The following is a 57,671-nucleotide window of genomic DNA, read 5'->3' on the forward strand; positions in this document are numbered from 1 at the left end:
GTATGGCTCCTAATTTCAAGATTAATCTGCGGGTGGTCAACCCCAACCAACAAGCCCTAAGCCTCGCTGGCGCCGTCTATTCCTTATCCTTGAATGGCCATGAAGTGGTCAACGGTGCCACCAGCGATTTACCCAGTGTTCCCGGCTATGGAGAAGCAAATTTTAGCCTGCCCGCCCAAGCCAACCTGATTGCCAGTTTTCGCTTGCTTAGCTCCTTAATGCAACAGTCGCGTCCGGAGTTAGCATATCAGGTCAAAGTGAAACTAGATCTCGGCAGCTTTTGGCCCGACATTACACTCAATGAGGAGGGCAAACTGAAGTTGGAAGATCTCGGCGATACTCTCAACTCAAGCCTATAGCTCGATGTCTCGCAACCGCTAAAAATGATACTAGCGCTGCGACGCAACACCAAACCGCTTGAGTTAAACTTGCCAATTAATCGGCTTTTGTCCCTGCTCACTCAGTAAACGATTGGTTTGGGAAAAATGTTGACAACCAAAAAATCCTCGGTGCGCCGACAAAGGTGATGGGTGCACCGCCGTTAAGCAATGATGCCGCGAGTTATCGATGGCTCGCCCCTTTTGTTGGGCATGTGCGCCCCACAATAAAAAGACCACACCAGAGCAGTGCTGATTAATTTGAGCGATCACCGTATCGGTAAATTGCTCCCAACCATATTTGGCATGAGAATGAGCCTTGCCCTGTTCTACACTCAATACGGTATTTAGCAGCAATACCCCTTGTTCAGCCCAAGCCAGCAGGTCGCCATGCTCGGGGATCTCAAAGCCACTGATATCGGTCGCCAATTCTTTATAGATATTACGCAAAGAAGGCGGGATCTTAATGCCCGGCGGCACACTAAAACTTAAACCGTGGGCTTGGTCTGGCCCGTGATAAGGATCTTGACCCAAAATCACCACCTTTAGTTTAGCCAAGGGCGTCGCTTCAAAGGCGGCAAATAACTGCGTATCGGCAGGATAAATCAGCTTCCCAGCCTGACGCTCATCTTTAATTCGTTTCATCAGAGTCTGAAAGTAAGCTTGTTGCTTCTCAGCCTCCAGTAATCTGTCCCATGTCAACGCTTTGGTCACGGTTTGCTCTCTATTAGTCACACGCCAACATCATAACTGATCGCCCAACAGATCGATATGCTGTGGGCTTCAGCTAATAAGACTCCGGCACAAAACTTTGCTCATGCAACGGCACTCTGACATAACCTTGGCGATCAATCGTCGGTAATTCGATCGCTGGATGCGGTAACTCTTGATAATCAATTTGCGATAACAGATGACGAATACAGTTGAGTCGCGCACGTTTCTTGTCATCCGAATTCACCACCCACCACGGAGAATGTTTGGTATCGGTATGCGCGAACATTTCATCTTTGGCTTGAGAATAGGCCACCCAACGAGAGCGAGACTCAAGATCCATCGGACTAAATTTCCAGCGTTTTAAGGGATTGTTAATTCGCTCGAGAAAACGCTTTTCTTGCTCTTCATCGGAAACCGAAAACCAATACTTCAATACAATAATACCGGAGCGGATCAACATCCGTTCAAATTCAGGACAGGCGCGAAGAAAATCTTGATGTTGCAGCTCATCACAAAAGCCCATCACCTTTTCCACGCCAGCACGGTTATACCAAGAACGATCAAACAGCACCATTTCTCCGGCCGCAGGCAAATGCGCCACATAACGCTGAAAATACCATTGGGTTTTCTCACGCTCACTCGGCGCAGGCAAGGCGGCAATCCGACAAACGCGAGGATTAAGCTTTTCCGCAATACGTTTAATCACTCCCCCTTTACCAGCCGCATCCCTACCTTCAAAAATCACCACCACTTTCAAGCCAGTTTCCACTATCCAGCGCTGTAGTTTCACCAACTCAACCTGCAATTCGGTTAAACACTGCTCATACTCTCGTTTACTCAATTTATCAGCCATAGACTCGCTCACCTTGTTTGTTCAACTGCATTGAAAATAAAATCAATAAATACAAAGAGTTAAATTAATAGATCGTAAAACTAATAATGCTTCACGCTAAGCATAACGATTTAAGCTTAGTAAATCCGTTCAGCAGAGTGAGCACTTGGTATGAATTTTCACTGACAATACTTTAAAAAAAAACTTAAAATGGTAACCTTAGGCGCCTTTATACACTCGCTAAGAACTCAGCATGGCAATCACAGGCACTCTTTATATCGTATCGGCCCCCAGCGGCGCAGGTAAATCAAGCATGATTAATGCTTATCTTTCGCGCCATCGCGCTTATCCCGCTCAAGTGTCTGTCTCGCATACCACCCGATCGGTCCGTCCCGGTGAGATCGATGGTAATCACTACCATTTTGTAGACCATCATCAGTTTAAACAGCTCATCGATGAACAAGCCTTCTTCGAATACGCCGAAGTATTTGGCAACTTTTATGGAACCTCTCGGCATAGCATTGAGCAAACCCTCGCCGAAGGGATCGATGTATTTTTAGATATCGATTGGCAGGGCGCTCGCCAAGTGAAAATGATGATGCCAGAAGCGGTATCGGTATTTATTCTGCCTCCCAGTCGTGAGGAGCTGGAAAACCGCTTGCACATGCGTGGCCAAGACAGCCCTGAAGTAATTAAAAAACGAATGAATGAAGCCGAAAGCGAAATGTCCCACTACGATGAATACGATTATCTAATCATCAATGGCAATTTTGATGAGGCGCTTAGTGAATTAACCGCCATCATTACGAGCCAAAGGTTACAAACTCGACAGCAAGCAGCAAAACACCAAGCCTTGCTAAATGAACTTTTATCGAAATAAATACCGTAAGTTCTAGCAAATCTTGCTAAGATCGGCTAGGATCTTGCGTCATTTTTAGTCAACATACATCAACGGAGCTGTGCATGGCACGAGTAACAGTAGAAGATGCAGTAGAACAAGTCGGCAACCGCTTTGACCTTGTCCTTATCGCCGCACGTCGCGCGCGTCAGATCGCAGTAGAAGGTAAAGAGCCTCTAGTTGACGCAGATAACGACAAACCCACAGTTATCGCTTTACGTGAAATTGAAGAAGGTTTGATCACCACCGAAACCATGGATGCTCAAGACCGTCAAGAACGTCAAGAACGTGAAGCAGCCGAATTGGCAGCTGTTGCAGCTATCGCCGATAAACGCATCTAGATCTTCCCGCTATAAAATTACCGTGCTGGGTTTACTCCGCACGGTAAAACTCCCATAATTCATTCAATCATATCTATCACTGCGATCCTCTGCTACTGAGGTACTGTTTGTATTTATTCGAAAGCTTGCGCGAAGTCGCTTCTAGTTATTTAAGTGAAGAACACGTGATCCTGTTACGTGATGCTTATTTATTAGGTCGAGATGCCCATGAAGGCCAGTTCCGTTCTAGCGGAGAGCCTTATATTACCCACCCACTAGCGGTGGCGCGGATTTTAGCCGAGGTGAGGATGGACCATCAAACCCTCGCGGCCGCGATATTGCACGACACCATCGAAGATACACCGGTAACTTATGAACAACTCAGTGAACAGTTTGGCAGTGAAATTGCCGACTTGGTGGAGGGCGTAAGTAAGCTCGATAAAATTAAGTTTCGCGACAAAAAAGAAGCCCAAGTCGAAAACTTTCGCAAAATGATGATGGCGATGGTTCAAGATATTCGGGTGATTTTAATCAAGCTCGCCGACCGCACCCATAATATGCGAACCTTGGGTTCGCTGCGCCCAGACAAACGGCGCAGAATTGCCCGGGAAACCCTCGAAATTTACGCGCCCATCGCCAATCGGTTGGGGATCCACAGCATCAAAACTGAACTAGAAGAACTCGGTTTTGAAGCGCTCTATCCAATGCGTTATCGCGTCTTAAAAGAGTGTGTAAAAAATGCCCGTGGCAATCGTAAAGAATTAATCAACGGGATCCATCAAGAGCTACAAGGGCGGATCGAAGATGCAGGGATCGAAGCATCGGTGACTGGCCGCGAAAAAAACCTCTATAGCATCTATAAGAAGATGGTCAGCAAAGAGCTTCAATTCCATGAAGTGATGGACATTTATGCCTTTCGAATCATCGTTGACCAACTTGATACCTGTTATCGCGCCTTAGGTATTAGCCATAGCCTCTACAAACCTCGCCCTGGCCGATTTAAAGACTATGTCGCGATTCCTAAGGCTAATGGCTATCAAAGCCTGCATACCTCGTTGGTTGGCCCTCACGGCGTCCCTGTCGAAGTGCAAATTCGTACCGAGCACATGGACCAAATGGCCGATAAAGGTGTGGCCGCACACTGGACATACAAACAAGCAGGCGAAAGCCCTGGCACCACCGCACAAATTAGAGCCCAGCGTTGGATGCAGAGCTTGTTAGAACTACAGCAAAGTGCTGGCAGCTCCTTCGAATTTATCGAAAATGTGAAAACCGATCTGTTCCCCGATGAAATTTATGTATTTACCCCAGAAGGGAAAATTATCGAACTACCAGCCGGCGCCACCCCGGTAGACTTCGCCTATGCGGTCCATACCGATGTCGGCCACGCCTGTGTAGGCGCACGGGTAAACCGTCACCCTTTCCCTCTTAGCAAAGCCTTAAGTAATGGTCAAACCATCGAAGTCATCACCGCTCCGGGCGCTCGACCCAATGCCGCTTGGTTAAACTTTGTGGTGACCGGTAAGGCACGCGGTAAAATTCGACAATTGTTAAAAAATCAACGCCGCGAAGAATCGGTTAGTTTAGGCCGCCGCCTGTTAAATCATGCGCTAGGCAGTACCAAACTCGCCAACATCGATCCGGCACACCTGGAGCAGGTATTACAAGATCTAAAAGCGGAGTCTATCGACGATCTGTTAGCCGAAATCGGCTTAGGCAATGCCATGAGCATTGTGGTCGGTAGACGATTATTGGGCAATACCGAAGAACTTGGCCAACACAAGGGCAAAGGGATTATCGCGATTCAAGGCGCCGAGGGGTTGTTACTCACTTATGCCAACTGCTGTCGACCTATTCCCGGCGATCCGGTCGTGGCACATATAAGCCAAGGCAAAGGCTTAGTGGTGCATCTCGAATCCTGTAAAAATATCAGCGGCTATCAAAAAGAGCCCGATCGCTACATCAATGTCGATTGGTCAAAAGATGCCGAGAATACCAGCGAATACAAAACCGAAATGCGTATCGACATGGTTAATCACCAAGGGATCCTAGCCAGTTTAACCAATGTCGTAGCCTCGACTGGTGCCAATATCGTAAACATTGTCACCGAAGAAAAAGAAGGACGGGTTTATACCGTCGACTTGCTCATTACCACCCATAGCCGTATCCACCTAGCCAACATCATGCGAAAAATCCGAGTCATGCCAGAGGTATTACGGGTGGTTCGCTTAAGAAATTAAATAAACGAGAAACTAATGACACCTGAACGCCATCAGCGCATTCGCGCTATGTTAGACGCCCGCCAAACAGACTTAACCGTTTGTATGGAGAACGTACACAAGCCACATAACTTATCGGCGATTGTGCGTACCTGTGATGCCGTGGGTGTCGACCATGTACATGCCATTTGGGAAAACTATAAAGACGAACTTCGTCGTGGCACCGCCACCGGCAGTCAAAACTGGGTGAAAGTGCATAACCACGACAAGATCGAAGATGCAGTGGCTCAGTTACGCAACAGCGGCATGCAGATTTTAGCCACTAATTTGTCAGATAGTGCGGTAGACTTTCGTGAGATTGACTATACCAAACCTACCGCAATCTTAATGGGCCAGGAAAAATACGGGATCTCTGATACTGCGCTTGCCTTAGCCGATCAAGACATTATTATCCCCATGGTTGGGATGGTGCAGTCACTGAATGTTTCGGTGGCTAGTGCACTGATTCTTTATGAAGCGCAGCGACAACGCCAACTGGCGGGGATGTATCAGGGTCCTTGCTTGGTCAGCCCAGAAGAGCAAAACAGGATTATGTTTGAAGGCGGCCACCCGATTTTTGCCGACGTCTGCAAACGCAAGGGTTTACCCATCCCACAGATAGATGAACATGGCCAAATTGCCGCCGATGATACTTGGTGGGCCAAGGTACAAATGAACAAAGAAGCCTGGGATCATCTGGACGACGAGTCATAAGCGTCGCCAATCAACAGCCATTGACCTTATTGGTCAGTGGCTATGAGTCCATCGGCCGCTATTAACATCGCAACACCAGGCTACACTTATTCAAGTGAGGACTACTCGCTGTCACTCGAATATAGCTTAAATTGATAATCATCATCCCAAGGCAAATGATAACCCCATACCATCGGCTGGCCCACTTGCTTATCCACCCAAACAAACGGGGTAGCTAAGAATCGAGGGATCTCTAATCGGATGCCATTACTTTCTGCCTGATATAAAGACGCATGAGTTTCACAACGCACCAATAACATCACCACAATGATAATCAATAACCAACGCCAAAAACCTTCCATTGTTTATCCTATTTAGCTTAAGTCCAATTGTTACATCATGATTCGGCGACCACCTGCCAATGCGCTTGCAGAGCCTGTTGGATCTGGCTCACCTGCTTCGCACGCTGCTCAGGGCTGTAGGCTTTGAGCGGCAATTGTCCCCAAATGGCTTGCGGCCACAACGGATCATCATGAAACCTCACCACATGATGCACATGTAGCTGCGGCACCACATTTCCCAAAGCAGCAAGATTTAATTTATCCCCTTGATAGAGGTCCATTAAGGCTTCACTGACCCGTTTAGATTCTCGCCAAAACTGCGCTTGTTGACAATTATCCAACTGGTAAATATCAGCAATATTATCTTCCATTGGTACTAATACTAACCATGGAAATTGACTATCATTGATTAATAATACTCGGCATAGTTCAAAATCGCCGAGCCAAATGCCGTCTTTTGCCAATTGCGGATGTAACACAAAATCAGTCATCGTATTTCCTAAGATGTGGGTTTTTAGGCTCACCAATACAAACCTTCAGTGCTTAAACCTTTGCCGATTCCTTAGCTCGCCCTCACAACATCAGAAACCAAGAAATAAACACCAATCAAAAGATGATTATACGGCGAGCTTCAGCACAATGTTACGCTTTTATACTAGAACATAAATCATTCGATACTAGCACCAAAAAACAAAGACTAAGGGGATGTCACAACGCTTTTCAAACGACTTGAGCATGCGCACAACAAGCCCCATGATTTAAGTAGAGTTCTTATGTTATTTAATATAAAAATCAATCACTAATATCCAGGATTCAAGTTCAAAACCCAGCTCATCCCAGAAAGTCTTAGGCTTCAATTTTTAAACATCTGCTATTTTTAGTAGGAGGATATAACAATCGGTGGATAACATGCGAACAATACTATTGTGCTGCGCTCTCAGTAGCGTGAGTCTCGCCGAAGAATGGGATCCATGGTTAGATGAATTTAGCCCGTCAACCCTCAGTCGCCAGCAACAAATCGAAGAATTAATCTGGTTTAAACAAGCCGCCAAACCCTATCAGGGAATGACCATTCGTGTTGCAACCGAGCGTATAAGCACACATTGGTATGAAGCAACCGTTATCGCACCATTATTTCAAGATCTCACCGGTATTAGGGTGATCCATGAAGTCATTAATGAAAATGACGTGGTCAAAAAATTACATAATCAAATCGATTTAGGCATCAACCATTACGACATTTATGTGAGTGACAGCGATCTCATTGGTGGCCATTACCGCTCCAATAAAATACTCAATTTGAGTCATTTTATGCAGGAAGAAGGCAAAGCCGTTACCCTGCCAAATTTAGACTTAAGCGACTTTATGGGACTTGCCTTCACCACCGATCCATATGGCAACTTATTACAGTTGCCGGATCAACAATTTGCAAACCTCTATTGGTATCGACAAGACTGGTTTGAGCGCCCAGAACTGCAACAACGATTTGCTCAACTATATGGCTATCCACTGGCAGTACCTCAGAACTGGTCAGCTTATGAAGACATCGCTGAGTTTTTCACCATTCACGTCAAAGAGCTTGATGGACAAAAAGTATATGGTCATATGGACTTTGGTAAAAACGACCCTTCATTGGGTTGGCGGATCTCCGATAGTTGGTTATCGATGGCAGGGGTGGGGGATGTTGGTCTACCAAACGGTCTACCAGTCGATGAATGGGGGATCCGTAACCAAGATTGCCACCCTGTAGGCGCAACTGTAAAACGAGGCGGGGCTCTCGACTCACCCGCAGCCATATACGCGATAGAAAAATATGCCGATTGGCTGAAACGTTTCGCCCCCCCCGAGGCTATCAATTTAGATTTATATCAAGCCCAAGCCGAACTAAAAAAGGGACACATTGCCCAACAGATATTTTGGTATACCGCCTTTATCCCCGATTTAAGCCATCCCAACCTACCATTGACTGACTCCCAAGGATTACCGCTTTGGCGGGTTGCACCTGCACCACGCGGCGCTTACTGGCAACAAGGAATGAAATCGGGTTATCAAGACGTGGGCGGTTGGACCTTATTAAAATCAACAAGCTTAAAAAAACAGCAAGCGGCTTGGCTGTATGCTCAATTTAATGTTGCTAAAACCGTGTCTCTGAAAAAAACCATGGTCGGCCTCACGCCGATCCGACTCAGTGATGTCAACTCAGACAATTTCAGCGCACGCTCTGCAGAATTGGGAGGCTTAGTCGAGTTTTACCAAAGTGAGGCTCGTAACGAATGGACTCCCACGGGCTTTAATGTCCCCCACTACCCAAGCTTATCGGAGCTTTGGTGGCAATACATTGGTCGAGTGAATCAACCGGGAGCCAACATTCCACTCATCATGAATGAACTCGCCGAACACATGGATAGGGGTTTAGCAAAACTCAATCAACACAGCCAAACTCAATGCAACCCTCAACTCAATCCCATCGAAGATAAACAGTATTGGTTAAATCAACCCGGTTCACCTAAACCGCCCCTGAGCAATGAAAAACCGCAAGGTAAAACAATCAACTACTCAGACTTGTTACAATCATGGAAAAAGTAATCATCGCACTTTATTTGGGGCTGATGGCACTGGCCGCAAATGCCAGCTCCTTGATTTTTTATACTCATGTCAACCCACCCTATGTAATTCAAGAGCAACAACAACTCTCGGGGCTTAATATTGATATATTTCAATTACTCAAACAAAAAAGTGGACTCGATCTCCAACTCAGGGTTTTGTCTCCTAAACGAGCCTACAAGCTCACTCTCTACTCCCCCAATAGCTGCGTATTTACGATTGAACGAACTGAATCAAGAGAAAGCTTATTTACTTGGATAAGTCCACTATTCGCCAATCGTTTCGCCCTGTATCAACGACATAAGAATGCCAAAAACTTACGTAGTTTGGCTGATTTTAATGGTATAAAAATAGGCAGCTACCTCGGTAGTAGCGTGAGCGAGTACTTAAGTAGTTTTAATTTGAAACTAGACTTAACAACAACCAACCTAAACAGCGCCGAAAAACTCCACCGAGAACGAATCGATGCCTGGGCCAGTGATACATTATTAACCGCCTATATACTGGAAAATAATAATTTAGATATTAACCCGCAAGGATTTGAGTTTTATAGCTCATTAGAAGCCATCGCCTGTAATAAACAAAGTAATCCAGCTATATTGCAGCGCCTACAAGAGCACTTAAACCAACTACAACGCTCCGGAGAGATAAACAAACTGATACAGCACTATCAACGACTATATGGGATAAACACAGATTGATAGAGCCATTGAGCGCAGTTAGCGATGATTTAGGCCCGCCAACATGAATAAATAATGAGTTAGATTAGTACTAAAAGCGCGAAATTATCACCGATAATACATATCAATATCTAGCCAATGAAGACAAACAAAAAAACAGCCTAAAGAGACTGTTTTCTTATAAGGAATTGTGAAGGATTAGACTTTTAAGTTAACCAAGTAAGTCACTAATTGATTGAGCTCTTCAAGAGATTTAACCGATCCAGTGTTCACTTGATATTTACCATTAATCACTAAAGCGGGTACCCCACGAATTTTATAGTTAATGGTATTTTTATCCATCTGCGACACCATGCCATTGACCACAAAACTGTTGGCAGCACTGTCAAATTTCTTGGCATCCACACCATTGGCAACAAAAATATCGCGAATATCATCACGACTAGAAAAACGCTGGCGCTTAACATGGATTGCATCAAAAATAGCGCTGCTTACTTGCGAATCCACATTTAGCATTTCTGCCACAGCATAGGCACGAACCATTTCTTCGCCCATGACTTTACCACCGAGAAAACTCACATGGTTCTTCTTAAATGCAACTCCAGCAGGCAAAGAGGATTGAATGCTTTTCGCTACCGGTTCAAACTTATAACAATGGGGACAGTAGTAAGAGAAAAACTCCATAACTTCGGGCTTTGCGGTGGCGGTTTGCTTAATCACTTCATAATGTGTGCCTTGCTTAAAGTCTGTCGCCAATGCCATCGGTATAACCAACAGCGCCATGAGAGCAATCAGTATTTTTTTCATCAATCTAAAATTCCTTCAATGTACCCATAAAAAACCGAGCATAAAGATAAGCAAGTACTCGGTCAATCGCTTTACCATGACTTTATCACCCCCTCCGCGAGAGCGAAGGGATGATAATAAGAGTCATTAGCTTCCATTTATATATAAAATAAAAATAAAAACAAATACTTAAGTTTATCTAGGTAAGCATTAACGCCTACAACCTACAACAAGATGAATAGCAGCGTTCAACAATCCCGCGCGACTTAAGTGTACCAGTGTCCGTTTTCAAACATCACTTCGGCCTCTGCAGGCTGATGAATTAAGCTTGCATAACAGTGCTCAATTTCACTGCGCCTAATTTTTAATGTGGGCGTGAGCAAGGCATTATCAACATTCCAATCCTGCTCTACCACTATCAAATGAGACAGTTTGGCATGGCTTTCCAGATGCTGATTTACCTGAGTTAGTGTACGGCCTAAGCTGGTTTCGATTTGCTGCTGCGAATGCTGCTTCAGCTCAGCAGCTAACACAACTAAGGCGCAGGGCTGAGTCAATGCACTACCAACCACACACACCTGTTCTATCATCGAATTTTCCGCAAGGCGCTGTTCAATAGGAACTGGCGCAACATACTTTCCTTTCGCCGTTTTAAAACTTTCTTTAAGCCGGCCTATAATTTTTAGATAACCGTCGCTATCGATGGTTCCCTTATCACCAGTGTGCAGCCAACCATCGACCAACGCCTCGGCGCTCAACTCTGGGTGTTTATAATAGCCTCGCATCATCGCTTTGCCTTTCACCAGAATTTCACCTTGATTGGACAGCTTCAATTCTACCCCAGGGCCAACTTTACCGATGGTTCCTATCTTATCGGCTCTAAAAGGCACATTTAAACTGCCATAGGCTAAGTTTTCGGTCATCCCCCACGCTTCTGAGATGTTAAGACCGAGCGTTTGATACCAGTGTAATAAGGCGGGGGCAATCGGTGCGCTGCCACAACCTAAAATACGCGCCTTATTCAACCCCAAAGCCTTTCTTATTTTTAATTTGATCAAACTCGACAACAGCGGAACCGTCAGTAACAACTTAAGCTTCTTAGGGGGGATTTTTTCAAATACGCCTTGCTGAAAACGTGCCCATAGCCGCGGTACCGAAATAAATAAGGTTGGTTGAACACTGCGTAAATTGTCGGCAAAAGCGGCTAACGATTCAACAAAAGATACCGTAGGTTGACCGCTAAAAATACTCGTGCCTTGTATATAAACACGCTCAGTAATGTGGGCTAAAGGGAGGTAGGAAATCATCCGGTCATCACGATTGGCCTCTAATACCACAATCAGACGCTCGCAGGCATAGCGATAAGCAGCAAAACTAATTTCAGCACCTTTCGGCTCACCAGTACTACCAGAGGTATAAATAATGGTCATAATGTCTTGCGCCGACCAAAGATGATGTTTGTCGATGGCCGACAAACGGTCTAACCAGTCTTGCCATTGAATATCGCAAGCCATAGTGTGGTAAGGCATTGCCACCGTAGTTAAACCATCAGGAATTGCGGCCGCTTGCTTATCCCAATCATCTAACTTACCAACAAACAATAACTTTGCTTCACTATGCTGCAGCACAAAGCGGATGGTATCGACACTGGCGGTGGCATAAATAGGCACACTAATACAACCGGCCATGATAATAGCCAAATCAGCGATAAACCATTCTGCGCTATTTTTGGCCAAAATCGCCACTTTGTCACCCGGCGCTAAATTTTGTTGTCGCAGCCCTTGAGCAATTTGCCCAGCTTCACGAGCCACCATTGCCCAAGTTTTTTCATGAAATACACCATCAATCGGCTGGCGTAAATAGACCTGTTGTGGTTGTATGCGTTGCCAATGCATCAAAGCGTCCACTGGTGTCACAAACTTTTTCATAACAAACCCCTTACAAAAAACCAACCTTTACAGTTAATCCTATATCGATAACTACAGGATGCCAGCTAAATCAAAATATTAGCCTAGGGAATGTGACAAACACTCGGTTTAAAGCCAAGTTTTAAAGGGCGTTTTCGCTAACATACTATTGTAATATTGCCGCTGTCCGGTGACTTCTTCTGCTAACCAATCGGGCTTTTCAAAATGCTCTTGTTCGCTGTTTAATTCAACTTCTGCTACGATCAGCCCCTGATTATTTCCAGTAAAAACATCTACTTCATAGGTATGTTGACCCACTGGTACCAAATAACGCAACTTATCGATAGCCCCCGGCTCACACAAATTTAATAATTGCTCGGCTTCGGCCAAAGCCAAAGGCTGTTCCCATTCGAAACGACTCAAACCAGCGGCATTACTCACGCCTTTAATCGTTAAGTAGCCCTGCTCTCCCTGGATCCGCACCCGAACCGTACGCTGCTTATCGCTGTTGAGATAGGCCTGCACTATCCGCAAGGAGGCTGTCGCTTGGGCAACAAAATCCATATTTTTCACTAAAAACTTACGCTCAATTTCGAGGCTCATATTAATATCCTGGCGTTAATGACAATGGCGGCTGCTGCAAGGCAGATAATTGCTCTTTAAGCGCCAGAATCTGATCTTCCCAATAACGCTGTGAATTAAACCAAGGAAAGGCACGTTGAAAAGCAGGATCTTCCCAGCGACGTGCCAACCACCCCATATAATGGATCATCCGCATCGCCCGCAGTGGCTCAATCAGCGCCAACTCTCGCTTATCAAATTCACAAAATGATTCATAACCTTCAAGAAAAACCTCTAATTGCAAACGACGCTCGTTATCATCGCCCGCCAACATCATCCAAATATCTTGCACAGCTGGACCATTACGCGCGTCATCCAAATCCACCAGCATCGGCCCATCACGCCACAAAATATTACTGGGGTGACAATCGCCATGTAAGCGAATAATTTTATTGGGCTTGTAGGCCACTTTCGCCGCATCCGCAACTTGTTCGGCAATAGTAAAAAAGGGTAAGGCGAGGCCTTTAGGTAACCAATCCTTAAGCAAGGCAATAGGTTGCTCTAACATCTCTTCGGTATTGATCGATAAACGATGTTCAAATAACTGACGCCCCACACGTTGGTGCATCCGTCCCAAATATTGACCAACCCGTTCCAGTTGATCAAGATTATCCACTTCAAAGCCTCGCCCACCCACACTAAGAAAAAGGGCAAACCACCAACCTTGATACGCAAACAAGCTTTGACCATCGCGAACAATCGGAGCAACAACAGGAATCTCAGACGCAGCCATCGCTAAACTAAATAGATGTTCTTCGATAATCTGTGCTTCGCTCCAACGCTCAGGACGATAAAATTTAACCACATAACGCAAGTCATCTTCAGCCATAAACTGATAGACCCGGTTTTCATAGGAATTTAAGGCAAGTAAACCACTACTGGGGTAGATCCCCTGTGATTCAATGGCATCTAAAATTAGATCGGGATGCAATTCGGCAAATAGGAAGGCGCTCATAGAATGACTTCAGCACTATGGGTAAGTTATCCGCGCAGTGTAACAGTAAAACGATCAGCCTAGCCAGCCGACAAGGAGGCTTAGCTTTGCTGAAAAGCCAAAACGACAATGTAAATACAGCTTAACCAGCCCACCGCGGCTAAGGCTGAACGCAAATAAGCTTGACCCAAAAGATAAACCAAGGGATGTAAGATCCTGACCAACAAATATACAACGGCAGGCAAATCGAGCAATTGCGGATCTAAACCAGAAAAGTAAGCAATCACGATAACAGCGATGAATAAAACTAAGGCTTCCCAGGAATTTTGTTGGGCAGCGTAGATCCGCTGCCCGCGTTTATCCAATTGTAGCGCTTGCTGGCGAGGGTCCTGATTATCCACTCGTCCCAGCTGCCGCTTACGCATCCAAGAGCCAAATGCTGCCAATAAATAGGGCAGCATTAACAATAAAGCCAAGCAGCTTAACGCCACGCTCATGCGACGTTAACCACCACTAATGAAGCGACTATGTTGCGTGACCTGCTGGCCATTACTTTGAATGACAAACTCAATATCGGTGATCGGTCGCGGTAGTAAATAAGGGTCACTCACCAGAGTTACCGGTAAATTAAGCACTTCGCCACCCTTAACCTCTACTTGCTGAGCACCCAGCCATTCAACCTCTTCTAGACCGAGCACACTCAACTGAAACGCTTGCGCTTCAGAGGACTTATTAATCACCTTGAGGGTGTAAGTATTTTCGATTAAGCCCTCGGCATTTTCATTGTATAAAGATGAGCGATCACGCAATACATCCAGTTGCATCGGTTTAATATTAATCAAAGTCATCACAAAGGCGACTAACATCACCGTTAAAACCACGCCATAACCAATCAGTTTGGGTCGCAGGATTGCGGTTTTCTGACCCGCTAAATTATGTTCGGTTGTATAACGGATCAAACCTTTCGGATAGTGCATACGCTCCATGGTTTGGTCACAAGCATCGATACAAGCACCACAGTTAATACACTCATACTGCAAACCTTCACGAATATCGATCCCCGCGGGACAGACTTGTACGCAGAGATCGCAATCCACACAATCACCTAAACCAAGCGCTTTGGGATCGGCATTACGTTTACGCGGTCCTCGCGTTTCGCCGCGTTGAGTATCGTAACCCACGATGAAGGTATCTTTATCAAACATCGCTGATTGAAAACGCGCATAGGGGCACATATGAGTACATACAATGGTGCGCATCCAACCTGCATTGGCGTAAGTGGCAACCGCGAAGAAAATAATAGAGAAGGTCACGCCGCTGGTTGCGTTGAACGTAAAAAAATCCCACCACAACTGTTTAACGGGTACAAAATAGGCGGCAAAAGATAGTGCCGTAAACACCGATACAGCGCCCCAAGCGGCATGCTTAGCGGTTTTACGCCAAATTTTATTCACATTCCAGGCAGATTGATCTAACTTACGCCGCTTATTAGCACTGCCTTCAATTCTTTCTTCAAACCAGATAAAAATAAAAGTCCACACCGTTTGCGGACAAAGATAGCCACACCAAACCCGCCCTAAGAAGGTGGTTATAAAAAATAGAGCGAAGGCGGCAATAATGAAAAAGCCAGCCAGTAGCAATAAATCTTGCGGCCACAGAGTAAGACTAAAAAAGTGATATTGCCGAGCTGCGATATCAAACAAAATCGCTTGGCGATCGCCGTAGGGGATAAATGGCACAAGCACAAAAGCGGCAATAAATAACCACCCCATATATTTGCGTACACGTTGGAACAAGCCTTTTTGTTCACGTACATAAATCTGTTCTTGAGGGTTGTATCGATCGACCGGCGCACGTTTCTTGGCATTTGTTTTTCTAGCGGGTGGACTCACGTCTTTAACGGGAATTCGTTCACTCATCACTCAATCCTTTTGAGGGGCATCAATCGTTTACAGGCTTACCTATAAAACAAGTAAGCCCTAACAAACTGGCGGGCAATACTAAGCTTTAATACCTCGAGCTTTTAGTAACGCAGTTTTAAAATCATCTTCGCAATCTTTAGCTAGACCAGGGATCATCTCATCCTTGGCTAGATTCAACATTTTCAATTGATAAATTAAAACATCGTCAGTTAACTCACTCAAAGGTTGTTTAAACCCTGCTTGGTCGGCGATTTGGGTGAGCATTTCGACTAAATTTAACTCCGGCTGTTGACGCCAAACCGGCTTGAGTAAATCGATTAGCTCTTCAATACGATGTAACTGCATACTCATTCTATTTCTCCACGAGCGGCCACTACAGCTTGGTTTCTACCTAACTGCTTGGCTCTATATAGGGCTATATCAGCCTTGTTTACGAAGTCTTTAGCATTCTGTTGCGCCACAGGAATAAGACAGGCTATTCCAATGCTCACGGTCACATAGCTAGCCACCGTGGAGTACTCGTGCCGCAACTTTGCCTCTGCAAGTAGTGTTCTGATTCGTTCCGCAACTTGCAATGCGCCTTTAGTATCGGTATTAGGCAAGATCATTACAAACTCTTCGCCGCCATAGCGAGCAACGATATCATCTTCACGCTGTAAGGCTTGTGTAAACAGACTCGCAACCAAGCTTAAACACTGATCTCCAGCGACGTGCCCGTAATGATCGTTATATGGCTTAAAGAAATCAACGTCGATCAATAATAAACTTAAGGAAGTTTTAGCTCGGCCACTTAAACGCCAATGCTGAGCCAAGGATTGCTCAAATATCGCCCGATTATATAAACCGGTCAGCGCATCTCGCTCGCTTTGTTCACGCATCAAGGCATGACTATCGGCCAACTCTAAAACTTTAAGCCGATTTCGCGCACCCTCGGTAAAATTTGCCTGAACCAAGGCTTCAGCACGCTTCAAAACTAAATTTAGCTGCACCCAGCTCAACCACAGCACTAAACAGGCCACCAATTCGACTTGACTACGATCCACCGAAACTACCGTTAGCGCCAATAAAATGGGCAAACAAAAACCATTGAAGCTACTAATGCTTAATAAATTGGGAACCACCACCAAGGATAACAGTGAGCCGAGTAAAATCATTAACAACAGGCGCTCTGCGCCACCTAAGTCTGGGGCAAATAGCAAGATACCAACCCCCCATAAGATCCCACTACTAGTCGACAAACTAAAGTAACGAACGAGCTGTGAAGCAGGCGCTGAATGCGCCGAAAAGTCACGATTTAGGCGCAAGAAAAAATAAAATGCCGCCGCTAAAAGCAACATGCACAGTAACCAAATGAAACCCGGTACAAAACGATAATCAGGAGAAAATAGCCACCACCATAACAAACTATACAGCGCGGTCATTAATGCCACCAAACGACCACTATTCAGTAAATAATGGGCATTATCAGACTTTATTTGAAGCTGTACATTGCGCAAACATCGATCCTTGTTAGCAACATTAGTGAACAATTTGTGGTCATTGTAACAACAACTCGAACAGCCCGCACACCAAAACAAGAGTTAAAAACTAGACAAAAAACTTAAAAAATAATGAATTTTCGATAAATGTGCCACATTTGGCAAATACAAAACACAGGCTTTCATAGTATTTTGATCTGATTGCTTGCGTCTTTTTTCCCAGAAAGGGTAAAGTGCTAGCCGCAAGTTACGGTCAATAAACTTGCAACTCGGTCAATTAGGTTAAGTATCTAAGGAACAAGGTCAATGCTGGACAATATCAATCCAACTCATACACAAGCGTGGAAAGCGCTACAAGCGCATTTCGAGGCACAGAAAGATGTTCAACTCAGCGAATTATTCGCCGCTGACGCTGAGCGCTTCAAGCGTTTTTCAGTTTCGTTTAACGAGCAAATTTTACTCGATTACTCGAAAAACCTGATCACTAACGACACAATGCAACAGCTGTTTGCACTCGCCAAAGAAACCAAGCTCGATGGCGCGATTAAGGCAATGTTCTCTGGTGAGAAAATCAACCAAACAGAAGGGCGTTCTGTATTACATACCGCCTTACGAAATCGTAGCAATACCCCGGTCATCGTAGACGGCGAAGACGTCATGCCTGCGGTTAATGCGGTATTGGAAAAAATGCAAGGCTTCTGTCAAAAAATCCACTCCGGTGAATGGAAAGGTTATACAGGCAAAGCCATTCGCAGCATTGTAAATATTGGGATTGGTGGTTCAGACTTGGGTCCAGTGATGCTTACTGAAGCGTTGGGTGCTTACAAAATTGAACATATCAAAACCTACTTTGTTTCGAATGTAGATGGCACTCATATTGCCGAAATTCTAAAACAAGTCGACCCCGAAACCACCTTATTCCTAGTGGCATCAAAAACCTTTACCACCCAAGAAACCATGACTAATGCGCATAGCGCACGCGATTGGTTCCTAGCTGCGGCGAACGATCAAGCCCACGTGGCTAAACATTTTGCAGCCCTGTCAACCAACGGCCCTGCAGTTGCCGAATTTGGTATCGACACCGACAACATGTTTGAATTTTGGGATTGGGTTGGCGGTCGTTACTCTTCTTGGTCGGCGATTGGTTTATCAGTCGCGTTAACGGTAGGTTACGATAACTTCATCGAATTGCTCGAAGGCGCGCATGCCATGGACAAGCACTTTGCTGAAACCGATTTTGAACAAAACTTACCGGTAATCCTTGCCTTGCTTGGCATTTGGTACAATAACTTCTTCGGTGCGGAAAGCGTTTCGATTCTGCCTTACGACCAATACATGCACCGCTTTGCAGCTTACTTCCAACAAGGTGACATGGAGTCCAACGGTAAAAATGTCGACCGTAATGGCAACCCGGTTGATTACCAAACCGGCCCAATTATTTGGGGTGAGCCGGGAACTAACGGTCAGCACGCCTTCTACCAATTAATTCACCAAGGCAGCAAGTTAATCCCATGTGATTTTATCGCACCAGCAGTGAGCCACAATCCTTTGTCTGATCATCATCAGAAATTAATGTCTAACTTCTTTGCCCAAACCGAAGCCTTAGCCTTTGGTAAGTCTCGCGATACCGTTGAAGCAGAGTTAGTGGCCGCAGGTAAATCAGCTGAAGAAATTGCTGAACTGGCACCGTTTAAAGTATTCACTGGTAACAAACCAACCAACTCTATTTTGCTTAAGAAAATCACCCCTTACTCTTTAGGTGCACTGGTTGCGATGTACGAGCACAAAATCTTCGTACAAGGCGTTATCTGGAACATCTTTAGCTTCGACCAGTGGGGCGTAGAGCTTGGCAAACAGTTGGCCAACCAAATTTTGCCCGAACTAAAAAGCCAGCAAGCCGTCACCGCTCACGACAGTTCAACCAACGGTTTAATTAATACCTTTAAAGCCTGGAGCTAAACTTTAGCTTTTAAACGTAAAACTAAATGCAAAGAGCTGGCCCAGGCCAGCTTTTTTTTATGCCCACCATTCCAACAACGAGCAATAAATAATCAACTAATATAAACAAGCCTATACTCAAAATATAAATATTGGCCAATCAATGCAGCTACAAGAATTACTGAAAACCAAAGATAATAACTTCAAGCTAATAAGGATGTTAGCGGCATGTTTAGTGGTATACAGCCACAGCTTTTGCTTGGCGACAGGTAATGAACACAGTGAGCCCATCGCCCAATATCTAGGCTTATCCTTAGGCTATATTGCGGTGGATATTTTCTTCATTACCAGTGGTTTGCTAGTTTGTAAAAGTTTACTTACCGCAAGATCTTTAACTATTTTTGTATTATCCCGATGCCTCAGGATCTACCCTGCACTGATCACCTCTGTTATTTTTTGTTGCTTACTCGGTTTACAACTTTCTAAATTAAGCCTAGGCCAATATTTGAGCCATAACGAGACCCAAAATTTTCTGATCTACAATAGCTCTATTATTGTTGGCGACTACCAAATGCTACCCGATGTATTTACCAGTGCTCCCTACAACCGCAGTGTGAATGGTTCGCTATGGACCCTGCCATGGGAACTAAAGATGTATTTAATATTAACTGGGTTTGGAGTGACTTATCAGTTTGCTAGAAAACTAAAAGTTGCCGTAAACTGGCTACCGACAGTGATCGTCCTCACCGCCCTTATCTGCCTAATGTTATTTATTCATGACCAGCTCAGTGGTCGCGAGCCGCATTGGTTTTATAGTAAATTCTATCGTTTCGCGAGCGCCTTCTTTATCGGCGGTAATCTCTACGTTTTTAGGGCTTGGATTGGCATCAACTACAAAGGCATGTTAGCCGCCATACTGATACTGCTGTTGGCATTCTTCAGCCTCAACCAGAGTTTGTTTTTTATTAGCTACCTAATCATCACTCCCTACTTAATCATGTGTTTTGCTTATCTACCTAAAGGAAAAATTCTGCATTACAATCACTTGGGCGACTATTCTTACGGCATGTACATTTATGCATGGCCAATACAGCAACTGATAGCCACCACAATCCCGAAAGTGACAGCGATTCATATGTTTGTGATGGCTTTCTGTTTAACCCTGCTACTCGCTTATTGCTCTTGGAATTACATAGAAAAACCCGCTTTGGCACTCAAGAGACATTTATACCAGCCGTCGTCCTAAAGCAGATTAATTTTATTCATTCCATTATTGTTCAAGCGAATCCAACGAAGCACGAAACACTCTAGAAATAGCCATTGGCTAAAGCAATTAGTTGTATGCTAAGTTCCTTTAGTACATTCGCCGCTAAACCTATAATATAGACCGAGCCAATCGTGACCAGCCAAGCAATTCAAGGATTTCTACTCACAGCCAATAGCTATGACCGTCAAGGTCAGGCTCATATTCAGCTGTGGTTGGCCAGCGAACAAGGTGCTATTTGCCTCGAGATAGATGATCAACAGCCAGTTTTTTTTGTTCTCAACCATCAGTTAAATGCGGTGCTCGCCCTGCTGGGATCACAGCTAAACCGTCATGCTTCGGTGTCCCTAAAAACCTTCCAACACCAGCCGGTAAGCGCACTCTATTTTTCTAGTATCAAAAACCACAGCCAAGCTGCGCAACAGTTAAAACAGGCAGGATTAAGCTGTTTTGAGAGCGATATAAAACTGCATGAGCGTTTTCTCACGGAACGCTTTTGTTATGGCAGCATGCTGTTTACTGGCCTGCAGAGTCATGACTCTCGTTACCCCGCCTTGCAGCAGGCAAAAATTAAAGCGGCGCAATATACGCCCCAACTGTCGGTATTATCGCTAGATATTGAGTGCAGTGAAAAAGGTCAGCTATATTCAATTGGTTTATATAGTGACAACTACCAACGGGTACTGATGATCGGCCCAGAGCAAGCCGCCGACACGCCAATCACTTGGCTAGCCAATGAGTACGCACTATTAAAACAATTAGAAGTAGAGTTTCAAAACCTCGACCCAGACATCATCATTGGTTGGAATGTCATCAATTTTGATTTTCGACTGCTGGTTAAACGCGCTGCCGTGCATGGGATTAAATTGGCCATTGGTCGCCATCATGGCATTGCCAGATGGCGTGAACGTCACGATATGCCTCACATCGGTTTTATTAGTATCCCCGGGCGAGTGGTGATCGATGGCATCGACTCGCTAAAATCAGCGACCTACCACTTTGATAGCTTTAGCCTAGAAAATGTGGCTCGGCAGCTATTAAACCGAGGCAAATTGGTAGCCGAAGTTGAAGATAGAATGGCCGAAATAAACCACAATTTTGCCCATGATAAGCCACAGCTAGCCGCTTACAATTTAGAAGACTGTAAGTTAGTACTCGATATTTTCAAGCATACCCAACTCCTTGAATTTCTTTGCTTACGCGCACAACTCACCGGTTTAATGCTGGATAGAAGTGGCGGTAGTGTTGCAGCTTTCACCAATGTTTACTTACCCAAGCTGCATCGCGCGGGTTATATCGCGCCTAACTTAAGCCATGACTTTGTCGCCGACAGCCCTGGCGGCTTTGTGATGAACTCTAAGCCTGGGCTATATAAAAATGTACTGGTACTCGATTTTAAGAGCCTCTACCCCTCTATTATTCGCACTTTTAAAATTGATCCCTTAGGCTTAATTGAAGGCCTAGCAAGCCCAGACAATGCCATTGAGGGCTTTAGAGGCGGCGTATTTAGCTGCGACAAACATTTCTTACCCGATATTATTAATCAGCTGTGGTTACAGCGCGATCAAGCCAAAGCGAATCAAGACAAAGCCCGTTCGCAGGCGATCAAAATTTTGATGAATAGCTTCTATGGAGTGCTTGGCTCTACCGGTTGTCGCTTTCACGATCCCCGCTTGGCAAGCTCAATTACCATGCGCGGCCACCAGCTGATGCAACAAACCGCAGACTGGATCACCGAACACGGCTACCAAGTGATTTATGGTGATACCGACTCTACCTTTGTCTGGCTCAATCAAGAACTAAGTCCAGAACAAGCGAGTGCCATTGGTCAACAACTAGCCAAAGAAATCAACCTTTTTTGGCGCAATAAGCTCAGCCAAGAAATGCAGCTAGAGAGCTACCTAGAAATTGAATTTGAAACTCACTTTTCACGCTTCTTAATGCCGACTATACGCGGCTCAGAAACTGGCAGTAAAAAACGCTATGCGGGTTTAACTGCGCACAACCAAATGGTGATTAAAGGACTAGAAACGGTACGTTCTGACTGGAGCGAACTGGCGAAGATTTTTCAAACGGGATTGTTAGAGCGGCTATTCTCCGACCAAGACCCACGCCAATTTGTTCTAGATACCGTCGCTAAGCTGTTAGCGGGTGAATACGACCCACAACTGATCTACCACAAGCGCTTACGCCGCAAGCTCGATGAGTACGTAAAAAACGTGCCACCACAGGTTCGGGCTGCACGCCTCGCCGACCAACATAATCAGGCTTTAGGTAAACCACAGCAATATCAAAATAAAGGGACTATTAATTATTGGATGACCGTAAATGGGCCTGAACCTGTTGCTTATTGCCGCAGTCAAATCGATTATCAACATTACTTAGATAAGCAATTGCAACCCATTGCTGATGCAATATTACCTTTCATTAACTTAGATTTTGAGCAAATAATTAGTGCTCAACTGGGCTTGTTTTAAGCTTGGAAGCTGCTGAGACCTTTGCCCTGAGAATTAGGGAAACATCACAGTAATTAAATATAAACCCAAAAAATATCAACTACTTGAAACTTTTACTTAGTTTACCCTTCCAATAACTAAAGACTTAAATCATCTGAGGCCATAGGGAAGGGCAAACTAAAGAGGTAAAACTAGTGGCTATTTTTTCTATGAGTATTCGTATATTGGTATTAATGGTGATGCTGGGGAGTGTATTTCACGACCAACACTCCCCCTCGTGTTTTTTAACTCAGCTAACTATTGCTGCATCTCAGCAAACGACCTCTAGTTAAACAAAGCAATTTTCAATACGTTTATCAATTTGTGGATTCGCCACAAACACTTTTACCGAGTGAGCCGCCACTTTAAACGAAGAATTTTGTAACATTGGAGCCGATTTAAAATCGTAAATATCGTGAGGCGGTTTAGCTGCTGTATCCACTAACATCACCCAATACCCTTCAATATCGGGAGCCACAAACTCCAAGTCTTCCCAGTAAGCATTAAACACCATATACATACGATCTTTTGAATAAGGGTCTAAGAAGGTCACCGCGATAGAATGGCTATCTTCAGACCAATCCGGTTCGGCTTGTTGCACACCATGCCATTCAATGTTCGCATCATGGATCACATCCGATAAACTGAGGTGGATTTTTTCCTCTAACACGTCATCGTAACAGCGTAATTTAATTAAATTTTGCACAAAATTTAGGAGATCACTGTTTTCATCCACCAGATTCCAATCAAACCAAGAGATTTCATTATCTTGGCAGTAAGCATTGTTATTCCCATTCTGACTACGCTTCACCTCATCACCCATAGTGATCATTGGCGTTCCTAGAGATAACAGCAAGGTGGTAAAGAAATTCTTCATTTGCTGTTCACGTAATTGATTAATCTTGGGATTTAAAGTTGGCCCCTCTACCCCATGGTTATAGCTCACATTATGATTATCACCGTCTCGATTATTCTCCCCATTTTCTAAATTGTGCTTTTCGTTATAACTAACTAAATCATTGAGGGTAAAACCATCATGTGCGGTGACCAAGTTCACGGAACGCTGAGGTGAATGATGATCTTTATAGTAAATATCAGGACTACCTAATAAACGACCAGAGAACTTACTCACAACAGCACGATCGCCACGGAAGAAGGCTCGAACATCATCGCGAAACTGACCATTCCATTCATTCCAACGATCACCAACAAACTCACCCACTTGATACAGTCCCGCGGCATCCCAAGCCTCTGCGATAATTTTAGTGCCTGCAAGCGAGGGATCTGAATCAATCGACCACAATAAAGGCGGCTCTTTCATCACATTTCCCTGCGAATCTCGAGCCAATACCGAGGCCAAATCAAAACGAAAACCATCAACATGCATATCATTGACCCAAAAACGCAACGAGTCACGGATCATCCTGCGCATAACCGAATGATTTGCATTACAAGTATTGCCACATCCAGAGTAATTTCCATACCAACGTTTCTCTGGCTGCAGCATGTAGTAACTATCATTTTGTAAGCCTTTTAAACTCAAGGTTGGGCCATCATGTCCTCCCTCAGCGGTATGATTAAAGACCACATCCAGAATCACCTCGATGCCAGCTTTGTGGAGTTCTCGCACCATGATCCGGAATTCATTAAAAGCGCCACAAACACTTTTATCCGAGCTATAAGCATTATGCGGAGAAAAGAAAGCGATGGGACTATAACCCCAATAGTTTTGCTTACCCAGCGGAGCATCTTGCAAATCAAATTGTTGCACAGGCATCAGCTCAACAGCGGTAATGCCAAGCGCCTTTAAATATGGGATTTTTTCGATAACTCCCGCATAGGTGCCACGTTTATGGGCCGCTACCCCCGAAGAAGGATGCTTGGTAAAACCAGCAACATGCAGTTCATAAATAATGGTATCTTGCAATGAACGCTTAATTGGCTGAGTGCCTTGCCAATCAAAGCCACGCAAATCAACCACCGCCCCTTTAATGCACTGATCAACATTATTGTGGCCATGGCGCGCAGCCACCAAACGTAAATAATTATCCGGAAAGTGGGTCACCTTGGCATAGGGATCCAATAAAACCTTACTTGGATCAAAACGTAAGCCGAGTTCCGGTAACCATGGACCATCGACCTGAAAGCCATAAAGAGTCCCGACATCAAGATCTTCAACATAAATATGCCAATAATGATCGGTACGATTAATAGTTGGGTTTAGTGGGATATTCGCGAACGGTTTACGTGAGTTAATCTCTTTAAATAGTAATAAATTAACTGCCGTTGCGCTTTTTGAAAAAATACTGAAATTAACGCCAGTGCCTTTGTAACTAGCACCCAGAGGAAATGAGCTCCCCGCTTGTATATTTAGATCCATAATTTGTGCTGTCTTATTAAAGTTTAAATGCAAATAACCTGAGATGACGAGCCTATAATTGGCTCTCCAGTATAGTTTAGCAGCATCAGAACTTTAGACAGCACAGATAGATCGACTAATTAAGCCTCAGTCGTGCGAATAGGTCAGGGCGGGATCGCACTTTGTTAACAGATATGATCTAATACCTCTAAACCCTAAGCTACATAGTTATTTTGAACATAATTGAACATTTATCAGTCGTCGAGGATACTCGATCTGACATCAATCAAAAGCATGACCTTATTGACGTGATTTTCCTTGTTATCAGTGCTATTTCATCAGGATGTGAAGGCTGGCAAGACATTGAATATTATGGAGAAGAGAAGTTGGGCTGGCTGAGGAAATATAGACCATTTGAACACGGGATCCCACGACGACACACGATTGCACGCATTTTGCGTTCTGTTGTCGCGGAGTCTTTGCTTGAGGCATTAGCTCTGTGGATTAACGAGCAGCGAACGAGTCAAAACAGAGCCATCATCGCATTTGACGGAAAAGTACTGCGTGGCTCGTACCGAAATAACAAGAAAACAGCATTACAATTGGTTACAGCCTATGATACTGAACGTGGTCTCGTTCTGAGTCAGAAACCGACAGCGAACAAGAACGGCGAGATTAGCGTTGTGCGCCAAATGCTTGATGTTATTAACGTAAAAGGCAGTGTTGTCACCGTTGATGCTCTACATTGTCAGCGCGATACACTAGAGAAAATCGCAGAAAAGAAGGCTCATGTTGTCGTTCAAGTAAAAAACAACCAACCAAAGTTGAGAGCGGCTGTTGTTGAGCAGTTTCAAGCTGTCTTTGATGCTGGTAAAGAGAAGGTCGTCACTGAAATTAAAGAAAAACACCATGGTCGTAGCGAAGAGCGATACGTCTTTCAACTAAAGGCCAAGTTGCCCGAAGAGTTAGCAAAGAAATGGCCAACGGTAAGAAGCATCATAGCAGTGGAACGCCACCGCGTGATAAATGGGAAAGGCACTGTAGATACCTCGTATTACATAAGCTCAATGTCACCGAATCACAAATTGTTAGGCCACTATATTCGTCAGCATTGGCGAATTGAAAACAGCCAGCATTACGTATTAGATGTTGTTTTTAAAGAGGATAACTCTCGCATTACTTTAGACGGAGCGGTGGAAAACATAGCTCTATTTAGACGTTTTGTGATGAACATGCTCAAACAATGCGATTGTGGAGCGCCAAGTCACAAAGTGAAGTTGAAGAAAGCGGGATGGTGCGACGATTATCGGGCACGAGTCTTCTTTGGGTTATAAATCCATCAAAGTATGCTCCCGCCCTGGCGAATAGGTAACTTCGTGATTAGGTCCAACTTTTGTTATAGCTCAGAACTTTGCCGATATAGAATGTGAACGACCACCACATTGACGTTTTCTACGACAATGTTGCGAACCAAGTTGATCCAATTCCGAAACTTCATCGGGCAACATCAAAGAAAGCAATTGCTCAAGTTTATCGCCATTGGCTAAAACGTTTGCGATGGTTTGGCTAGTTTTACTACGGAACATAACATACCCTTTTAAATAATACCTATAAGGGGGTATGCAGCTAAAGTGCCAATTGTATTATTTTATAAAAATTTGACTATTAATCATATAGTTGCATTCTAGCTTTGACTGGATTTGCATACATGGCATACAACTGAGTTTGAACCTCTGCACTAATATCGCGAGACTTCGCCTCAAAATAGCGCTTCGCTTCTGCCAACTCATTCGCGGAAACGTCTTCAGGTATAGCATCACCCAGAGCAAGCCAGTTAGTCGGCATCAATTGATAGTTACCAATAATGGCCTTATCTAAGGCTTGAGCAACTTGTTTTGCCGACTCAAACTCCCCTTGCAAGGTCTCGGAAAAATGCACATGCACCCGGCCTTTTTGACCAACAATCCCTCGAGAAATACTCGAAATATCTTCATGTTCTTGTTTTAAATATTCACCATGCTGATTTTGTGAAACCAGTTCATTTGCCTTGGCCACGTCACAGGGGTCAAATTCATAGGAAATAGAAACGGGCACAATGTTTAACTGATTGATGTAATCCGCAAAACTTTGTTGTTTCGGTTTATTTAAGGCCAACATAGAAATTAATGCTGAATTAGTCACATCTAAACCGTCTTTGGCTCGTCCTTCACGTTGCGCAATCCATATGTGATCACTAGTATGACTTAAGGTGTGCTGAATATAGGCGGATAGCTGTTTTGAGTTCTCTAATTTTTCACGTTTTGTGGTCGCCGAACGTTTAACAATAAAACTACGATTTAAACGCATCAGGTCAGAAACCCAAGGCTTGGTTAACAAATTATCACCGATGGCATTTTGCACGGTATCTTGGCCATTATTATGTAAGATGTAATTAATAAATGCCGAATCCAGTGCGATATCCCGATGATTAGAAATAAATAGATGTGGTTTAGTTAAATCTAAATGATCCAAGCCGCTAGAGCTCAATTGACTGGTGGTAGTTTTGATCATATGCGCCATATAAGTTTCAACCATCACTTGAAAATCATATACCGAGCGAATATTCCTGACCTTAAATTTAAGTATCTTTCGCAAAATAAAAGAAGTCAGCCAAAGAAAAACGCCCTTCGCCTTGGCAAAGCGAAATTTAATCAGTGTAGTAATCAATTCAGGATCATTGATAAGACGTTTAAGTATTTGTTCTACTTCAGAATCTTGATAAGGGCGAATACTGTCAAACTCAGACATAACTTCTCTCGCAATTTAGGAAGGCGCAATTTACCGCTTTCCCACCCTAAAAACAACCGAAGCGGTTAAAAAATAAGCAACTCACAGTTGTTTCAAGCGCTATCCTGCGACTTTCACTGTGCTTATTTGCCAAGTATACTAATAACAAGTTTTCCCAATCCAATGTGAATGGAACAACAACGCCAACAATTGCTTGATGCCCCCATCACGCCTCTCATTATTGATAAAGCCCTCCCCAGTTTAGTGGGCATCTTTTCGATCATTTTTTTTAATTTAGTCGACACATTTTTTGTCGCTATGTTGGGCACCGATCCGCTGGCAGGAGTCTCTTTTACTTTCCCTATCACCTTTGCAATTACCAGCATCGCCATGGGGTTAGGCATCGCCCTTTCGTCTCATGTTGGACGACTATTAGGGGCCGAGAAAAAACAACAAGCGGCCCAATTAACCAGCCATAGTTTATTGTTTAGTTTACTATTAATTACTACCCTAGCCGCTTTAGGCTATTTCAATATTGAACGATTATTTTTATCCCTCGGTGCGGAATTACCAGTTATGCCCTATATCGAACAATATATGCAGATCTGGTACCTTTCGATCCCTCTATTAGTTATCCCCATGGTCGGCAACAGTGCAATCCGAGCCAGTGGCGATAGCAAAACGCCAAGCCTCATGATGCTAGTCGCCGGGATAATGAATGGTCTTTTAGACCCAATTCTAATATTTGGTTGGGGCCCGATACCCACTTTAGGTGTGAAAGGTGCGGCACTAGCGACCGCCATCGCTTGGCTACTCACTTTTTGCATGGCGATTTACTTACTCAAATACAAACTACAACTGCTCAAATTTGAAACCTGTTCCCTTCAGCAGTTAATGAACTCTTGGAACAAACTATTAAGTATTGCAATACCGGCTGTATTTTCCCAATTGCTCACCCCTATCGCCACCACCATTACAATGGCTATATTGGCAACCGCCGGAACCGCAACCGTGGCCGCTTATGGCTTTGCCACACGAGTAGAAGCCTTACTATTTATCGGAGTGATGGCGATAAACTCAGTGATCCCAATGCTCGTGGGACAAAATGTCGGGGCAGGGAACTTAAATCGAGCGCAGCAAATTGTGCATCAAGCCATTCGTTTAGCGGTTATTTGGCAATTACTGTTAGCCATACTCATGTATTACCTAGCACCGCTGATCAGTCGCAGTTTCAATCAAGATCTCGAAGTCGCCAGATTAAGCCAATATTACCTACAACTGGTGCCTTTTTGCTACGGAATGATGGCGGTTCCCTTATTACTCGCACAAACACTCAACGCCTTGGCTCTACCGATGATGGCAGTGATGATTAACCTCATTCGTTTGTTTGTCTTTATGTTGCCAGCCATTTACCTAGGCGCCTTAGCTGCGAACAGTCAAGTGATCTTCTTAGCAATCATTGTCGCCCATACGGTGGCAGGCCTCTGCAGTTTAATTCTATTGACCTACCTCATGAAAAAAGCAAGTTGGTGGCAAGCGCAGCATTAAAAAAGACAACATCGATCTCATGATGTTTAATCGAATAAAAAATTAAGGGCGATACCGAAGTATCGCCCTTAAGCTAGTCATATCGCTCAAATCCATGAACGTTAATTGCTCCCTGCAATCCTTTTGACTGTAGCACACCATTCCTTAGTGTTTCCCCTTGCTCCTTCCCTAGCGCTATCCTTTAGCCTTCTGTGGCCTAACTGCTCATCCTAAGCGGTTGCTCGCTCCATCCTGGAGGTGTCCTGATAATCATCCTTAAGCTCTTGTGTCACCAAGGCTAATCGCACTCCTGTGCTCACATCCCTAGCTCATCGATCCTGACAAGCCGCTCATCCTAAGCGTTCCTATAATGCCGCTAGCTTCATGCTTTGGCTGCTTTCCCTGCCCGTCCTTGTATGAGCTACTTTACGCTTTGGTTCAATAAAACCTAGATGAGCCCGTGAAATAATTTTTGAATTGATTCAATCAAGAATCATCGAATTTAATTAATTATTTGAATTTAAAGGGTTTAAATAATTTTTACGCAATATAGAGCAGCCATATCAGCGCTCAAGCGTAGTCGATCTCTCACAGCACCTCGGGGCTTATCGTCAAGCCTAGAAACCTTAATTTTGGCTTACTAATGTTTGTTCAAGATAAAAGCGAAGAGGAATAAAAAAACGCTGTTGGTAGACGACATAAACCTAAATCACCGCTAACAGCGTTATCTGGTAATTAGAGCCACTAGTGACTGCACTTCATGCCTATTTATCGGCAGATTTATACGACACAATAAGTTGGTCATATAATGAATCAGATTGGCATAGCATAAATTGTAGTCACAAAAAAACCAGCATTAAGCTGGCCTAAAAAGTCGGGGCGACACTTACGTGTCGCCCCTAGTAGTCATATCGCTCAAATCCGTGAACGGGTAATTGCTCCCTGCAATCCTTTTTGACTGTTTTACTACATCCTGTAGTTGTCCTTTTCTCAAATCCTTTGAGCTGTCCTTTAGCCTTCATTGGCATAACCGGTTGTCCATACCAGTTGCACGTCTCCTTCCTAGGAGGTGTCCCTTACTACATCCTGTAGTTGTCCTTTCAGCTCCTGCTACGTTTCTCATCCTGATAAACGTCAGTGCCTCCGTGCAGAACTAACTATACGGCATTAATACTTGAGAAAAAGCTCCAGAACAAAAAAAACTCATCTTTTTTTACATAAACAGCATCAAAAATAAATAAGCAATTGATATATATGGATATTGTTATTGTCTATCTGCAAGATTTACTGCCTTTAACTTACAACCTTGTAAGAGATCTCTCACAAGGAGTGCAGTCTTTAGACTAGACCTAACGATTTTTTGAAAGCTTAGGTAAAGATAGATGATAACGAATTGCAACTAAACGGATAACTAAAGCACTAATAATACAACTGCTAGTTGTAATGGTCGTGGAAAAACCTAAGTTCTCTGTAATCGCCCACACACAACCCCCAACAATACAAGCCGTTGCATAGATCTCGCGCTGCAGTACTAAAGGAACCTGGTTGGCCAGCACATCACGGATCATCCCCCCACCACAGGCCGTAATCACCCCCATAGTGACCGAAACAATCATCGGAGCGCCCATTTGTAAGGCCTTATTCGCACCAATAGCCATAAACACAGCCATACCAATAGCATCGGCGACTGGTAATAACCAACGAGGAGGACTAGGAAAATTATTGAGCAAAACAATTGCCCCCAGACTAGCCGCTAAGATCACCCACAAATATAAACCATTTTCCACCCAAAAAACTGGGCTAGCCCCTAATGCCATATCACGAATGGTGCCTCCACCAATCGCGGTCACGCAGGCAAGTACTAGGGCTCCAAATAGATCCATACGTCGCCGACTAGCGATTAATACCCCAGAAATGGCGAATACCGCCGTACCAAAAAGATCGAGACTAAAAATAATGGTGTTGCCCAAAGTCGGCTCCTCAAAAAAATAGGCTGCAATGAGGCAACATGTTTGGTGAACAATATAAGAAACCGATCAAACAACACCGAACCCGGGTGGGTCCGGTAAATAAATCAATCATAAATAGTCGGAATGGCTTGCCGTTTATGTTGGGTCCGTAAATAAATACCGATTAATTTTTCTTCTACCCCAGCATCAACCAATTTACCTTCTAAAAAGTCATCAATTTGATCGTAAGTTAAACCAAGCGCCACTTCATCTGGCAGCTGCGGGCGATCTTCCTCTAAATCAGCTGTTGGCGCTTTACCAATCAACTTCTCTGGCGCACCCAAGTAACTCGCCACTTGGCGAACCTGACGCTTATTTAAACCAAAGATAGGCGTTAAATCGCAGGCACCATCCCCATGCTTAGTGTAAAAACCGGTAATATTCTCAGCCGAGTGATCGGTACCAATCACCAATGCACCGGTTAGTCCCGCAATTTCATACTGAGCAATCATTCGCATCCGCGCCTTTACGTTGCCCTTAGCAAAATCGATCCCAGCTTGTTGCGGTAAGGCTAAACCCGCGTTCTGCAAACCTAACAGTGCGCTTGAGTGTGCCCCTTCGGTGCCATCTTTAATATTTGTGGTCACGATATAGGAGGGTTTAATAAAATCTAAAGCTAATTGCGCATCTGCTTCATCTTTCTGCTCTCCATAAGGGAGGCGCATCGCAATGAAACGATAGTCTTGAGTCGAGTGCTCTTGATTAAGCTGTTCTACAGCCAACTGAGCGAGCCGTCCGGTGGTCGTAGAATCAACACCACCACTAATACCTAAGATTAAGGTTTTTAAGTTCGCCTGTTGTAAACACTGTTTGATAAAGTCTATGCGACGTTTTACTTCAAACCCCGGGTCAATTTCAGGTAGAACCTTCATCTCCGCTAATATTGCTTGTTTCATCTCATCCCCCACAACAAATGTAATCCTTATCAGGCAATGTACTTGAGAGATAAAAAAAAACCAAGAGACAAGCTGATTTACATACAATTAATCACTAAACAGATTAATATAATTAGGGGCTGTTAATCTTTGGTGATGACTTTTACAGCTGTTTGTGACTCATTTAGGCAAGTCATGTGAAATATCGCTAGCGGTATAGCTCATAACAATACACTGCAGTAATGCACCACAAATACTGCTTAAACAATTTGACTAGAAGCGTTTTACCGTTGATTAGAGGTATCTGCTTAGCACTCTAAGCGAGACACCTCTCGCCACGATAAAAATGCTTTTTTCTCGAAAAAGTAGCTCACAAAAGAACCGCCTCTAGCCATCTAAGGTATGCTATTGGTCAAACAACAGAGCCATTTGGCAAGGAAAGAGAATAACTTTAGTTTTTCTATTTGAGTGAGCAACCCAAAATGGGAATTTTAGCGCTAAAGATGCGCATTATTTTTTCAGATAAGTTGTCAAATATTCATCTAGAGTCTCTAGAATTTATTTTCCCTAGCTGTTGGATATAAATCAATTGGCGCCAAGGAGCGACAGCTTCTGATTGAATATTTCATTTTAAGGATAAAACTATGCTACGACGCACCAAAATTGTGACAACTTTAGGCCCAGCCACCGATAAAGACGACATTTTAGAACAACTGCTGCTCAGCGGCGCAAATATGGTGCGACTCAACTTTTCTCACGGCAGCGCCGACGACCATATCGCTCGCGCCAATAAGGTCAGAGAACTTGCAGCCAAACATAAACTACACGTGGCTATTTTGGGTGACCTACAAGGTCCCAAAATACGCGTATCCACCTTTAAAGAAGGTAAGGTTAAATTGCAAGTTGGGAATAGCTTTTTACTCGATAGTGATTTAGCAAAAGGCTTGGGAGATCAACAACAAGTTGGCCTCGATTATAAATACTTGCCTAAAGACGTGGCCCCTGGCGATACCCTGTTACTTGATGACGGTAGAATTCAATTGAGAGTCACCGCCGTAGAAGGCAATAAAGTCACCACCGAAGTGACCATTGGCGGATTTTTATCCAACAACAAAGGGATTAATAAACTCGGTGGTGGTTTATCTGCCGCAGCCTTAACCGATAAAGACAAAGCCGATATCCTCACCGCAGCCAAAATCAATGTCGACTATTTAGCTGTATCCTTCCCAAATAGCGGTGAAGATATGCACTATGCCAGACGTCTGACTCAACAAGCCGGACTCGCAACAAAACTAGTGGCAAAAGTTGAACGAGCAGAAACAGTTGCCACCGAAGAAGCGATGATCGATATCATTACCGCTTCCGACGCAGTGATGGTAGCTCGTGGCGATCTCGGTGTTGAAATTGGCGATGCCGAATTAGTGGGAGTGCAAAAGACTCTTATTCGTCTGACTCGAAAATACAATCGCGCGGTGATTACCGCAACTCAGATGATGGAATCAATGATTAGTGCGCCGATGCCAACTCGCGCTGAGGTCATGGATGTAGCCAACGCAGTATTGGACGGTACCGATGCGGTGATGTTATCCGGCGAAACAGCCGCTGGCCAGTACCCTGTAGAAACCGTCCAGGCCATGGCTTCGGTTTGCCTAGGTGCTGAAAAACAACGCAGCATTAACGTATCCAAATATCGAATCAATGAAACCTTTGAGAGTATTTCGGAAACAGTGGCGATGAGTACCATGTTTGCGGCCAATCACATGCAAGGTATGACCGCCATTATTGCACTCACCGAATCAGGCAGCACGCCTTTATTAATGTCTCGCCTCAGTAGTGGCTTACCCATTTTTTCTTTATCTCGCCACCAAGCAACCTTGAGTCGTTGCGCCTTATACCGAGGCGTATACCCGATTTACTTCGACGAAACCAACCACGATATCATCCAAGTATCACATAGCGCGATTAATTTGTTGAAACAACAAGGCTATTTGAATAAAGGTGATTTAGTGATTTTGACCCATGGTGATGTATTCGACCAAACCGGGCATACCAATACCAGTAAGATATTAAAAGTCGGTTAAGCGCTAAACATGAGCGCTTAGTTAGCTCGGTGTATACACCGAGCTAACTATCGAAAAATAATGACCAGAGCATTCAAACGAAGATCAATTTAAATCACTAAAGCAATACAGGATCACATCCGAAACAGCAAAAATACCCAATGTGTGCGTATCAATGAATATTAATTGTGGTTTAACTGCGGACTTGCTCGAGTACCTTCCACAGGACGATTCACCGATAGTTTGCGTCCCTTGGTGATCCCGGTTTGAAAATCTGGGGTAAGCTGACCCATTGAGGCCTTAATTTTCGCCTTAAAGGTTTCACGGTCTAACTTCTCAAACATCTCATCCAAGTAGTCATCCATATGTTCATTGCGTCCATCGCTTGTTAGATCGGGGAGTTTTTCTAAAGCCCCCTCCAACCAACCGGCAGTAAAAGAAGTAACCCGTCGTGCCACAGTGACATTATCGGTACCGGAACCGGCAAAGCTATTTCGAAATGAACCCACCTGTTGGTTCATTTCTCGATAAACAATATCAAATGCAAAGGCGGCAAATACGGCACGCTCGGCCATGCCAACAAATTCAGCTCTTTTTAAACCTTTATGATTAACCAGTACCGCTTCCACACCAAAACGTGAGTTAATACCACGAATAATGCGTAAGATATTTTCGTTTACATTGGCGGGTAACAAGGTTTGAGTAGAGGTTTTCCCCATTTGAATTAAATCAATATCGGCTTGCTCTAAGCCGTGTTTAAGCATTAAGCGATGCGCCATACGGATCGCTTGAGCAGCCTCATGAACATTAGAGGAGTTACCCAACTCTAAGCACTTTGCAATTTTTTCTAGGGCTCGTTGACGACTCACGAAATTGCTACAACCTCTGTTCAAAAATGAAGCGTCATTTTACTGGTTTTAGCCAAATTTTCCAGTAATACCGAGCCCAGAGCCAGCGCTTCGTTTAGAATTTAGACTCAATTTTCCACTTGAAACACCGAAAAGAAAACCCTCTGGCAATGCAATGGGTCACTTTCCAGTCGTGCCAGCGTCGAATACAGCTCGCTTTAGAAGCAAACGAGGCACTTATCCATTCGAATGTCCCTCACCACCATTGCCTGTAGAATAAACATGAACATCGCGCTGTGGGAAAGGGATCGAGATACCATCTTGATCGAAGCGCATTTTCACTTGTCGAGTAATATCCCAATAAACGTTCCAATAATCATCGGTTTTTACCCAAGGACGCACGATAAAATCTACCGAAGATTCATTTAAAATATGTAGTTTAACCATAGGAGCAGGTTCGGCTAACACCAATGGGTGCTTGGCTAATAATTCATTCAACACGGCTTCCGTTTTATCGATATCATCGCTATAGCCAATCCCAAAAACTAAATCAACGCGACGCAGTTTTTGTGCAGTTACATTTTTAATCACATCCCCCCAAATTTTACCATTTGGGATCACTAAGGTTTGGTTATCGATGGTTAAAATAGTGGTCGAAACTAAATTCATACTTTTCACTTTGCCAAAGACGCCACCGCCCACTTCCACCATATCGCCCACATCATAGGGACGATAAATAAGAATCATCATCCCAGCGGCAAAATTACTCAAGGTATCTTGCAAGGCAAACCCAATAATGAAACCAGCGACGCCTAACCCCGCTAAAACCGGTGCCAGTGATATACCAACTTGGGCCAAAGCAAATAAAATTCCAACAATAACCACGACCCGAGTCACCGAGGACACTATCATCTCTTTCATCAACGAAGATAACCGTAGCTTGGAAGAATCTAAACTTTTAATCAGTAACTTACGGGTTAAACGAGCAAGAGCACGAAATACAAAATAAATGAGTAACAACAAAAATATTTTGAAGATCCACTCTCCGCCGTGCTCAACAAAATACTCACTAAGTCGAACGACCCAACGTTTAGCAATACCGTTCAATACGTTGATATCCAACACATCGGTGGTGATTTGCCCACCTAATTTAAGCAATGTCTGTTGATAAAATCCGGTATTAAAACCAAGCTGAGTGAGTAATTCAACGGTTAATTTGAAGCTTAACCCTGCGACCGATAATTGCTCTTTGACCACGGCTAATTGGTCTTTTAGTGCTTGATCATTGGGAGTCAATTTAATAAATTGACTAAGCTCCCTGGTTTTATTTTCGAGTAAGCCAACCATCCCAGAAAATGATTCAGCCCGTAGATAAAGCAAATCGATCAGATGATGATTTTGATCCGTTACCTCAAAACCAAGGGCTTGGAGATTATTAATTTGCTGTACCAAGGCCGAAAAAATCACATCAGATCGATTCAAGTAATCAATATATAACTGAAAAGACTTAATATTATCCGAAGGTTGTTGTGCGTAGGCTTTATTGAACAACTGCTGCTGTTGCTCGATCCTCTGAATTAAACTTTGATAATTATCGACGATAATTTGCTTAACTTGATGGTTTATAGCAGGTTCCGTCAAACCCAGAGCTTGTTGTTTAATTAAGTATTGGGTGAGCTGATTAATCGTTTCAAAGGAACTTAAATGACGCTCAACTAAACGATAATCGATGGCCGCTTGCTCGATAGCAGAGACCGTATTTCTATTGGCTTGTATCTTTTCAATCCGCTGCTGTTGACGCTGATATTTTTCCAACAATAGCTGCGCTTGGTCGCTGCCGGAATCAGCCGCATGCAAGCAAAAAACAGCGCTCGAAAAAAATAGTAAAGCCCACTTCATCAAACTCTGATACCACCGAACAAATTCCGTTTTCATCTCTGCCTCCTAAATAAACTACAAACAACTATAAAAAATAAGCCAACAACTCATAATTAAATTATGTTTTATGATCTAAAGGGGCCGCTTAATCCTAAATCATAAGCAACAATGAATAGGACATGGCTCGGTTTACAATCATGATTACGGATATCACAGAGCACTCAACTAAGGACAGTATATGAATATAGCGCGTTGGCTAAGTAAACTTTGGTTAGTGAGTTTAGTCAGTTTTCCGCTCAGTGCTGGAGAATGGACCTTCAAAACTGGAGCGTTTTGGTCACAAACAGACTCATCAGTCACAACTAAAAGCTTCGATAACCAAGATATTACCTTAGATTTTGAAGATAGTTTACAGCTAGAAAAACATCTGTTGTTACCCTTTTTCGAGCTGGGTTACAAATTTAATCAACGCCACCACGTCTACGCCGATTGGCGTCGTTTACATCGAAGCGCATCGAGCAAAACCAATTTTGGGTTTACCTTACCGAATCATCCCGATTCTGGCGTAATCGCTGGCGCAAATCTAAATACCCGGATGGATATTGATATTCTGAGTGCTGGTTATGGCTATTCATTTTATCAAAATGCTAAAACTGAAATTGGTGGCTCACTTGGTTTGCATGTGATGTTTATTGAAATGGGCTTTAGCGGCGATATCTCAGCTTGTGTCAATAATGCAGGGAATATTATTTGTAATTCAACCGCGACCAAAGGTGAAGTGGTTGATGAATCGGCCACCGCACCGCTACCTGATATCGGCTTATGGACCCATTATCAATTAACCGACGATTGGACACTGAATGCTCATAGTCAATTTTTTTATCTAAAAATTGACCAAGTGAAGGGTTATCTAGCCGATCTGAATGCCTCCATTAGTTACCAGATCAATCCCAATTGGGATATAGAGTTAGGCTATAACTACTACATTGTTGAAGCAGAGTGGGATGAAATCCAACTTAAATATAATTTTCAAGGGCCGATGGTAAACTTCGCTTATCGATTCTAGCCCATCACTTATAGGCTACCAACGGGCTGGTAGCCTATAAGTTCACTTGCTTCAAATCAGTTCAGCAATCCCATATTGTTTACCATATTGTTCAATGACAAAGTCGATGTCTTTATCACCACGACCCGATAGGTTAATTAAGATACGACCATTAAGCCCCTGTTTAGCGAGCTTAATCGCATGTGCAACCGCATGCGCCGATTCTATCGCTGGAATAATGCCTTCTAATCGCGATAGTTCAAAAAACGCATCAATCGCTTCTTGATCGCTCACAACCCCATACTGAACTCGGCCTAAATCTTTTAAATAGGCATGCTGAGGTCCCACCGAAGGATAATCTAAACCACTGGCGACCGAATACACCTGTTGCGGTTCCCCTTGCTCATCCTTCAGCATATAGGAATGGAATCCATGCATGGTCCCCGGCTCCCCTTTGGTTAAAGTGGCAGCGTGTTCACCCACTTGTTCCAAACTTCGTCCTGCAGGCTCACAACCATGCATCGCCACCGCTTGATCCTCCAAAAAGGCACTAAATAAACCCATTGCATTAGAACCACCGCCAATACAAGCGACTAAGTGATCGGGCAATTCACCTGTCATCTCTTGAAACTGCTGACGCGCCTCAATACCAATAATCGATTGAAAGTCTCTCACCATCATTGGAAAAGGATGCGGCCCAACCACCGAGCCGATGGCATACAATTGACTATGAGGATCGGCCATATAAGCCTCAAATGCGCTGTCTACAGCCTCCTTAAGGGTTTTACGACCATGAGTGGCGGGAATCACATTGGCGCCGAGAATTCGCATTCTCACCACGTTAGGATGCTCTTTGGCAATATCCACTTCCCCCATATGAATATCACATTCAAGACCAAGCAACGCGGCAGCTGTGGCCAGTGCAACCCCATGTTGGCCAGCACCAGTTTCGGCGATCACTTTACTCTTGCCCATTTTTTTCGCCAGCAGCACCTCACCCAAGCAATGGTTAATCTTGTGAGCACCGGTGTGATTTAGATCTTCGCGTTTGAGATAAATCTCACAACCATAAGCCTTAGACAAATTTTCCGCATGAAAAATGGGACTAGGTCGACCCACATAGTGTTGGTAAAGACGGGTTAGTTCCGCAATAAAACTCGGATCTTGGCGGATCGCATGATAAGACTTGGTAATGTCGTCCATGACCCGTTGTAGCTCCGGAGGAATAAAGCTCCCGCCGTATTCTCCAAAATAGCCTTGTGGGTTTGGCAAAGCATGCTCAAATTGATTTTGCATTATAAATTCCGATTAGAAAAAGCTTAGTTATACCGAATCTTATCAAGGAAATATGTGCGCTAGTTAGAGCTTCGATCGATAGCTTTCTTGAATAAATAGAGACTAAAACATAAAAAGCGACCTAAGGTCGCTTTTTATAATAACATCAGTAAAGTCAGGCTTTTTTCACTGGCCGCTGCCAACCAGAAATAGTTCGTTGTTTGGTTCGAGAAAGAGCCAGCATTTCAGCATCTACATTACAGGTAATGGTTGAACCTGCACCAATGGTGGCATTTTTACCCACCGTAACCGGTGCAACTAACTGGGTATCACTGCCAATGAAGGCACCATCTTCAATAATTGTTTGAAACTTATTCACGCCATCATAATTACAGGTAATTGTCCCTGCACCAATATTCACACCAGCGCCAACAATGGTATCCCCAAGATAAGTTAAATGCCCAGCCTTGGAACCTTGACCTAAGGTTGATTTTTTCATTTCAACAAAATTACCAACATGCGCATCTTGTTTTAATTTTGCACCAGGACGTAGCCGCGCAAATGGTCCCGCCGAAGCATCTTCGGCAAGGCTCGCTTGCTCAATAATACTGTTGGCTTTAATGGTGACGTTATCACCGATTTCACAATCAATTAAAATACAATTTGACTCAATGGTGACATTGTTCCCCAGGCTCACTTTACCCTTGATAATCACATTAATATCGATGAAGCAATCATGACCCATGCTCAATTCACCCCGCAAATCAAATCGATTGGCATCGGCCAAACTAAGACCTTCAGCTAATAAACGCTCCGCTTGAGCAAACTGATAAGCCCGCTCTAAACGATTCAGCTGTACCCGATCATTTACCCCTTGAACTTCAACTTCAGAGTCTGGTTGTACCGCTTGTACCAAATGTCCTTCTTGAGTCGCCATTTCGATAATATCAGTCACATAGTACTCACCTTGCGCATTATCATTACTCAATTGCGCTAACCAACGATTAAAGTCATCGCTATTAGCAACTAACACACCAGTGTTCACCTCAGTAATCTCCAGCTGCTCTGGGCTGGCATCTTTATGTTCAACAATCGCGGTAACACTTCCATTTTGCCGAACAATTCGACCATAGCCAGTGGGGTCGGCAAGATCCACCGTTAATAAGCCAATTCCGCCTTTTGGCAGAGCTTCAATTAAACGTTGGATGGTTTGTTGGCTAATCAGCGGAGTATCACCATATAACATCACCACCGCCTGGTTGGCGGCAAAATGCGGCGCTGCCTGCTGCATCGCATGACCAGTTCCTAACTGTTCTGCCTGCTCCACCCAATTTAGCTGAGGATCTTGGATCTGCTGTTGAATCAACTCACCACCATGACCATAGATTAAATGAATCGTTTGCGGCTCTAGTTGTTTAGCGGTATCAATAACATGTTGTACCATTGGTTTATCAGCAAGTTTATGCAAAACCTTAGGCAAGCTTGAGCGCATCCGTGTGCCTTTTCCTGCGGCTAATATCACTACACTAAAATTCATCATCTATCCTTCATAACGGTAAGCTTTGCTCAATTTAAACGAGTCTTTTCAAAAGTAGTGTAAGCCAAACCACTTTACTTTGGAATTCACCCTTGATATTGCATCTTTAAAATACAAAAAAGGCGCTCAATGAGCGCCTTTTTATACTTAAACTAAACTATCTAACGTTTTTACCGAGAATTTCGATAACCCGTAATTGCGCCATTGCTTTGGCTAATTCAACCTGCGCTTTGGCAAAATCGATATCGCTGCTAGGATTGCTAATGCTTTCCTCTGCCGCGTGTTTAGCTTGTTGGGCCTTGGCTTTATCGAGTTCGCTGCCTCGAATCGCGGTATCAGCTAAGACGATCACGTTTCCTGGTTGTACTTCCAAAAAACCACCCGAGATATAAATGACCTCTTCGTGTCCGTGCTGTTTTACCATGCGAACCATACCAGGCTTAATTGGAGTCAGTAATGGGGCGTGACCAAACATCACCCCTAACTCACCCTCTTCACCGGTTACTCGTAAGTGTTCGACGCGACCAGAAAAAATTTTCTTTTCCGCGCTTACCACATCCAAGTGAACTGTCATCGCTGCCATTTTAGCCTCCTGTTACGCCAATTGGCGATGCTTACATATTTTTGGCGCGCTCAAGCACGTCATCAATATCGCCAGCATACAAGAACGCTTGCTCTGGGATATCATCGTAATCGCCAGCCAATAGGCCTTTAAAGCTACGAATCGTATCTTTAAGCGGAATAAGCTTACCCGGGTTACCGGTAAATACTTCGGCTACGTGATAATCTTGCGTTAAGAATTTTTCAATTTTACGCGCTCGAGCTACGGTCTGTTTGTCTTCTTCAGACAATTCGTCCATACCTAGAATTGCAATAATATCTTTTAATTCTTTATAGCGTTGCAGTACACCTTGCACGCCACGAGCAACTTCATAGTGCTCTTGACCAACCACTAAAGGATCTAACTGACGAGAGTTTGAATCCAATGGGTCAATCGCAGGGTACAGACCCATGGCCGCAATGCTACGGTTGAGTGTCACCGTTGCATCCAAGTGAGCAAAGGTGGTAGCAGGCGATGGATCGGTCAAGTCATCCGCAGGTACATAAACCGCTTGGATCGAAGTAATCGAACCAGTCTTGGTTGATGTAATACGCTCTTGAAGAACACCCATTTCTTCCGCCAAAGTAGGCTGATAACCTACCGCAGAAGGCATACGACCCAGCAATGCAGATACTTCGGTACCGGCTAGGGTATAACGGTAAATGTTGTCAATAAACAACAGTACGTCTTTCCCTTCGTCACGGAACTTCTCAGCCATCGTTAGACCAGTTAACGCAACCCGTAGGCGGTTTCCTGGTGGCTCGTTCATCTGACCATAAACCATGGCTACTTTATCAAGTACCCCGGCTTCTTCCATCTCGTAGTAGAAGTCATTACCTTCACGAGTCCGCTCACCAACACCAGCAAACACAGATAAACCTGAGTGTGCTTTAGCAATGTTGTTGATTAACTCCATCATGTTTACGGTTTTACCGACACCGGCACCGCCAAACAGACCAATTTTACCACCCTTAGCGAATGGACAAATTAAGTCGATAACTTTTACGCCGGTTTCTAATAATTCATTAGAACTTGACTGCTCTTCGTAACTAGGAGCAGCTCGGTGAATTCTGTAGCGCTCTTCTGTCGCAACTTCACCTTTACCGTCGATGGTATGACCAAGAACGTTCATAATACGACCTAAGGTGGCTTCACCTACAGGTACTTTAATCGCGTCACCAGTATCAACCACTTCTAGGCCGCGGCGAATACCTTCCGATGCACCCATACAGATACAACGTACTACGCCACCACCAATTTGCTGTTGAACTTCAAGGACTAAGTCTTCACCTTGAACTTCTAGAGCATTGTATACCTTCGGTACACTGTCATGTGGAAATTCAACGTCCACAACAGCGCCAATTACTTGGACGATGTTACCGTTACTCATGTTGATTCCTCTAAATATTGTGCTTATGCCTTGCCTTAAACGGCTGCAGCCCCCGCAGAAATTTCAGTCAATTCTTGAGTAATTGCTGCTTGACGTTCTTTGTTGTAAATCAACTGTAGTTCGTCAATCAGGTTACCCGAGTTATCGGTTGCCGCTTTCATTGCAACCATTCGTGCAGCTTGTTCACAGGCGAGGTTTTCAACCACCGCTTGATAAACTTGAGACTCGATATAACGAACCAACAAACCGTCGAGAATTTCTTCGGCGCCTGGCTCATATAAATAGTCCCAACTGCGAGACGCAATTTCTGGGTCATCTGCTTTAGGCAGCGGCAATAATTGGTCAATTTTGGGCTCTTGCACCATGGTATTAACAAACTTGTTATATACCACATAGATGCGATCTAACTTACCTTCGTTGTAAGCTTCAAGCATCACTTGTACGGTACCGACCAACTCATCGACAGTTGGGTGATCGCCCAAACCTGAGTTTTGAGCCAATACATTCCCACCATGGCTGTTAAAGAAAGAAGTTGCTTTACCGCCAATAACGGCCAAATCAGCACTCACACCTTTCTCTTTCCACTGCTTAATCTCAGTAACGGCATTCTTAAACAAGTTAATGTTTAAGCCGCCACAAAGACCACGGTCTGTAGACACCACGATATAACCAACACGTTTGGTTTCTCTTTCTATAACATAAGGATGTTTATATTCGAGTTTACCTAACGCGATATGACCAATAACTTTGCGCATAGCTACTGCGTAAGGTCGGCTACCTCGCATGCTGTCTTGAGAACGACGCATTTTACTAGCAGCAACCATTTCCATCGCTTTGGTAATTTTTTGAGTGTTTTTAACACTGGCAATCTTACCTTTAATTTCTTTAGCGCCGGCCATATCTATTCGCTCCTATTCGTCAGCTTAGATTACCAAGTTTGAGTCGATTTAAAGCTTTCAATTAATGACTTAATTGAAGCATCGATTTCATCGTTGTAATCGCCTTTCTGGTTAATAGACGCCAATAGATCGGCATATTCATTGTTGGCATAAGCTAACAATGCGCCTTCAAAATCAACAATCTTATTGATTTCAATATCAGCCAAGAAACCTTTCTCTGCAGCATATAAACCTAAGGCTTGCTCAGCAACAGTCAATGGGCTGAATTGCTTCTGCTTCATTAACTCAGTTACTTTCTGACCATGGTCTAACTGCTTACGCGTTGCATCATCTAAATCAGATGCAAACTGAGCAAAGGCTGCTAGTTCACGATACTGTGCAAGCGCAGTACGAATACCACCTGACAGTTTCTTGATAATCTTAGTTTGTGCTGCACCACCCACACGAGATACCGAAATACCAGGATCAACCGCCGGACGAGTACCAGAGTTGAATAGCTGGCCAGTCAAGAAGATTTGTCCATCGGTAATCGAAATTACGTTGGTTGGTACGAAGGCTGATACGTCACCGGCTTGAGTTTCAATAATCGGCAAAGCCGTTAATGAACCCGATTGACCTTTAACTTCACCTTTAGTGAACTCTTCCACATATTTTTCATTAACCTGAGCTGCGCGCTCTAGCAAACGAGAGTGTAGATAGAATACATCACCAGGATAAGCTTCACGGCCAGGTGGACGACGCAATAACAATGAAATTTGACGATAAGCAACCGCTTGTTTCGACAAATCATCATAGATGATCAAAGCATCTTCACCGCGATCTCGGTAGTATTCACCCATTGCACAACCTGCATAAGGTGCTAGGTATTGTAATGCAGCTGAATCAGACGCTGAGGCTGCAACAATGGTAGTGTATTCCATGGCGCCAAACTCTTCTAACTTACGCACAACGTTAGAGATAGTTGAAGCTTTTTGGCCAATCGCCACATAAACACATTTAATACCGGAGTGTTTTTGGTTAATGATGGCATCAACCGCAATTGCCGTTTTACCAATTTGACGGTCACCAATGATCAATTCACGTTGACCACGACCAATTGGGATCATTGAATCAATCGCTTTAATACCAGTTTGAACTGGTTTATCGACCGACTTACGTTCCATCACCCCAGGTGCAATCACTTCGATAGGTGAGAATCCATCATGTTCGACAGGTCCTTTACCATCAATTGGTTCACCTAGTGTATTCAGGACTCGTCCTTGTAGGCCACGACCTACAGGTACTTCCAAAATACGACCAGAACTTTTAACTTTGTCACCTTCTGCTAAATCAGCATAAGGTCCCATCACAACCGCACCTACAGAGTCACGCTCTAGGTTTAATGCGATGGCATAACGACTACCAGGAAGCTCAATCATTTCGCCTTGCATTACATCAGCAAGACCATTAATACGAATAATACCGTCACTAACAGATACGATAGTACCTTCGTTACGAGCTTCACTGACAACTTCGAACTGTTCAATACGTTGCTTGATCAGATCGCTTATTTCAGTGGAATTCAGTTGCATGCTCTATTCCCCAATTACGCTTGTAGTGTATTAGATAGTTTTGCCAATTGCCCTTTTACGGAGCCATCAATCACCAGATCACCAGCTTGAATATACAAGCCAGCCAACAGTGAGGCATCGACACTACAGTTAAGCTTCACTTTGCGCGACAAGCGCTGCTCTAAGGAAGCACTAATTTGCGCTTGCTGCGCGGCATCTAACTCAGAAGCAGAAACAACCTCGGCGGTTATCTCTTTAGCCAATTCGGCTTTATATCCTAAGAACAGCGCTAACACAGCAGGCAACGCCTGTAAACGGCCATTTTGTGCCATTAACTTCAAGAAGTTAAGGCCATGCTCATCAAGCTGCCCAGCACAAACAGTGGTAAATAAATCTACCAAGGTCTCTACCGATTGCCTTTTTAACTGAACAGATACATGTTCATTCACCGCCACTTCGGCGACAAAAGCTAACATATTCGTCCACTCTTCTAAGGCTTTATGCTCAATGGCAAAATCAAACGCAGCTTTAGCGTAGGGACGAGCAATGGTGGTTAAATCAGCCATAAGCTCTACCTTTTATCCCTTTATTTCAGCTCAGCGACTAGTTTGTCAACAATCTGCTTGCTAACTTCTTTGTCGATAGAATGCTGAATAATTTTTTCAGCACCAGCGATGGCTAAAGCAGCCACTTGCGCACGTAATTCTTCACGAGCACGATTGCGTTCAGCTTCAACTTCAGCGTTTCCATGAGCGATAATTTTCTCACGCTCAACGTTAGCCAACTCTTTTGCTTCGTCGATAATTTGAACTTTACGTTTGTTAGCTCTGTCGATAATACCTGCGGCCTCAACCTTTGCTTCTTTCATTTGTTCAGAAGCATTAGCTTGCGCTAATTTAAGATCTTTACCCGCACGATCAGCATCAGCTAATCCATCCGCAATTTTCTTCTGACGAGCTTCAATCGCATCAATTAATGGCGGCCATACGTATTTAACGCAAAACCAACAAAAAAATGCGAATGCGATCGCTTGTCCAAGTAATGTTGCATTGATATTCACAACGACACCTCCCTAAGTTAAGGAATCGAAGGATTAACCCAATAAGCCAATAAACGGGTTAGCGAAAACGAAGAATAGCGCGATACCTACACCAATCATTGCGATCGCATCAAGAAGACCGGCAACAATAAACATTTTGGTTTGTAGGGTAGACGCTAGCTCAGGTTGACGAGCCGCTGCTTCAAGGAATTTACCACCAAGCAGACCAAAACCAATCGCAGTACCCAAAGCACCTAAACCGATTAGTAGTGCAGCCGCTATAGCAGTTAAACCAACAACAGTTTCCATAATTATCTCCAATATATATGTGTTAGGTAGTTCTAATTTAATTAATTAATGATCTTCATGAGCCAAAGCTAAGTAAACAATGGTTAGCATCATGAAAATAAACGCTTGAAGCACAATGATCAAAATATGGAATATTGCCCATGGAACTGACAAAGCCCACTGAGCCCAAAATGGAACAAGGGCGGCAATAATAATAAAGATCAATTCACCCGCATACAGGTTACCGAACAAACGCAGCGCCAGCGAAAATGGCTTAGCCAACAAAGTGACCGATTCCAATAAAAAGTTAAAAGGAATAAAAGCCCAGTGATTAAATGGTTGTAAAGTAAGTTCTTTTACAAATCCACTCACACCTTTCACTTTAATACTGTAAAAAAGTATCAATACAAACACTACCAAGGCCATGCCAAGAGTAATGTTTAAATCAGTAGTGGGTACAATTTTAGAGTATGGTATGCCTGCTTGAGCGGCGGCTTGAGGAAGAAAATCAACAGGGATTAAGTCCATCAGGTTCATGAGGAAAACCCAAACGAAGATGGTTAAACCAATTGGCGCAATGACTTTATCGCTACGATGAAAAGCATCTCGTACCGAGCCATCAACAAATTCCACGAGAATTTCGATAAAACATTGAAACTTTCCGGGAACGCCAGATGTTGCTTTTTGTCCCGTTCTATAAAAAACAAATAAGAACAGAACCCCCAAGACAACTGATATTAGGAGTGAATCAACGTTAAATGTCCAGAACCCTGCTTCATGACACCCATGGTTAAACGCGAGGCCACCAGTTTCGGCCACGCACATTTGTGCATTAGTCAGGTGATGCTGGATATAACCTGTAACAGATTCAGCAGCCATTTATCATCCTATTTTTCTTAGTCAAAAAAATAGAGGCGGTCCATTGCGTTAAACTACTGAGAACAAAACCGAGCAGTAGAGCGAGGGGCTCCACCTTAAGCAGGGTAAAGACCAGTACAAACAATATGGCAATAAGAGATAGTTTTACGACTTCCCCTAGATAAAAACTTGTTACTACTTGTTTTTGCTTAGTTGCACCGACAAACCGAAACGCCATCAGCGTAAATAAGCTATTGGGTAGTAAGAAGATTATACCTCCGAGTAACACAGAAATAGCAATATCCTTATTAAAAAAGAAACCACTGTTTAGCGTTAGTAATACGACAAAACTCGTCTGAAAAATAACATAATAAAGCGCCTTGCGACGAATTGCAGATGTTAAAGAACCAGACATTCTCGACCTCTACTAGTGTTTTACGTTAAACCTAAAGCCCAGACTAGGGCGAATAGGCTTGCTAAAAAGCCTAATGATTATACGTTGAAAGTCTGGTTTTGCAATCAGAAGCCGCGTTCAATTCACTAATTCGTAACAGCTTATATAAACAAAATATGGTTATTGTTAATTTTTATGTTACAAACCAGATAGTTTGGTCAGCTAAAGGTGAAATATAGTGTTTTAAATATGCAACATAGGTAACCAAGATCAAAGACTTGTGGCACAAATTAGTTTATAAAAACTAAAGTGTTTCATCCGAGTCGATGAAAAGCCCCAAAATAGCATCTAACTCATCTAAGCTAGCATAGTCGATCACTAGTTTTCCTTGGCCTTTTTTATTTTGCTGGATCTTTACCCCTGCCCCCAAACGCTCACTAATTCGTTGTTCTAAAAGACTAATATCGGGATCGACCTTAGCAGGTGCCTTTGGTTCTTTGGGATTGAGAACCGCCTTCACTAATTTTTCTGTATCACGAACTGTTAAACCTTTAGCAGCAACACTACGCGCGGTTTCAGCCTGAACTTCTCCCGTTAAGGCTAATAGCGCACGAGCATGGCCCATTTCTATATCGCCATGCTCTAACAGAATTTTCACATCGGCATCGAGACTATTTAAACGTAATAAATTGGTCACTGTGGTACGAGATTTACCAACCGCATCAGCCACTTGTTGATGAGTCAGTTCAAACTCATTCATTAAACGGTCTAAGGCCACCGCTTCTTCCATAGCATTCAGATCTTCACGTTGAATATTTTCAATTAAGGAAATAGCAACCGCGTTTTCATCACTCACATTTTTAATTAAACATGGAACTTCATGTAAATGAATTTGTTGCGAGGCTCGCCAGCGGCGCTCACCGGCGATAATTTCAAACTGATTGTCACCGACTGCACGAACTACAATCGGTTGAATCACCCCTTGCGCTTCGATGGAATGCGCTAATTCTTCCAGGGCTTCCGCTGACATATCTTTACGAGGTTGATATTTACCTGGCCGCAACAATTCGATGGGTAAACGACGTAAATCACCACGATTATCATCGACAGTTTGTTGGTTAGTATCGGCTTTCGTATCTTCTTCAACCTGACGTTGACGAGCATTATTACTGGTACTTAGTAATAAATCTAAACCTTTACCTAAACCGCGTTTTCTCGCTGACATGTCTTTATCCATACTCATTAATCCAGGGCCATCGTTTGTGCTTCTTCTTCATGGCGACGAATAATCTCTCCGGCCAATGCAAGGTAAGCCTTAGAACCACTTGATGTTTTATCATAATACATGGCTGGTTTACCAAAGCTAGGCGCTTCGGCTAAACGTACGTTTCGAGGGATCACTGTACGGTAAACTTTTTTACCAAAATGTTGTTTAAGCTGATCACTAACATCAGAACCTAAGCGATTACGTGGATCAAACATGGTACGTAGAATACCTTCTACTTTTAAATCAGGATTCACTACCGAGGCCAACTTACTGATAGTGTCAACCAGGGCAGTTAAACCTTCTAATGCGTAATATTCGCATTGCATTGGGACTAATACTGAATCAGCAGCTGCCATTGCATTCACGGTGAGCATGTTTAATGAAGGCGGACAATCGATAAAAATATAGTCGTAATAATCACGCACAGGAGCTAATGCATTACGTAAACGGACTTCCCGGGCAAAAAATTCCATGAGTTTAATTTCAGTGGCGGTCACATCTGAATTCGCGGCAATTAAATCGAAAAAACCACTGGTTTCTTTAATTACGACCTGTTCGATCGGCTCTTCGTCAATCAACAATTCATAGGCTGTTTTTGGTGCATCATATTTATCAACACCGCTGCCCATGGTTGCATTGCCTTGTGGGTCAAGGTCGATTAACAATACTTTACGTTTAGTGGCTGCCATTGAGGCTGCTAAATTCACGCTAGTGGTTGTTTTCCCTACGCCACCTTTTTGGTTGGCTACCGCAATCACTCTACCCACAATATTTTCGCCTAAGAATTGGTTTTATCAATAATAACTAGATGTCGCTGACCTTCAAGTTCGGGAACCGTTAAACTTTCAATACGGTGTAAATGGCAACCTTCAGGTAAACTTTCTAGCTCTTGTTCGGGCACTAAGCCCTTTAAGGCATAGAATTTACCATTATTTGCAGGTAAGTGAGAACACCAGTTCAACATATCGTGCAAAGAAGCAAAGGCTCTGCTTATTACACCATCAAATTCTAGGTTTTGTTGATAATTTTCGACCCGGCTTTGCACCGCAGTCACATTTTTTAGCTTCAGTAAATGGCATACCTGACGAATAAAGGTGATTCGCTTACCTAAACTGTCGAGTAAAACAAACTGCTTATCTGGATTAATGATTGCTAAGGGTAAGCCAGGTAATCCCGGACCGGTCCCTACATCAATAAAGCGTTTCCCCTGTAAGTGAGGACTAACCACTAAACTATCTAAGATGTGTTTAACTAACATTTCCATGGGATCTCTCACTGAAGTGAGATTATAAGCCTTATTCCACTTATCGAGTTGTTCAACCAAACAAACCAATTGTTCTATTTGTAATTCTGTCAGTTGTAACTGAGTTTGGGCCAATAGGCCTACAAGACGTGATTTTAGCACCCGATCATCCTAAGCCGACTTACGCGCTAAGTCGTGTTTTTTCAAATAAACTAATAATAATGAAACCGCCGCCGGTGTAACCCCCGAAATTCGCGCTGCTTTGCCAATGGTTTCAGGTCGTGCATTGGTCAATTTAGCAACAACTTCATTGGATAGCCCACTAATTTTTGAAAAATCGAGATCGAGCGGTAAAAGCGTATTTTCGTGTTTTTGGGTTTTCTTAATTTCTTCAAGTTGACGCTTGATGTATCCCGCATACTTGATTTGAATTTCTACTTGCTCGGCCGCATCTTGTTGGGCTAAACCGGGACCAAAACCTTCAATCCCCATTAATTTCTCATAACTGAGTTCAGGGCGACGGATCAATTCTTCTAAAGAATGTTCACGAGTAATCGGATTTTTCAATAAAGGGTTTAATTGATCTAATTGGATTGAATTGGTGTGTACCCAAGTATCTTTTAATCGTTGGCGTTCTAATTCAACGGCTTCCATTTTGATATTAAATAACTGCCAACGATGTTCATCAACCAAGCCGAGTTGATGGCCCTGTTCGGTTAAACGTACATCTGCATTATCTTCGCGCAATAATAAACGATATTCGGCTCGGCTGGTAAACATCCGGTAAGGTTCTTTGGTGCCTAAAGTTGCTAAGTCGTCAATTAGTACGCCCATATAAGCTTGATCGCGACGTGGCGCCCAACTATCTAAACCTTGAGCAAATAACGCAGCATTTGCGCCAGCAATTAAGCCTTGCGCACCAGCTTCTTCATAACCAGTTGTCCCATTAATTTGACCGGCAAAGAATAATCCTTTTAAGTATTTGTTTTCTAAGCTTTGTTTTAAATCTCGAGGATCAAAAAAGTCATATTCAATGGCGTATCCTGGACGGGTGATATGGGCATTTTCTAAACCTTTCATTGAATGAACTAAATCAACCTGTATATCGAAGGGTAAGCTGGTTGAGATCCCATTAGGATAAACTTCATGGGTTGTTAGCCCTTCTGGTTCAATAAAGATCTGATGAGAACTTTTATCGGCAAAACGAGTTACTTTATCTTCAATTGAAGGACAGTAACGTGGCCCTACACCTTCAATTACGCCGGTAAACATTGGGCTACGGTCAAGACCACCACGGATAATGTCATGCGTTGCTTGATTGGTATGGGTGATATAACAAGGGATCTGTTGCGGATGATCGCTGGCTTGACCAATGAACGAAAATACCGGCGTCGGATTATCACCTGGTTGAGGCTGCATGACCGAGAAGTCAATGCTACGAGCGTCAATACGAGGAGGGGTGCCGGTTTTTAGACGATCGACTCGGAGAGGTAATTCACGTAAGCGTTGTGCTAGTGCAATCGATGGTGGATCGCCTGCACGACCACCGGAGTGATGATTTAGGCCGATGTGGATCATACCACCTAAAAAAGTACCTACGGTTAACACGACACTGCGAGCACGTAAGCGCAATCCCATTTGGGTAACAACACCAACCACTTGATCGTTTTCTACGATCAAATCATCACAAGCTTGTTGGAAGATCGTCAGATTTTTTTGGTTTTCTAAGCGATGTCGGATCGCGGCTCGATAAAGCATTCGATCGGCTTGAGCACGAGTCGCTCGAACTGCTGGTCCTTTGGAAGAATTAAGTGTTCTAAATTGGATCCCGGCTAAATCGCTTGCTTGAGCCATTAAACCACCCAAGGCATCTATTTCTTTCACTAGATGGCCTTTACCAATCCCCCCAATAGCGGGATTACAAGACATTTGACCCAGAGTTTCAATGTTGTGAGTAAGTAATAAAGTGTTTTGTCCCATACGGGCTGCAGCTGCAGCAGCTTCGGTACCAGCATGACCACCACCGATTACTATTACGTCGTATTGTTGTTTATAGAACATTTCTTAATACCTCAAACCTGCCAGATCCCCAAAGGGTGCAGCATTTTACTGGTTAAGCGTCGATAAGGGAATGCTTAGATCAGAATTAGATCTATAAGGGATCTCTATAAATATATATATAAGATCTTTCTTTAAAGATCTTTTATTAGATCTACTATTAGGATCACCTTGATCTGTAGATAAGTCATTTTTTATGAATTGGATCATTCACTTAGATCAGATCAGATCTTGTTAGCAGAACCCGATCTAAACAGGGGACAAGCTGGGATCTAAAATGCTAGTTATCCACAAATAAAATCATTCAAAAGTTATCCATAGGAATAAGTGTAGTTAATTAAGAGCTAATCACTATGCTTATCCACAGGAAATAATTTTAGATCAGTTCGTTTTTCCAGCAGTTTAGCCACTCAACAGCGGGTTCTTCAGGCACAGGATCGACATCGACATCGATTTCTAAGCGATCTTTTAAGCGTTTTGCGCCTAATTTTTCCAGTTGTTGATCAAGTTCTTTTCCCGCTCCACAAAAGGTATCGTAACTACGACTGCCGATCGCGATAACAGCATAGCTAATTTCGGAAAGATCTGGCTGTTGTTCGAGTAAATATTGATAAAAGGGTTGTAAATTGTCTGGAATATCGCCAGCACCATGAGTCGAGCTACAAATAAGCCACAGCGCGTGAGGCTTTAATTCAGAAAACTCTGCATTTAGATGGATGATGACCTTATGTTGTTCACTTAATAAGGCTTCTAATTCATCGGCGACGTATTCAGCTGAACCTAAGGTTGATCCCACGATTATTTCTATATCCATTTTACATCCTGTTTATCCACAACGGTTTGGCTATTGTAACTTGATCTTTGGTTGATTAACTAGTTGCGGATTAGTTGTGAGTGAGTTGTTGATAGTTTTTATCACTTTAAAGTTATTGAACATTAGAAATAAGCGCTATAAGGGATGATCCCTTTTATTGTTTGTGGGTAAGTATTATTCACAATTTAGTGATCCTTACTTTTTATACTGTTTTAAGGAAGGTATTTGGGTGACAAATGCGGATGTTGATCTTTTAGAAAAGTGATAACAGATACCAATAGCATGCTGCATTACTCGCATCATTACGCTTTATGCTTTAGCTTTATTAAGTGGGGTCGAATGAAAGGAGGGTAAATGATCTATTCAACGACGGAAACCATTCCTGGCCGTGAAATTGAGGTCATACTTGGTATTGTTACGGGCAATGTAGTGCAGGCTAAACATATTGGTCGCGATATCATGGCGGGCCTTAAAAGTATTGTTGGAGGAGAAATTAAGGGCTATACCGAGATGCTGAGTGAAGCGCGAGACTTAGCTGTACAACGCTTAGTGGCAAGCGCTCAGCAAAAAGACGCAGATGCAGTGGTGGGGATCCGTTTTACTACGAGCGCTATCATGGATGGTTCTTCAGAAATCATGGTATTTGGTACGGCGGTGAAACTTAAGGCTGAATAGTTCGCTTGTTGGTCGTGAGTATCGATGATTTATTTGGATATAAAAATAGAGCGCCATTGGCGCTCTTTACATCATTGAAGGTATAAATTTTTATGGTTAATGGTAGTTAAGTGAGGTGGCTTTACCTCTAAACACCCAATAAGAAAACGCGGTATAGGCTAAAATAATCGGCACGACTACGACCGCACCCAGTAAAATCACGGTTAAAGATTCGGGGGCTGAAGCGGCCTGCCAAATAGTCATTTGTCCCGGAACCACATAGGGGAAGAAGCTAAAGCCAAGTGCGCTAAAACACAGCAAGAAGATTAACATGACCAGCATAAATGGTAGCCAGCAGTGGCGATCATTGGCTTTGGGTAAGCGGTTTAGCAAGATATCGTTGAAGATAAAGGCAGCGAAACATACGACCGGGATCAATAATACAAACATGACCAAGGGGAAGTCGAACCAACGATCAAATACCCCTGGATTGACCAGCGGATTCACCAGCGAAACCGCTAGAACGCCAATAAAGCAAAGTCGGCCAGTGATTTTTGCCCATCTTACCGCGCGCTGCTGTAATTCACCTTCTGTTTTCATTACCAACCACGCTGAACCTATGTAGCTATAAGCTGCGGTGACGCCAAGGCCACTGAGCAAGGCAAACAGATGAGCACTGATGCTATTTTCAAACCCCATCACATAGAGGCCTAACATATAACCTTGGGCAATGGTGGTGAGAATTGAGCCGGCTTTAAAGGTTCTATCCCAAGCGAGCTTATAATCGATGGCTGCCTTGGCTCTAAAGTCGAAGGCGACACCACGCATAATAAGTCCGATCAACATAATTGCGACCGGTATATAAAGGTGATAAAGCACGATGCTATGTGCAGCCGGAAAAGCAATCAGCAAAATGCCGATTGCTAATACCAACCAGGTTTCATTGGCATCCCAGAATGGACCAATCGAAGCTATCATGGTATCGCGTTGGGCTTCGTCGGTTTCGCCTAATGGCAGTAAAATACCAACCCCAAGATCGTAGCCATCCAAGATAGCGTAGACCAATACCGAGAGCCCCATCAGGCCAATAAAGATAATGGCTAACCAGTATGCATCAATCATACTTTGCTACTCCCTTTGTGATTCTCTAAATTTGGCTCGATATGGCTAAGACTGGCATCGGCCTGCGGTGAGCTAGTTTCAAACTCTTCTACTTTGACAGCCTTACGTGCCATCGATAATAGGGTATGGATGTAGGCCCACAACAAGAAGGCGTAAACCACTAAATACATGATTAATGAAAAACCTACATTTGCCGCAGGTAGGCTGGTGACAGCGTCTTCGGTGCGAAGTACTCCGGTGACCAACCACGGTTGGCGACCTATTTCAGTGACATACCAACCAGCGAGGGTGGCGACCCAACCACAGAAGGTGGTAGCAACTAAGATCTTTAAGGTCCAGTTAGGGAGTTTGCCTCGGCGGAGCAAGCAATAACTACTAAACCAGCTGAGGGCGATCATCAATAAGCCCATGCCGACCATGACCCGGAAGCCCCAGAACACTGGGGCTACTGGGGGATGGTTATTTTCAAACTCATTTAGCCCTTTAATTTCACCCTCTAAGTCATGGGTTAAAATGAGGCTGGCTAAATTGGGAATAGCGATGGCATATTTGTTGGTTTGGGTTTCTTTATCGGGCAATGCAAATAGCAGTAGTGGTGCGCCTTTCTCGGTATGCCAAATACCTTCCATCGCGGCAATTTTTGCTGGTTGATGTTCTAGGGTGTTTAAACCGTGAAAATCACCAACCACTGCTTGAGTTGGTGCTAACACCGCGGCCACCAGTAAACTTACTTTTAAGGTGAGTCGAGGGGCTTTTTTCACATCCCCTTTGAGGATCCGGTAAGCAGAAATACCAGCTATAAAGAAAGATGCGGTGAGTCCCGAAGCTATCAACATATGGGTGAGTCGATAGGGGAATGATGGGTTGAAAATAATCGCCAACCAATCGGTGGGGTGAGCGACGCCATCACGCATTTCAAAGCCTGCTGGGGTTTGCATCCAGGAATCCAGCGCTAAAATCCAAAATGCCGATAGGCTGGTGCCAATCGCCACCAGCACGGTGGCTAAGGTATGAATTTTATTGGGAACCCGTTTAATACCAAATAGCATGATACCGAGGAAAGTTGCTTCTAAGAAGAAGGCGGTTAGTACCTCATAGCCAAGCAGTGGTCCGGCAATATTGCCCACGGTTTCCATATAACCTGGCCAGTTGGTGCCAAATTGAAAAGACATGGTGATCCCGCTGACCACACCAATGGCGAAGGATAAGGCAAAAACCTTCACCCAAAAACGGTAGGCTCGCATCCAAATTGGCTTACCAGTCATATCGTGGCGAACTTTAAAAAATACTAAAAACCAACACATCGCAATGGTGATGGTTGGAAATAGGATGTGAAAGCTAATATTGGCTGCAAATTGCATCCTGGATAATATCAGGGCATCAAACATGGTTTGCCTCATCGAAGGTTAATAATTTACGGGTTGGTGCCAGTTCCATTGTTACCAACGATTTTGTCTTTTAATTCAATAATCTTGCTAATTCCTGAACCCATTTTCATCAAACTTTGTAGAGTCTCGGGGCTCATGTTGTTTAAGGTATTCGACCATTGCGTGATTAATTCCAACAAGTCATGGATTTCAGCCATTTTTTGTTGGGTATAGCGATCCGCTTCATTTTCTGGAGGGTCGATTAAATTAGAACGTAACAGCGACAGGGTTGGATCTACTTCTCGCTTAGTTCTTTCTTCAAATACTGTTTTAGCCATCTCCCAAATTGAACCCGCAGCGGTAAAAAACTCTCGGCGCTGGCCTGCTTGATGGCTTAATTTAACTAGGCGCCATGATTGCAGCTCTTTTAAGGCCATGCTTACATTGCCTCGGCTAATCCCAAGTTGTTCCATAATTTGTTCGGCATGCAAGGGCTGTTGGTTGATCACCAATAAGGCGAGAATTTGTCCAACGGTGCGGTTAAAGCCCCAGCGACTGCCCATTTCGCCAAAATGAAGTACAAAAGCCTGGCTCTTCTCTGATAATTGCATCGGGCCGATTCCTTATTATTGAACTTTCAGAAAACGCTGAAACCTTATATTAAAATTGATTTAAGTCAATCTTTTTGGTTTTAAATGAGTGTCTATTCTAAAATTTGCGCTGGGTTAAAGATTTTTGAGGGAAATTGTTGTTGCTGATTTTTATTTGAGGTTTTTCGGCTACTGATTTGAATCGTTGAAGAAAAACCCTAAAAGATAATTTAGGGTTTTATGCGGTTTCAGCGATTAAGTGCGAATGTTTAGTATCTTCTGCTTATTTAATGGCT

55 protein-coding genes (2 of these 55 only partly in view) are annotated in these 57,671 nt (G+C 43.6%); 16 read left to right on the forward strand and 39 right to left on the reverse strand.

Annotated features, from left to right (window positions below):
- Positions 1–359: the 3' portion of an LEA type 2 family protein gene (locus tag ACRRS0_RS22700; RefSeq protein ID WP_432455320.1), read on the forward strand. Its footprint begins 127 nt before the window's first position; 359 of the gene's 486 nt are visible here — the last part of the coding sequence; its start codon lies beyond the left edge, outside the window; the stop codon is at positions 357–359.
- 63 nt (positions 360–422) lie between these two features.
- Here ACRRS0_RS22700 and ung read toward each other — a convergent pair whose 3' ends face one another.
- Together ung and ppk2 are read right to left on the reverse strand one after the other, a co-directional pair.
- Entirely contained in the window at positions 423–1,091 is a 669-nt protein-coding gene (gene ung / locus ACRRS0_RS22705; protein ID WP_432455319.1) for a uracil-DNA glycosylase, read from the reverse strand.
- A 73-nt stretch (positions 1,092–1,164) separates the two neighbouring features.
- Complete coding sequence (ppk2, locus tag ACRRS0_RS22710) at positions 1,165–1,944, reverse strand: polyphosphate kinase 2 (protein ID WP_432455318.1); 780 nt, start codon at positions 1,942–1,944, stop codon at positions 1,165–1,167.
- A gap of 232 nt (positions 1,945–2,176) precedes the next feature.
- Here ppk2 and gmk point away from each other — a divergent pair, with 232 nt between their 5' ends.
- The 4 genes from gmk to trmH all read left to right on the forward strand — a co-directional run bounded on the left by gmk (position 2,177) and on the right by trmH (position 6,113).
- Positions 2,177–2,803 carry a guanylate kinase gene (gmk, locus tag ACRRS0_RS22715; RefSeq protein WP_432455317.1) on the forward strand — a complete coding sequence of 209 codons (627 nt, stop codon included), beginning with the start codon at positions 2,177–2,179 and terminating at the stop codon, positions 2,801–2,803.
- An 83-nt stretch (positions 2,804–2,886) separates the two neighbouring features.
- Entirely contained in the window at positions 2,887–3,162 is a 276-nt protein-coding gene (gene rpoZ / locus ACRRS0_RS22720) for a DNA-directed RNA polymerase subunit omega (RefSeq protein WP_432455316.1), read from the forward strand.
- Positions 3,163–3,269: 107 nt separating this feature from the next.
- Positions 3,270–5,381 (forward strand): bifunctional GTP diphosphokinase/guanosine-3',5'-bis pyrophosphate 3'-pyrophosphohydrolase, encoded by a 2,112-nt coding sequence (gene spoT / locus ACRRS0_RS22725; protein ID WP_432455315.1) that lies wholly within the window; start codon positions 3,270–3,272, stop codon positions 5,379–5,381.
- Positions 5,382–5,396: 15 nt separating this feature from the next.
- A complete protein-coding gene (gene trmH / locus ACRRS0_RS22730) occupies positions 5,397–6,113 on the forward strand; it encodes a tRNA (guanosine(18)-2'-O)-methyltransferase TrmH (RefSeq protein WP_432455314.1) in 717 nt (238 codons plus the stop codon).
- A gap of 101 nt (positions 6,114–6,214) precedes the next feature.
- Here trmH and ACRRS0_RS22735 read toward each other — a convergent pair whose 3' ends face one another.
- Positions 6,215–6,454 carry a hypothetical protein gene (locus tag ACRRS0_RS22735; protein ID WP_432455313.1) on the reverse strand — a complete coding sequence of 80 codons (240 nt, stop codon included), beginning with the start codon at positions 6,452–6,454 and terminating at the stop codon, positions 6,215–6,217.
- A gap of 35 nt (positions 6,455–6,489) precedes the next feature.
- Positions 6,490–6,924, reverse strand: a complete 435-nt coding sequence (locus tag ACRRS0_RS22740) for an HIT domain-containing protein (protein WP_432455312.1) — start codon at positions 6,922–6,924, stop codon at positions 6,490–6,492.
- A gap of 418 nt (positions 6,925–7,342) precedes the next feature.
- Between ACRRS0_RS22740 and ACRRS0_RS22745 the strand changes: the two genes are divergently transcribed.
- Together ACRRS0_RS22745 and ACRRS0_RS22750 are read left to right on the forward strand one after the other, a co-directional pair.
- A complete protein-coding gene (locus ACRRS0_RS22745) occupies positions 7,343–9,019 on the forward strand; it encodes an ABC transporter substrate-binding protein (RefSeq protein WP_432455311.1) in 1,677 nt (558 codons plus the stop codon).
- Entirely contained in the window at positions 9,007–9,738 is a 732-nt protein-coding gene (locus ACRRS0_RS22750; protein ID WP_432455310.1) for a substrate-binding periplasmic protein, read from the forward strand. The genes ACRRS0_RS22745 and ACRRS0_RS22750 overlap by 13 nt, the downstream gene beginning before the upstream one ends.
- A 177-nt stretch (positions 9,739–9,915) precedes the next feature.
- Here ACRRS0_RS22750 and ACRRS0_RS22755 read toward each other — a convergent pair whose 3' ends face one another.
- The 8 genes from ACRRS0_RS22755 to ACRRS0_RS22790 form a co-directional block, all read right to left on the reverse strand.
- Positions 9,916–10,524 (reverse strand): thiol:disulfide interchange protein DsbA/DsbL, encoded by a 609-nt coding sequence (locus ACRRS0_RS22755; protein ID WP_432455309.1) that lies wholly within the window; start codon positions 10,522–10,524, stop codon positions 9,916–9,918.
- Between the two features lie 245 nt (positions 10,525–10,769).
- The gene (locus ACRRS0_RS22760) at positions 10,770–12,431 is read right to left on the reverse strand and encodes an AMP-binding protein (RefSeq protein ID WP_432455308.1); all 1,662 of its coding nucleotides are present in this window, start codon (positions 12,429–12,431) and stop codon (positions 10,770–10,772) included.
- 108 nt (positions 12,432–12,539) lie between these two features.
- Entirely contained in the window at positions 12,540–13,013 is a 474-nt protein-coding gene (locus tag ACRRS0_RS22765; RefSeq protein WP_432455307.1) for a CYTH domain-containing protein, read from the reverse strand.
- 1 nt (position 13,014) lies between these two features.
- Complete coding sequence (locus ACRRS0_RS22770; RefSeq protein WP_432455306.1) at positions 13,015–13,986, reverse strand: serine/threonine protein kinase; 972 nt, start codon at positions 13,984–13,986, stop codon at positions 13,015–13,017.
- 80 nt (positions 13,987–14,066) lie between these two features.
- Complete coding sequence (locus tag ACRRS0_RS22775; RefSeq protein WP_432455305.1) at positions 14,067–14,462, reverse strand: MAPEG family protein; 396 nt, start codon at positions 14,460–14,462, stop codon at positions 14,067–14,069.
- Positions 14,463–14,468: 6 nt separating this feature from the next.
- A complete protein-coding gene (ccoG, locus tag ACRRS0_RS22780) occupies positions 14,469–15,884 on the reverse strand; it encodes a cytochrome c oxidase accessory protein CcoG (protein WP_432455304.1) in 1,416 nt (471 codons plus the stop codon).
- 81 nt (positions 15,885–15,965) lie between these two features.
- On the reverse strand, positions 15,966–16,232 hold the full coding sequence (locus ACRRS0_RS22785) for a YihD family protein (protein ID WP_432456120.1): 267 nt from the start codon (positions 16,230–16,232) through the stop codon (positions 15,966–15,968).
- 2 nt (positions 16,233–16,234) lie between these two features.
- Positions 16,235–17,383: a diguanylate cyclase gene (locus tag ACRRS0_RS22790; RefSeq protein ID WP_432455303.1), complete on the reverse strand. Its 1,149-nt coding sequence runs from the start codon at positions 17,381–17,383 to the stop codon at positions 16,235–16,237.
- A gap of 288 nt (positions 17,384–17,671) precedes the next feature.
- On the opposite strand from ACRRS0_RS22790, the gene pgi reads away from it, so the two are divergent.
- From pgi to ACRRS0_RS22810, 4 genes are all read left to right on the forward strand, one after another.
- Entirely contained in the window at positions 17,672–19,324 is a 1,653-nt protein-coding gene (gene pgi / locus ACRRS0_RS22795) for a glucose-6-phosphate isomerase (protein WP_432455302.1), read from the forward strand.
- 142 nt (positions 19,325–19,466) lie between these two features.
- On the forward strand, positions 19,467–20,549 hold the full coding sequence (locus ACRRS0_RS22800) for an acyltransferase family protein (protein WP_432455301.1): 1,083 nt from the start codon (positions 19,467–19,469) through the stop codon (positions 20,547–20,549).
- 152 nt (positions 20,550–20,701) lie between these two features.
- Positions 20,702–23,044: a DNA polymerase II gene (locus ACRRS0_RS22805; protein WP_432455300.1), complete on the forward strand. Its 2,343-nt coding sequence runs from the start codon at positions 20,702–20,704 to the stop codon at positions 23,042–23,044.
- A gap of 173 nt (positions 23,045–23,217) precedes the next feature.
- A complete protein-coding gene (locus ACRRS0_RS22810) occupies positions 23,218–23,355 on the forward strand; it encodes a hypothetical protein (protein ID WP_432455299.1) in 138 nt (45 codons plus the stop codon).
- Here ACRRS0_RS22810 and glgX read toward each other — a convergent pair.
- A complete protein-coding gene (glgX, locus tag ACRRS0_RS22815; protein WP_432455298.1) occupies positions 23,352–25,442 on the reverse strand; it encodes a glycogen debranching protein GlgX in 2,091 nt (696 codons plus the stop codon). The genes ACRRS0_RS22810 and glgX overlap by 4 nt on opposite strands.
- Positions 25,443–25,654: 212 nt before the next feature.
- On the opposite strand from glgX, the gene ACRRS0_RS22820 reads away from it, so the two are divergent.
- Positions 25,655–26,755 carry an ISAs1 family transposase gene (locus ACRRS0_RS22820; protein ID WP_432455297.1) on the forward strand — a complete coding sequence of 367 codons (1,101 nt, stop codon included), beginning with the start codon at positions 25,655–25,657 and terminating at the stop codon, positions 26,753–26,755.
- A gap of 69 nt (positions 26,756–26,824) precedes the next feature.
- Here the strand turns inward: ACRRS0_RS22820 and ACRRS0_RS22825 are convergent, their stop codons facing one another.
- On the reverse strand, positions 26,825–27,007 hold the full coding sequence (locus tag ACRRS0_RS22825; RefSeq protein ID WP_432455296.1) for a hypothetical protein: 183 nt from the start codon (positions 27,005–27,007) through the stop codon (positions 26,825–26,827).
- Between the two features lie 79 nt (positions 27,008–27,086).
- Entirely contained in the window at positions 27,087–28,208 is a 1,122-nt protein-coding gene (locus ACRRS0_RS22830; protein ID WP_432455295.1) for a 1-acyl-sn-glycerol-3-phosphate acyltransferase, read from the reverse strand.
- Positions 28,209–28,376: 168 nt separating this feature from the next.
- On the opposite strand from ACRRS0_RS22830, the gene ACRRS0_RS22835 reads away from it, so the two are divergent.
- Positions 28,377–29,735, forward strand: a complete 1,359-nt coding sequence (locus ACRRS0_RS22835) for an MATE family efflux transporter (protein WP_432455294.1) — start codon at positions 28,377–28,379, stop codon at positions 29,733–29,735.
- 1,328 nt (positions 29,736–31,063) lie between these two features.
- Here the strand turns inward: ACRRS0_RS22835 and ACRRS0_RS22840 are convergent.
- A complete protein-coding gene (locus ACRRS0_RS22840; RefSeq protein WP_432455293.1) occupies positions 31,064–31,684 on the reverse strand; it encodes a trimeric intracellular cation channel family protein in 621 nt (206 codons plus the stop codon).
- A 104-nt stretch (positions 31,685–31,788) separates the two neighbouring features.
- The gene (gene nadE, locus ACRRS0_RS22845) at positions 31,789–32,619 is read right to left on the reverse strand and encodes an ammonia-dependent NAD(+) synthetase (RefSeq protein ID WP_432455292.1); all 831 of its coding nucleotides are present in this window, start codon (positions 32,617–32,619) and stop codon (positions 31,789–31,791) included.
- 623 nt (positions 32,620–33,242) lie between these two features.
- Here nadE and pyk point away from each other — a divergent pair.
- On the forward strand, positions 33,243–34,679 hold the full coding sequence (gene pyk / locus ACRRS0_RS22850; RefSeq protein WP_432455291.1) for a pyruvate kinase: 1,437 nt from the start codon (positions 33,243–33,245) through the stop codon (positions 34,677–34,679).
- Positions 34,680–34,840: 161 nt separating this feature from the next.
- On the opposite strand, the gene ACRRS0_RS22855 is transcribed toward pyk, so the two are convergent.
- Complete coding sequence (locus ACRRS0_RS22855) at positions 34,841–35,527, reverse strand: DUF2786 domain-containing protein (protein ID WP_432455290.1); 687 nt, start codon at positions 35,525–35,527, stop codon at positions 34,841–34,843.
- 216 nt (positions 35,528–35,743) lie between these two features.
- Positions 35,744–37,441 (reverse strand): mechanosensitive ion channel domain-containing protein, encoded by a 1,698-nt coding sequence (locus ACRRS0_RS22860; protein WP_432455289.1) that lies wholly within the window; start codon positions 37,439–37,441, stop codon positions 35,744–35,746.
- A 181-nt stretch (positions 37,442–37,622) separates the two neighbouring features.
- Between ACRRS0_RS22860 and ACRRS0_RS22865 the strand changes: the two genes are divergently transcribed.
- Positions 37,623–38,450 carry a hypothetical protein gene (locus ACRRS0_RS22865; RefSeq protein ID WP_432455288.1) on the forward strand — a complete coding sequence of 276 codons (828 nt, stop codon included), beginning with the start codon at positions 37,623–37,625 and terminating at the stop codon, positions 38,448–38,450.
- A 51-nt stretch (positions 38,451–38,501) separates the two neighbouring features.
- On the opposite strand, the gene trpB is transcribed toward ACRRS0_RS22865, so the two are convergent.
- From trpB to mioC, 16 genes are all read right to left on the reverse strand, one after another.
- A complete protein-coding gene (trpB, locus tag ACRRS0_RS22870) occupies positions 38,502–39,725 on the reverse strand; it encodes a tryptophan synthase subunit beta (protein ID WP_432455287.1) in 1,224 nt (407 codons plus the stop codon).
- Positions 39,726–39,879: 154 nt separating this feature from the next.
- On the reverse strand, positions 39,880–41,241 hold the full coding sequence (glmU, locus tag ACRRS0_RS22875) for a bifunctional UDP-N-acetylglucosamine diphosphorylase/glucosamine-1-phosphate N-acetyltransferase GlmU (protein ID WP_432456119.1): 1,362 nt from the start codon (positions 41,239–41,241) through the stop codon (positions 39,880–39,882).
- 157 nt (positions 41,242–41,398) lie between these two features.
- Positions 41,399–41,824 (reverse strand): F0F1 ATP synthase subunit epsilon, encoded by a 426-nt coding sequence (locus ACRRS0_RS22880; RefSeq protein ID WP_432455286.1) that lies wholly within the window; start codon positions 41,822–41,824, stop codon positions 41,399–41,401.
- Positions 41,825–41,855: 31 nt separating this feature from the next.
- Positions 41,856–43,232, reverse strand: coding sequence for a F0F1 ATP synthase subunit beta (gene atpD / locus ACRRS0_RS22885; protein WP_432455285.1), 1,377 nt, complete (start codon positions 43,230–43,232; stop codon positions 41,856–41,858).
- Between the two features lie 35 nt (positions 43,233–43,267).
- A complete protein-coding gene (gene atpG / locus ACRRS0_RS22890) occupies positions 43,268–44,131 on the reverse strand; it encodes a F0F1 ATP synthase subunit gamma (protein WP_432455284.1) in 864 nt (287 codons plus the stop codon).
- A gap of 29 nt (positions 44,132–44,160) precedes the next feature.
- A complete protein-coding gene (gene atpA / locus ACRRS0_RS22895) occupies positions 44,161–45,702 on the reverse strand; it encodes a F0F1 ATP synthase subunit alpha (RefSeq protein WP_432455283.1) in 1,542 nt (513 codons plus the stop codon).
- A 14-nt stretch (positions 45,703–45,716) separates the two neighbouring features.
- A complete protein-coding gene (gene atpH, locus ACRRS0_RS22900) occupies positions 45,717–46,247 on the reverse strand; it encodes a F0F1 ATP synthase subunit delta (RefSeq protein WP_432455282.1) in 531 nt (176 codons plus the stop codon).
- A 20-nt stretch (positions 46,248–46,267) separates the two neighbouring features.
- A complete protein-coding gene (atpF, locus tag ACRRS0_RS22905; protein ID WP_432455281.1) occupies positions 46,268–46,741 on the reverse strand; it encodes a F0F1 ATP synthase subunit B in 474 nt (157 codons plus the stop codon).
- 33 nt (positions 46,742–46,774) lie between these two features.
- Positions 46,775–47,029 carry a F0F1 ATP synthase subunit C gene (gene atpE / locus ACRRS0_RS22910; protein WP_432455280.1) on the reverse strand — a complete coding sequence of 85 codons (255 nt, stop codon included), beginning with the start codon at positions 47,027–47,029 and terminating at the stop codon, positions 46,775–46,777.
- A gap of 45 nt (positions 47,030–47,074) precedes the next feature.
- Entirely contained in the window at positions 47,075–47,887 is an 813-nt protein-coding gene (gene atpB / locus ACRRS0_RS22915) for a F0F1 ATP synthase subunit A (protein ID WP_432455279.1), read from the reverse strand.
- Positions 47,877–48,281: an ATP synthase subunit I gene (locus ACRRS0_RS22920; protein ID WP_432455278.1), complete on the reverse strand. Its 405-nt coding sequence runs from the start codon at positions 48,279–48,281 to the stop codon at positions 47,877–47,879. Before ACRRS0_RS22920 ends, atpB begins: the two co-directional genes overlap by 11 nt.
- A gap of 283 nt (positions 48,282–48,564) precedes the next feature.
- Positions 48,565–49,485, reverse strand: coding sequence for a ParB/RepB/Spo0J family partition protein (locus ACRRS0_RS22925; protein ID WP_432455277.1), 921 nt, complete (start codon positions 49,483–49,485; stop codon positions 48,565–48,567).
- A 17-nt stretch (positions 49,486–49,502) separates the two neighbouring features.
- Positions 49,503–50,294: a ParA family protein gene (locus ACRRS0_RS22930; protein WP_432455276.1), complete on the reverse strand. Its 792-nt coding sequence runs from the start codon at positions 50,292–50,294 to the stop codon at positions 49,503–49,505.
- 11 nt (positions 50,295–50,305) lie between these two features.
- A complete protein-coding gene (gene rsmG, locus ACRRS0_RS22935) occupies positions 50,306–50,932 on the reverse strand; it encodes a 16S rRNA (guanine(527)-N(7))-methyltransferase RsmG (protein WP_432455275.1) in 627 nt (208 codons plus the stop codon).
- Positions 50,933–50,941: 9 nt separating this feature from the next.
- Entirely contained in the window at positions 50,942–52,831 is a 1,890-nt protein-coding gene (gene mnmG / locus ACRRS0_RS22940) for a tRNA uridine-5-carboxymethylaminomethyl(34) synthesis enzyme MnmG (protein WP_432455274.1), read from the reverse strand.
- 373 nt (positions 52,832–53,204) lie between these two features.
- Positions 53,205–53,642, reverse strand: coding sequence for an FMN-binding protein MioC (gene mioC / locus ACRRS0_RS22945; RefSeq protein WP_432455273.1), 438 nt, complete (start codon positions 53,640–53,642; stop codon positions 53,205–53,207).
- A gap of 354 nt (positions 53,643–53,996) precedes the next feature.
- Between mioC and ACRRS0_RS22950 the strand changes: the two genes are divergently transcribed.
- Positions 53,997–54,317: a heavy metal-binding domain-containing protein gene (locus ACRRS0_RS22950; RefSeq protein ID WP_432455272.1), complete on the forward strand. Its 321-nt coding sequence runs from the start codon at positions 53,997–53,999 to the stop codon at positions 54,315–54,317.
- 96 nt (positions 54,318–54,413) lie between these two features.
- Here the strand turns inward: ACRRS0_RS22950 and ACRRS0_RS22955 are convergent, their stop codons facing one another.
- The 4 genes from ACRRS0_RS22955 to ACRRS0_RS22970 form a co-directional block, all read right to left on the reverse strand.
- The gene (locus tag ACRRS0_RS22955) at positions 54,414–55,418 is read right to left on the reverse strand and encodes a cytochrome d ubiquinol oxidase subunit II (RefSeq protein ID WP_432455271.1); all 1,005 of its coding nucleotides are present in this window, start codon (positions 55,416–55,418) and stop codon (positions 54,414–54,416) included.
- Positions 55,415–56,806 (reverse strand): cytochrome ubiquinol oxidase subunit I, encoded by a 1,392-nt coding sequence (locus tag ACRRS0_RS22960; protein ID WP_432455270.1) that lies wholly within the window; start codon positions 56,804–56,806, stop codon positions 55,415–55,417. Before ACRRS0_RS22960 ends, ACRRS0_RS22955 begins: the two co-directional genes overlap by 4 nt.
- Before the next feature lie 26 nt (positions 56,807–56,832).
- Positions 56,833–57,396 (reverse strand): GbsR/MarR family transcriptional regulator, encoded by a 564-nt coding sequence (locus ACRRS0_RS22965; RefSeq protein WP_432455269.1) that lies wholly within the window; start codon positions 57,394–57,396, stop codon positions 56,833–56,835.
- 266 nt (positions 57,397–57,662) lie between these two features.
- Positions 57,663–57,671: the end of an FmdB family zinc ribbon protein gene (locus ACRRS0_RS22970; protein WP_432455268.1), read on the reverse strand. It continues 348 nt past the right edge of the window; the window shows 9 of its 357 coding nt (coding positions 349–357); the start codon falls outside the window, past its right edge — the gene reads right to left on this strand; its stop codon occupies positions 57,663–57,665.

The sequence above is a fragment of the Agarivorans sp. QJM3NY_29 genome, assembly GCF_050870835.2.
Taxonomy (GTDB): domain Bacteria; phylum Pseudomonadota; class Gammaproteobacteria; order Enterobacterales; family Celerinatantimonadaceae; genus Agarivorans.

Coding starts and splice junctions, on each gene's coding strand:
- ppk2 (WP_432455318.1), bottom strand. CDS start 1,944: ATGGCTGATAAATTGAGTAAACGAGAGTATGAGCAGTGTTTAACCGAA.
- gmk (WP_432455317.1), top strand. CDS start 2,177: ATGGCAATCACAGGCACTCTTTATATCGTATCGGCCCCCAGCGGCGCA.
- rpoZ (WP_432455316.1), top strand. CDS start 2,887: ATGGCACGAGTAACAGTAGAAGATGCAGTAGAACAAGTCGGCAACCGC.
- trmH (WP_432455314.1), top strand. CDS start 5,397: ATGACACCTGAACGCCATCAGCGCATTCGCGCTATGTTAGACGCCCGC.
- ACRRS0_RS22735 (WP_432455313.1), bottom strand. CDS start 6,454: ATGGAAGGTTTTTGGCGTTGGTTATTGATTATCATTGTGGTGATGTTA.
- ACRRS0_RS22740 (WP_432455312.1), bottom strand. CDS start 6,924: ATGACTGATTTTGTGTTACATCCGCAATTGGCAAAAGACGGCATTTGG.
- ACRRS0_RS22745 (WP_432455311.1), top strand. CDS start 7,343: ATGCGAACAATACTATTGTGCTGCGCTCTCAGTAGCGTGAGTCTCGCC.
- ACRRS0_RS22750 (WP_432455310.1), top strand. CDS start 9,007: ATGGAAAAAGTAATCATCGCACTTTATTTGGGGCTGATGGCACTGGCC.
- ACRRS0_RS22755 (WP_432455309.1), bottom strand. CDS start 10,524: ATGAAAAAAATACTGATTGCTCTCATGGCGCTGTTGGTTATACCGATG.
- ACRRS0_RS22760 (WP_432455308.1), bottom strand. CDS start 12,431: ATGAAAAAGTTTGTGACACCAGTGGACGCTTTGATGCATTGGCAACGC.
- ACRRS0_RS22765 (WP_432455307.1), bottom strand. CDS start 13,013: ATGAGCCTCGAAATTGAGCGTAAGTTTTTAGTGAAAAATATGGATTTT.
- ACRRS0_RS22770 (WP_432455306.1), bottom strand. CDS start 13,986: ATGAGCGCCTTCCTATTTGCCGAATTGCATCCCGATCTAATTTTAGAT.
- ACRRS0_RS22775 (WP_432455305.1), bottom strand. CDS start 14,462: ATGAGCGTGGCGTTAAGCTGCTTGGCTTTATTGTTAATGCTGCCCTAT.
- ccoG (WP_432455304.1), bottom strand. CDS start 15,884: ATGAGTGAACGAATTCCCGTTAAAGACGTGAGTCCACCCGCTAGAAAA.
- ACRRS0_RS22785 (WP_432456120.1), bottom strand. CDS start 16,232: ATGCAGTTACATCGTATTGAAGAGCTAATCGATTTACTCAAGCCGGTT.
- pgi (WP_432455302.1), top strand. CDS start 17,672: ATGCTGGACAATATCAATCCAACTCATACACAAGCGTGGAAAGCGCTA.
- ACRRS0_RS22800 (WP_432455301.1), top strand. CDS start 19,467: ATGCAGCTACAAGAATTACTGAAAACCAAAGATAATAACTTCAAGCTA.
- glgX (WP_432455298.1), bottom strand. CDS start 25,442: ATGGATCTAAATATACAAGCGGGGAGCTCATTTCCTCTGGGTGCTAGT.
- ACRRS0_RS22825 (WP_432455296.1), bottom strand. CDS start 27,007: ATGTTCCGTAGTAAAACTAGCCAAACCATCGCAAACGTTTTAGCCAAT.
- ACRRS0_RS22830 (WP_432455295.1), bottom strand. CDS start 28,208: ATGTCTGAGTTTGACAGTATTCGCCCTTATCAAGATTCTGAAGTAGAA.
- ACRRS0_RS22835 (WP_432455294.1), top strand. CDS start 28,377: ATGGAACAACAACGCCAACAATTGCTTGATGCCCCCATCACGCCTCTC.
- nadE (WP_432455292.1), bottom strand. CDS start 32,619: ATGAAACAAGCAATATTAGCGGAGATGAAGGTTCTACCTGAAATTGAC.
- pyk (WP_432455291.1), top strand. CDS start 33,243: ATGCTACGACGCACCAAAATTGTGACAACTTTAGGCCCAGCCACCGAT.
- ACRRS0_RS22860 (WP_432455289.1), bottom strand. CDS start 37,441: ATGAAAACGGAATTTGTTCGGTGGTATCAGAGTTTGATGAAGTGGGCT.
- ACRRS0_RS22865 (WP_432455288.1), top strand. CDS start 37,623: ATGAATATAGCGCGTTGGCTAAGTAAACTTTGGTTAGTGAGTTTAGTC.
- trpB (WP_432455287.1), bottom strand. CDS start 39,725: ATGCAAAATCAATTTGAGCATGCTTTGCCAAACCCACAAGGCTATTTT.
- glmU (WP_432456119.1), bottom strand. CDS start 41,241: ATGAATTTTAGTGTAGTGATATTAGCCGCAGGAAAAGGCACACGGATG.
- ACRRS0_RS22880 (WP_432455286.1), bottom strand. CDS start 41,824: ATGGCAGCGATGACAGTTCACTTGGATGTGGTAAGCGCGGAAAAGAAA.
- atpD (WP_432455285.1), bottom strand. CDS start 43,232: ATGAGTAACGGTAACATCGTCCAAGTAATTGGCGCTGTTGTGGACGTT.
- atpG (WP_432455284.1), bottom strand. CDS start 44,131: ATGGCCGGCGCTAAAGAAATTAAAGGTAAGATTGCCAGTGTTAAAAAC.
- atpA (WP_432455283.1), bottom strand. CDS start 45,702: ATGCAACTGAATTCCACTGAAATAAGCGATCTGATCAAGCAACGTATT.
- atpH (WP_432455282.1), bottom strand. CDS start 46,247: ATGGCTGATTTAACCACCATTGCTCGTCCCTACGCTAAAGCTGCGTTT.
- atpE (WP_432455280.1), bottom strand. CDS start 47,029: ATGGAAACTGTTGTTGGTTTAACTGCTATAGCGGCTGCACTACTAATC.
- atpB (WP_432455279.1), bottom strand. CDS start 47,887: ATGGCTGCTGAATCTGTTACAGGTTATATCCAGCATCACCTGACTAAT.
- ACRRS0_RS22920 (WP_432455278.1), bottom strand. CDS start 48,281: ATGTCTGGTTCTTTAACATCTGCAATTCGTCGCAAGGCGCTTTATTAT.
- ACRRS0_RS22925 (WP_432455277.1), bottom strand. CDS start 49,485: ATGTCAGCGAGAAAACGCGGTTTAGGTAAAGGTTTAGATTTATTACTA.
- mnmG (WP_432455274.1), bottom strand. CDS start 52,831: ATGTTCTATAAACAACAATACGACGTAATAGTAATCGGTGGTGGTCAT.
- mioC (WP_432455273.1), bottom strand. CDS start 53,642: ATGGATATAGAAATAATCGTGGGATCAACCTTAGGTTCAGCTGAATAC.
- ACRRS0_RS22950 (WP_432455272.1), top strand. CDS start 53,997: ATGATCTATTCAACGACGGAAACCATTCCTGGCCGTGAAATTGAGGTC.
- ACRRS0_RS22955 (WP_432455271.1), bottom strand. CDS start 55,418: ATGATTGATGCATACTGGTTAGCCATTATCTTTATTGGCCTGATGGGG.
- ACRRS0_RS22960 (WP_432455270.1), bottom strand. CDS start 56,806: ATGTTTGATGCCCTGATATTATCCAGGATGCAATTTGCAGCCAATATT.
- ACRRS0_RS22965 (WP_432455269.1), bottom strand. CDS start 57,396: ATGCAATTATCAGAGAAGAGCCAGGCTTTTGTACTTCATTTTGGCGAA.